Consider the following 46,369-nt stretch of genomic DNA (forward strand, 5'->3'; position numbering starts at 1 on the left):
ATCCAGCAACGGGCGGTTTTGCGAGAACCGCCCGTTTGCACATTCTGGCAGATTTCCCAGACACAAGAGCGCGACATAAGCCGTTCCAACCATCCGCGCAGGGAAGGCCGGGATGTCTCCGGTTGCCCTGTTGTCCGCTATGCATGAAGCACACGCAATCTGCTCTTGGCATGGCGGTCCATCGGAGCCAACCGGCTCCCGGTCTTCCCTGCGCCTTCTTTCATGAGAGGGCAAGGCATCGAAGCAGAGCTCGGGCGAACAAGCCGCGAAGATGCGAAGGTGTGTCTGCAATTGAAAGCGAATTGAAAGCGCGATGCCATCACCCCACACTCCGTCATTGCGAGCGCAGCGAAGCAATCCAAAAATGTATCCGCGGATAGATTCTGGATTGCTTCGCTGCGCTCGCAATGACGATGTTGATACAGGCGCGCGACAAAACTCTCCGCTCGTGCCCTGGACGCAGCGCAGCGCTTCTTCAGCGGTGCGCTGCCGAGCCGGGGCCCATCCGCTAGTGCGGTGGCCTGCTGGGTCCCGGCTCTGCGCCACATCGCTTGCGCGCTGCGTCGCGTCCGGGACACGAGACCTTCAGTTAAACCGGCTTGCCCGTATACGGCATCGATGCCGTCAGGCCGCCGTCGACGGGGAATGCCTGACCATTCACGTACGAGGCCTCGTCGCTGGCCAAAAACAGTCCCATCGCCGCGAGCTCGTGCGGCTGGCCGGGGCGCTTGAGCGGGTTGAGCTGGCCGATCTTGTCTTGAGTGCCGCGCTCCTTGGCGCGGTCGAAGATCGGTTTGGTCATGCCGGTCTCGATCAGGCCGGGGCACACCGCGTTGATGCGCACGCCGGTGCCGGTGAGCGAATAGGCTGTGGTCTGCACCAGGCTGATCACGCCCGCCTTGCTCGCCGCATAGGGATGTCCGCTGGCGCCGGCCTTGAGGCCGGCGACGGACGCCGTCAGCACGATCGCGCCGGACTGTTGCTTGACCATGTGCGGCATCGCGTATTTCACCGCGAGGAACGGCCCGATGAGGTTGACGCGCAAAATCTCCTGCCAGTGCTCCACCGTCTGCTCGGCGAGCGGGATGAGCCCGCCCGAGATGCCGGCATTGGCCCAGATCACGTCGAGCCGGCCATGCGCCTTCACGGCCTTGTCGATCATTGCGATGACGTCCGTCTCGGAGCCGGCATCCGCGATCATGGCTTCCGCGATGCCACCGGCGTTCTTGATCTCCTCGACGGTCTCCTTCACCGCTTCGGTGCGATCGACGGCGATGAGCTTTGCGCCTTCCCTGGTGAAAAGCAGCGCAGCGGCGCGGCCGATGCCGCTGCCGGCGCCGGTGATGATGACGGATTTGCCTTGCAAGCGGCCCATGCGCTTCTCCCTTTGGCTCGCACGCGGCCCTTGCCGCGCGACGGAATTTCAAACAACATTTCAAACGGCAAAGTGTCTTGAGACACGTTCGCTACTGACGTACAGCGACATCACGCGGGATGGAAGGGTTTCGATGGCAGGCGCAGACAAGCCGAATGTGGTCACGACACGGTGGTGGTGGGTCCGGCACGCGCCGGTGCGCGATGACGGCGGCAACATCTACGGCCAGTCCGACATCGCCTGCGACATCAGCGACACCTATGTGTTCAACGCTGTTGCCAAGGTGCTGCCACGCAACGCAGTCTGGTATTCGAGCAATCTAATGCGCACACATCAGACGGCCGAGGCGATCTGGGCAACAGGCTTTCCACGGCCTGCGTCGATGAAATGGGAAGCGGATCTCGCCGAGCAGAATCTCGGCCGCTGGCAGGGCATGAACCGCGCCGAGTTCATCGCGAGCCGCCCCGTCGGCGCCAGCTGGTTCGCCGACATCAACGAGCCCGCGCCCGGCGGCGAAAGTTTCATGGACCTCTATAATCGCACGCGGCGCACCATCGAACGGATCAATGTGGAAGCGGCCGGGCAGGACATCATCGCGGTCGCGCATGGTGGCACCATCAAGGCGGCCGTAGGCCTTGCGCTCGGCGGCTTGCCGGAGCAGGGGCTCGCATTCGATATCGACAATTGCTCGGTGACGCGGCTCGATCATTTCGCAAGCCCCAAGCGCACGGTCTGGCGGTTGCCGATGGTGAACCAGCAGCCGTGGATCGCCGATGCTGCGCACGCAGCGATGCACCAGCCTGCGGGACCGGAAGTCAAGAAGCTTGCGTGAGCCGTTGTCCGGCCGCGCGGCTGCGGCGTAAGGTTCAAAGCCAAGTCAAATCATACTCTGGGAGAGAAACATGACCTTGTTCGACATGAAGGGGAAAGTTGCCGTCATCACCGGCTCGACCCGCGGCATCGGGCTCGCGATCGCCGAGCGTATGGCCGAGCACGGCGCTAAGGTGGTGATCTCCTCGCGCAAGGCCGACGTTTGCGAGCAGGTGGCCAATAGCATCAACGATAGATTCGGCAAGGGCACCGCGGTCGCGATCGCCGCCAACATCTCCTCGAAAGAGAATCTGCAAAACCTCGTCGACGAGAGCAACCGCGCTTTCGGCAAGATCGACGTGCTGGTCTGCAACGCGGCGTCGAACCCGTACTACGGTCCGCTCGCCGGCATCTCCGATGATCAGTTCAGAAAAATCCTCGACAACAACATCGTCGCCAACAATTGGCTGATCTCGATGGTGGTGCCGCAGATGATCGAGCGCAAGGACGGCTCGATCATCATCGTCTCGTCGATCGGCGGCCTCAAGGGCTCGACCATCCTCGGTGCCTACGCGATCTCGAAAGCCGCCGACATGCAGCTCGCGCGCAACCTCGCCTGCGAATACGGCAAGCACAATATCCGCGTGAACTGCATCGCGCCCGGCCTGATCAAGACCGACTTTGCGAAAGCGCTGTGGGACAATCCGGAGAATCTGAAAGCCTCGACCTCGCGCTCGCCTCTCTTGCGCATCGGCATGCCAGACGAGATCGCGGGCGCGGCGGTGTTCCTCGGCTCGAAGGCCGGCGACTTCATGACCGGGCAGACCATGGTGATCGACGGCGGCGCGACGATCAGTTGAGGCTTTGGCGTGATCCCGGGGCACGCGAAGCGTGAACCCGGGATCGCGAGATTCTCAGGTGCGCAATTGCGCACCATAGTTCGATGCTTTGCATCGCCCCGGAATGACCCTTCGGGTCACTCCACCGCCGCGTAAACCAGATCCCGCACCAGCGTACGCGTATAGTCGCGTTGGCCCGGGCCTTGGCTCATGAACACCGCGAACAGATCCTCCTTCGGATCGATCCAGAAGAACGTGCCCGCAATGCCGCTCCAGAAATACTGGCCGACGCTGCCGGGGAAGGGCGCGATGCCGGCCTCGCGGCGCACGGCAAAGCCGAGACCGAAGCCGTGGCCGGGCGACAGCAGCGTGCCATTTGTTGCAACATGCGGCCCGAGATGATCGGACGCCATCAGCTCCAGCGTCTTACGGCCGATGATCCTGTTGCCGTCGAGCGTGCCGCCGTTGCGCAGCATCAGGCAGAAGCGCGCATAATCCATCGTGGTCGAGACCAGCCCGCCACCGCCGGACTCCATCACCGGCTGCTCGAGCATGTTGAAGAGCGCGACCTTGTCGCCGGTCCAGGGATCGGCCGCGAACGGTTCGGCGAGGCGGCCGGAATTGGTCTCGGGCGTCGCAAAGCCGGTCTCGGCCATCTGCAAGGGCGCGAGGACGCGTTCGGCGAGGTACGCGCCGAGCGACTTGCCGCTGACGACTTCGACGATGCGGCCGAGGATGTCGGTGGAGCGGCTGTAGTTGAACTCGTCGCCGGGATGGCAGATCAACGGAAAGCTCGCCACCAGCGCGGCGTGCTCGGCATTGGTGATCTTGCGGCTGCGGACGCGGGACTCCTGGTAGAGCTTGTGCACCGGGCCGTCGCCCTGGTGCTCGTAGGTCAGGCCCGAGGTGTGACGGAGCAGGTCCTGCACCGTCATCGGCCGCCTCGGCGGAACCAGGTTGAGCCGGCCGCCGCTGACCACGCCGACCTTTTGCTCGGCGAACTCCGGAATGAACTTGGCGACCGCGTCGCTGAGAAGGAGATGGCCATCCTCGATCAGCGCCATGATAGCGACCGAGACAATCGGCTTGGTCATCGAGAAGATCCGGAAGATCGAATCGCGCGCCATCGGCGCCGCGCCCGTCGGGCTCTGCCGTCCCAGTGCCTCGAACCAGCCGATTTGGCCGCGGCGGGCCACCAGCACGGTGACGCCGAGAACGGTTCCCCTGTCGATCTCGCGCTTGAAGGCGTCCGACATGGCCTGGAGGCGGGGACGCGACAGCCCGAGCGTCTCGGGGCGGGCTTCCGGCAGAGGCGGGGTCTGCGGCGCGATCGTGGCGTGTTGGGCGGCTGTGGCGGTCATGGGCGCTCCCGGTTGCTCTTGATTATCTGGAATGGACTGTGGCCCCAAAACCCCGGCACAAACAAGCGAAGCCGGCGCGGTTCACCCTTGCAAACCGGCCGTCCCCTGTGCTTGAAAGCGGCCCTGATCCTAAGGCGACGCGGGGTCTGTAGGAGTGTAGCTCAATTGGTAGAGCACCGGTCTCCAAAACCGGGGGTCGCAGGTTCGAGCCCTGCCACTCCTGCCAGCAAAATCAATTAGGCGGCTCGATCCGCTCGCTTGCCGCGCAAGCCGTCCCCATATCTTGACCTTTGGCCCCATCCGCAGTATTTACCCCGCACTCGCAGCCGGCCCGTTAGACGCGGATTTCCGGCGCGGCTTTGAAATCCCCGAACAATCGAGCCCGGTTTCCGGCTCATCCTTCAGACGAGGGCTGGGCCAAAGGCGGCTGTTCGGATCCCTTTGAAATCAGTAGCCGTCTTGCGACGGACGTTGGACATCAAACGATGGCAGTCAGCCCGTTCAAGTTCTTGCAGGAAGTGCGCTCGGAGACCGCCAAGGTCACCTGGCCGACCCGTCGTGAGACCACGATCACCACCATCATGGTGTTCGTCATGGTTGCCGTGGCCTCGGTCTTCTTCTTCGCCGCCGACCAGATCATCCGTTACCTCATCACCTTCCTTCTGGGCATCCACTGATGGCAACAGCAACCGCTCAAGTGTCCGACAAGCGCTGGTACATCGTCCACGCCTATTCGAACTTCGAGAAGAAGGTCGCCGAATCGATCCGCGAGCAGGCCAAGCAGCGCGGGCTCGAGGAGCTGTTCGACCTGGTACTGGTGCCGACCGAGAAGGTCACGGAAGTGCGCCGCGGCCGCAAGATCGACGCCGAGCGCAAGTTCTTCCCCGGCTATGTGCTGGTGAAGATGAAGCTGACCGACGAGGCGTTCCATCTGATCAAGAACACGCCGAAGGTGACGGGATTCCTCGGCGCCGAGAACAAGCCGATGCCGATCTCGGAAGCCGAGGCCATGCGCATCCTGCATCAGGTGCAGGAGGGCGTGGAACGGCCGAAGGCGTCGGTCTCGTTCGAAATCGGCGAGAACGTGCGCGTGGCCGACGGCCCGTTCGCCTCGTTCTCGGGTGTGGTCGAGGAAATCGACGAGGCGCGCTCGCGCGTGAAGGTCGCGGTGTCGATCTTCGGCCGCGCCACGCCGGTCGAACTGGAATTCGGTCAGGTCGAGAAGGTCTGACCGGGTAGGCGTGAGACTTCGGTCTTGCGCAGCAAGAGGCCGTGGGAGGGAGAGGGCGGTTGCCAGCCGCATCCGACCCAGACCACGAACCTGAAACCGCCGGCGGACATGCCGGCACAACAGGAGTGATACATGGCAAAGAAAGTGACCGGATACCTGAAGCTTCAGGTCCCGGCCGGTGCGGCGAATCCTTCGCCCCCGATCGGTCCCGCGCTCGGTCAGCGCGGTCTCAACATCATGGAGTTCTGCAAGGCGTTCAACGCGCAGACCCAGAAGGAAGAGAAGAACACCCCAATCCCGGTGGTCATTACCATCTATGCGGACCGTTCCTTCACTTTCGAGATGAAGACGCCGCCGATGTCCTACTTCCTCAAGCAGGCCGCCAAGATTCAGTCCGGCTCGAAAGCACCGGGCCGTGACAAGGCGGGCAAGGTGACCAAGGCGCAGGTGCGCGAGATCGCCGAGAAGAAGATGAAGGACTTGAATTGCGACAGCATCGAATCGGCCATGAAGATGGTCGAGGGCTCCGCCCGTTCGATGGGTCTGGAAGTTGCGGGGTAAGCGGTCATGGCAATCGGAAAGCGTTTGAACAAAGCCCGCGAAGGCATTGATCGCGAAAAGCTTTACCCGCTCGCGGACGCGATCAAGATGGTCAAGGAACGCGCCAAGGCGAAGTTCGACGAGACCATCGAGGTCGCGATCAATCTCGGCGTCGATCCGCGTCACGCCGACCAGATGGTTCGCGGCGTCGTGACCCTGCCGAACGGCACCGGCCGTACGCTCCGCGTCGGCGTGTTCGCCCGTGGCGCCAAGGCCGACGAGGCAAAGGCGGCGGGTGCTGACGTCGTCGGCGCCGAGGACCTGGTCGAGAAGGTGCAGAACGGCTCGATCGATTTCGACCGCTGCATCGCCACCCCCGACATGATGCCGCTGGTCGGCCGCCTCGGTAAGGTGCTCGGCCCGCGCGGCCTGATGCCGAACCCGAAGATCGGCACGGTGACCATGGATGTCACCGGCGCGGTGAAGGGTGCCAAGGGTGGCTCGGTCGAGTTCCGTGTCGAGAAGGCCGGCATCCTGCAGGCCGGCGTCGGCAAGGCGTCGTTCTCCGAGGAGAAGCTGGTTGAGAACATCAAGGCCCTGGCAGACGCCGTCTCCAAGGCGAAGCCGGCCGGCTCCAAGGGCACCTACATCCAGCGCGTTGCGGTGTCCTCGACGATGGGCCCCGGCGTGAAGGTCGAGCCGGGCACCATCCTCGGCTAAGGCTTGCCTCGGCTGAGATTTGCAAATTGCATGAGGCGAGGGGCGGAATTGGGCAACCGATTCCGCCCCTCGTCGTTTGTGACCGCGTTCACGGGAAACAAGAACAATGGCTGACAAGGTCCTGATCTACTCCCGCTTTCCCAAGACGATGATGGTGCTTTTCGCCGAGCGCTTCGAACTGCTCGACACTGGCGGCAAGCCCGCGCGCGAGGTGTTTTCGGCCGACGAGCTCGGCGGCATCCGCGCGGTACTGACGGCAGGCGGCACCCCGCTGGGAGCGGAGGCGATGGACCTGTTTCCCAAGCTCGGTGCGATCGTCTGCTACGGCACCGGCTATGACGGCGTCGACTTGGAGGCGGCCGCCGCGCGCAACGTTGCGGTCGGCCACAGTCCGGGTGCCAACGCAGCTTCGGTCGCCGATATTGCGATGACCCTGATGCTGGCGACGACGCGGCGGATCCTGGCTGCCGACCAATATGTCCGCAGCGGCGATTGGGCGGCGTCAAAACCCTCGCCGATGATGCGGCCACAGACGGGCATGCCCGGCCGCCGCATCGGCGTCTACGGCATGGGTGAGATCGGCCGCAAGATCGCGGCGCGCTGCGCCGCTTTCGAGAGCGAAGTCGGCTATTTCAGCCGCACCAAATACGATTTGCCGTATCAATATTTCCCGTCGCTGGAAGGACTCGCCGACTGGTGCAGCGTGCTGATGATTGCGGTCCGGGCAGGGGCCGAGACCCAGCACGTCGTCAGCGCCGACATCCTGAGGCGCCTTGGCGCGGACGGGTATGTCATCAACATCTCCCGCGGCTCGGTCATCGACGAGAAGGCCCTGGTCGCGGCGCTGACCGACAAGACCATCGCCGGCGCCGGCCTCGACGTCTATGAGAGGGAACCGCACGCGCCCGACGCGCTAACCGCGCTGCCCAATGTGGTGCTCGCCCCCCATCTCGGCGGCCATACCCTCGAATCGCACGTCGCCATGCAGAATTGCGTGCTGGCCAACCTGACCGCGTTTTTCGATGGCAGGCCGCTGCCCTATGAGGTCAAAAAGGCCTGAATCGATCCTTCTCTGCCCTAATTGGTCAAACGCTTGCGGCAGCGGCTTGGAACTGGTGCGAATTTTGCTCTTGGCAAGCCGGCTCCGAGCGGTTAAAGAACCGCTTCCGGACGTGCCGGCCTCGGCTGGCGCGTTCGTGCTCGCATTCCGAAAACCCGACACGACAGGAGATCATTCCTTTCCAGGACGTCCGTAAGGATTTTCCGGACAAGGAAAGAGAGCCCGTCATTTGGTGGAATGCGGACAGAGGTCGGACGGTTCGCCGGCTGACCTTGTCCTGTCCAAGACTGCAGGCGTCCGCGGGGAATTTCGATTTCTCAACGGCTTAATCGCATGGCCTGCATAGACGGGTGAAGACCGGATTTCACTTCGCGCCCCAGCTTCAAAACTGGCTTCGCGAAACGGGGTCTGGTTCGGACCTCGACACGCCGTGGGCCTCATGGGCTCCCGGAGGGCAGGCTTTGAATTGTCGTCTTGCCCGGCGTGTCCGATGGGTTTGGCCCGGAGGTTCAGGTTTGGGCGGGACGATGGGTGCAACCCGGCGGTCCCGCTTCTCGCGATGACCGCCAACCGGAGAGAGCTTGCTGTGGAACGAGCGGCAAAAAAGGAAGCGGTCGAACAGCTCAACGAGGTCTTCAAGACCACGAGCGTCGCGATCGTTGCTCAATATTCCGGCCTCACCGTTGCCCAGATGCAGAAGCTGCGCACGCAGATGAAGCAGGCTGGCGCCTCGGTGAAGGTCTCGAAGAACCGTCTCGCCAAAATTGCTCTTGAAGGCACTGACGTCGTTGCCATCGGCCCCATGCTGAAGGGGCCGACCGTGATCGCGACTTCCAACGATCCGGTAGCGGCGCCAAAGGTCGCCATCGAATTCGCCAAGGCGAACGAAAAGTTCGTCATCGTCGGCGGCTCGATGGGCAAGACCGTCCTGAATGTCGACGGGGTGAAGGCGCTTGCCTCGCTGCCGTCGCTTGACGAACTGCGCGGCAAGATCGTCGGCCTCATCGTGGCCCCGGCGACCAAGCTCGCTCAGCTCGCCAACGCGCCCGCGGGCAAGCTCGCGCGCGTCATCCAGGCTCATGCCTCAAAGGGCGAAGCGGCCTGACACCCTTCGCAAAACTCAAACCCGAACCAGACTTACACGTAAGGAAACTGAACAATGGCTGACTTGCAGAAGATCGTTGACGACCTCTCGAGCCTCACCGTGCTCGAAGCTGCCGAACTCGCGAAGCTCCTCGAAGAGAAGTGGGGTGTTTCGGCTGCCGCGGCTGTCGCCGTGGCCGGCCCGGCCGCTGGCGGCGCCGCTGCCGCTCCGGCGGAAGAGAAGACCGAGTTCACGGTCGTTCTCGCCAGCGCTGGCGACAAGAAGATCGAGGTCATCAAGGAAGTCCGCGCCATCACCGGTCTCGGCCTGAAGGAAGCAAAGGACCTCGTCGAGGGTGCTCCCAAGCCGCTGAAGGAAGGCGTGAACAAGGAAGAAGCCGAGAAGATCAAGGCGCAGATCGAGAAGGCTGGCGCCAAGGTCGAGCTCAAGTAAGCGCAGCTTGCTGGTGAGGTCCCGGGCGAGCATCAGCGCGACCCGGGGTCTTGGTCCGCTCCTCATCGAAGGGGTGAGCCGGATGCAAAAGGCGTGCGACGGAACGTCCCGACGCAGGCCGAACACGAAAAAGTGTGGGGATTTGAGGGTTTACCCCTCGAATCTCCACTATTGTCGCCCCATATCGGGTCGGCAGCACGAAAGCGCGGTGGGCAGGGATGCCGGATTTCCCTGTAAGCCGTTGGGAGAGCAGGCTATTTCGGGCTTTTGCAGTCCGTGAAGACAATCGTTGTGACGGGCGGGCGCGCTTCTGCGCCCCGCGCGTCGTTTTGCGTTTTGAAGGTCTGAAGAACAGATTCAGGACATTCCCGCCTGAACTGAGCTTTTGGCCCCCAAGACGGGTTCGAAAAATTCAACCCGGGAGCGGCGGCAGCCGCGTTCCGGACGGCGCGCCCAAGCGGGCGACGAAATGAGAGGCCACGATGGCGCAGCAGACATTCACCGGTCGCAAACGCGTTCGCAAGTTCTTCGGACACATCAAGGAAGTCGCCGAGATGCCGAACCTCATCGAGGTTCAGAAGGCGTCGTATGACCAGTTCCTGATGGTCGACGAACCGCCGGGCGGCCGTCTTGACGAGGGTCTGCAGGCGGTGTTCCGCTCGGTGTTTCCGATCTCCGACTTCTCGGGCACCTCGATGCTGGAATTCGTCCGCTACGAGTTCGAGCAGCCGAAATACGACGTCGACGAGTGCCGCCAGCGCGGCATGACCTTCGCGGCTCCGCTCAAGGTAACGCTGCGCCTCATCGTATTCGATATCGACGAGGAGACCGGCGCGAAGTCGGTGAAGGACATCAAGGAGCAGGACGTCTACATGGGCGACATCCCGCTCATGACGATGAACGGCACCTTCATCGTCAACGGCACCGAGCGCGTCATCGTCTCGCAGATGCACCGTTCGCCCGGCGTGTTCTTCGACCACGACAAGGGCAAGACCCATTCCTCGGGCAAGCTGCTGTTCGCCGCCCGCGTGATCCCGTACCGCGGCTCCTGGCTCGACATCGAGTTCGACGCCAAGGACATCGTCTATGCGCGTATCGACCGTCGCCGCAAGATTCCGGTGACGTCGCTGATGTTCGCGCTCGGCCTCGACGGCGAGGCGATCCTGTCCACGTTCTACAAGAAGATCCTCTACAAGCGGACCAAGGAAGGCTGGCGCGTTCCGTTCGACGCCAATCGCTTCCGCGGCTACTCGACCGTCAACGATCTGATCGACGCGGATACCGGCAAGGTCGTGCTCGAGGCCGGCAAGAAGCTCACCGTCCGTGCCGCCCGCCAGTTCCAAGAGAAGGGGCTGAAGGCGCTGCGCATGGCCGATGAGGAACTGGTCGGCAACTACGTCGCCGAAGACCTCGTCAATCCGAAGACGGGCGAGATCCACGCTGAAGCCGGCGAGGAAATCACCGACAAGCTGATGAAGGCGCTCAACGAGCAGGGCTACAAGGAGCTGCCGCTGCTCGACATCGACCACGTCAATGTCGGCCCCTACATTCGCAACACGCTCTCGGCCGACAAGAACATGACGCGTGAGGACGCGCTGTTCGACATCTACCGTGTGATGCGTCCGGGCGAGCCGCCGACGCTGGAATCGGCGCAGGCCATGTTCCAGTCGCTGTTCTTCGACGCCGAGCGGTACGACCTCTCCGCGGTCGGCCGCGTCAAGATGAACATGCGCCTCGACCTCGATGCGCCCGATACTCAGCGTACCCTGCGCAAGGAAGACATCCTCTCCGTCATCAAGACGCTGGTGGATTTGCGCGACGGCAAGGGCGAGATCGACGACATCGACCATCTCGGCAACCGCCGCGTGCGTTCGGTCGGCGAGCTCATGGAGAACCAGTACCGCATCGGCCTCCTGCGCATGGAGCGCGCGATCAAGGAGCGCATGTCCTCGGTCGACATCGACACGGTGATGCCGCAGGACCTGATCAACGCCAAGCCGGCGGCCGCCGCCGTGCGCGAGTTCTTCGGCTCCTCGCAGCTCTCGCAGTTCATGGACCAGACCAACCCGCTCAGCGAGATCACCCACAAGCGACGCCTGTCGGCGCTCGGACCGGGCGGTCTGACCCGCGAGCGTGCCGGCTTCGAGGTGCGCGACGTGCATCCGACGCATTACGGCCGCATCTGCCCGATCGAGACGCCGGAAGGCCCGAACATCGGCCTGATCAACTCGCTCGCGACCTTCGCGCGCGTGAACAAGTACGGCTTCGTCGAGACGCCGTACCGCAAGGTCAAGGACGGCCGAGTCACCGACGAGGTCGTGTACCTCTCGGCGATGGAGGAGGGCCGCTACACGGTCGCGCAGGCCAACGTGCCGCTCGACCCGAAGGGCCGCTTCACCGAAGACCTCGTGGTCTGCCGTCACGCCGGCGAAGTCTTGCCGGTGACGCCTGACAAGGTCGACTACATGGACGTGTCGCCGAAGCAGCTCGTTTCGGTGGCCGCGGCGCTGATCCCGTTCCTCGAGAACGACGACGCCAACCGCGCGCTGATGGGCTCGAACATGCAGCGTCAGGCGGTGCCGCTGGTTCGCGCCGAGGCGCCGTTCGTCGGCACCGGCATGGAAGGCGTGGTTGCGCGTGACTCGGGTGCCGCGATCGCGGCGCGCCGTTCGGGCGTGATCGACCAGATCGACGCGACCCGCGTCGTCATCCGCGCCACCGAAGATCTCGATCCGACCAAGTCGGGCGTCGATATCTACCGGCTGATGAAGTATCAGCGCTCCAACCAGTCGACCTGCATCAACCAGCGTCCGCTGGTGAAGGTCGGCGACGTCGTCAAGAAGGGCGACATCATCGCCGACGGTCCCTCGACCGATCTCGGCGAGCTCGCTCTGGGGCGCAACGTGCTGGTCGCGTTCATGCCGTGGAACGGCTACAACTTCGAAGACTCGATCCTGCTCTCCGAACGGATCGTGAAGGAAGACGTCTTCACCTCGATCCACATCGAGGAGTTCGAGGTGATGGCCCGCGACACCAAGCTCGGGCCCGAGGAAATCACCCGCGACATTCCGAACGTCTCGGAAGAAGCGCTGAAGAACCTCGACGAAGCCGGTATCGTCTACATTGGTGCGGAAGTGCGCGCCGGCGACATCCTGGTGGGCAAGATCACGCCCAAGGGCGAAAGCCCGATGACGCCGGAAGAGAAGCTCCTGCGCGCCATCTTCGGCGAGAAGGCTTCCGACGTTCGCGACACCTCGCTGCGCGTTCCTCCGGGCGTGCAGGGCACCATCGTCGAAGTGCGCGTGTTCAACCGTCACGGCGTCGACAAGGACGAGCGTGCGCTGGCGATCGAGCGGGAAGAGATCGAGCGTCTGGCCAAGGACCGCGACGACGAGCAGGCGATCCTCGACCGCAACGTCTACAACCGTCTTGCCGAGCTGCTCGAAGGGCGGCAGGGCATCGCCGGTCCGAAGGGCTTCAAGAAGGACACCAAGATCACCCGTGCGGTGCTCGAGGAGTACCCGAAGTCGCAGTGGTGGCTGTTCGCTTCGCCGAACGACAAGCTGATGGCCGAGATCGAGGCCATGCGGAAGCAGTACGACGAGTCGAAGAAGGGGCTGGAACAGCGCTTCCTCGACAAGGTCGAGAAGCTTCAGCGCGGCGACGAATTGCCGCCCGGCGTGATGAAGATGGTCAAGGTCTTCGTCGCGGTGAAGCGCAAGATCCAGCCCGGCGACAAGATGGCCGGCCGCCACGGCAACAAGGGCGTGGTGTCCAAGATCGTGCCGATCGAGGACATGCCGTTCCTCGAAGACGGCACGCATGCCGACATCGTGCTCAATCCGCTGGGCGTGCCCTCGCGCATGAACGTCGGACAGATTCTCGAGACCCATCTCGGCTGGGCCTGTGCCGGCCTTGGCAAGCGGATCGGCCAGACGGTCGATGCTTACCTGTCGAAGCAGGACATCAAGCCGCTGAAGGAAACCTTGAAGAAGGTCTATGGCGAGGACGAGACGATCAAGTCGCTCAACGACAGCGAACTGATCGAGCTCGGCCACAATCTGAGCCGCGGCGTGCCGATTGCGACGCCGGTGTTCGACGGCGCCAAGGAAGCCGACATCGAGGAGATGCTTAAGCTCGCCGGTCTCGACGCTTCGGGGCAGTCGACCGTCTATGACGGCCGTACCGGCGATCCGTTCGATCGCAAGGTGACGGTCGGCTACATCTACATGCTCAAGCTGCACCATCTCGTCGACGACAAGATCCACGCGCGTTCGATCGGTCCGTACTCGCTCGTCACCCAGCAGCCACTGGGCGGCAAGGCGCAGTTCGGCGGCCAGCGCTTCGGCGAAATGGAGGTGTGGGCGCTCGAGGCTTACGGCGCGGCGTACACGCTCCAGGAGATGCTGACGGTGAAGTCGGACGACGTCGCCGGCCGCACCAAGGTGTACGAGGCGATCGTGCGCGGCGACGACACGTTCGAGGCCGGTATTCCGGAATCGTTCAACGTGCTGGTCAAGGAAATGCGCTCGCTCGGCCTCAACGTCGACCTGCACAACTCCAAGATGGGACCGGCGCCGACGTCGGAAGCGGCCGAGTAATTCGACCTGTCGTGCCCGGCCTTCGCGGCCGGGCATTGGCGCCCCGCCTGAGGCCTTGAGGGCAGGGCGCCCCGCTAAGTGATTTTCGAATTTGCGGCCGGAGGCGACCGGCACGCGAGGAGAAGACGATGAACCAAGAAATTTTGAATCTCTTCAACCCGACGACGCCGGCTCAGGTCTTCGACCAGATCCGGATCTCGATCGCGTCTCCAGAGAAGATTCTGTCCTGGTCCTACGGCGAGATCAAGAAGCCGGAGACCATTAACTACCGTACCTTCAAGCCCGAGCGCGATGGCCTGTTCTGCGCCCGCATCTTCGGGCCGATCAAGGACTACGAGTGCTTGTGCGGCAAGTACAAGCGCATGAAGTACAAGGGCATCATCTGCGAGAAGTGCTCGGTCGAGGTCACGCTGTCGCGCGTCCGGCGCGAGCGCATGGGCCATATCGAGCTCGCAGCCCCCGTCGCCCACATCTGGTTCCTGAAGTCGCTGCCCTCGCGCATCGGCCTCCTGCTGGACATGACGCTGAAGGATCTCGAGCGGATCCTCTACTTCGAATATTACGTCGTGCTGGAGCCGGGCCTCACCGCGCTGAAGGACCGTCAGCTCTTGTCGGAAGACGAGTATCTGAAGGCGCAGGACGAGTACGGCCAGGATTCCTTCACCGCCATGATCGGCGCGGAAGCGATCCGCGAGCTGCTCAAGGGCATGGACCTCGAGAAGCTCGAGGCCTCGTTGCGCCTCGAGATGCAGGAGACCGACTCCGACATCAAGCACAAGAAGCTGGCCAAGCGCCTGAAGATCGTGGAAGCGTTCCGCCACTCCGGCAACAAGCCGGAATGGATGATCATGACCGTGGTCCCGGTGATCCCGCCGGACCTGCGTCCGCTGGTGCCGCTGGACGGCGGCCGCTTTGCGACCTCGGACCTCAACGACCTCTACCGCCGCGTCATCAACCGCAACAACCGCTTGAAGCGGCTGATGGAGCTGCGCGCGCCCGACATCATCATCCGCAACGAGAAGCGCATGCTTCAGGAAGCGGTCGATGCGCTGTTCGACAACGGCCGCCGCGGCCGCGTCATCACCGGTGCCAACAAGCGCCCGCTGAAGTCGCTCGCCGACATGCTCAAGGGCAAGCAGGGCCGCTTCCGTCAGAACCTGCTCGGTAAGCGCGTCGACTATTCGGGTCGTTCGGTGATCGTGGTCGGTCCCGAGCTGCGTCTGCATCAGTGCGGCCTGCCGAAGAAGATGGCGCTCGAGCTGTTCAAGCCGTTCATCTATTCGCGGCTTGACGCCAAGGGTCTGTCCACCACCGTGAAGCAGGCCAAGAAGCTGGTCGAGAAGGAGCGGCCCGAGGTCTGGGACATCCTGGACGAGGTGATCCGCGAGCATCCGGTGCTGCTCAACCGCGCACCGACGCTGCACCGCCTCGGCATCCAGGCGTTCGAGCCCGTGCTGATCGAGGGCAAGGCGATCCAGTTGCACCCGCTGGTCTGCTCCGCGTTCAACGCCGACTTCGACGGCGACCAGATGGCCGTGCACGTTCCGCTGTCGCTCGAAGCGCAGCTGGAAGCGCGCGTGCTGATGATGTCGACCAACAACATCCTGCATCCGGCGAACGGCCAGCCGATCATCGTGCCGTCGCAGGACATCGTGCTGGGTCTGTACTACGTCTCGATCATGCGCGAAGGCCTGCCCGGCGAGGGCAAGGTCTTCGGCGACATGGCCGAGCTCGAGCACGCGCTACACGCGAAGGTCATCCACCTCCACACCAAGATCAAGTACCGGTGGGAAGGCATGGACGAGACCGGCAAGGTCTCCAGGCGCTGGATCGAGACCACCGCCGGCCGCGTGATGCTGGGCAATCTGCTGCCGAAGAATCCGCGGATCTCGTACGAGATCATCAACAAGCTGATGACCAAGCGCGAGATCTCGGGCGTGATCGACCAGGTCTACCGTCATTGCGGCCAGAAGGAGACGGTGATCTTCTGCGACCGCATCATGGCGCTCGGCTTCTACAACGCGTTCAAGGCCGGCATCTCGTTCGGCAAGGACGACATGGTCGTGCCGCACGGCAAGTGGAAGATCGTCGATACCACCCGTACGCTGGCGAAGGATTTCGAGCAGCAGTACAACGACGGCCTGATCACTCATGGCGAGAAGTACAACAAGGTCGTCGACGCCTGGTCGAAGGCCACGGAAGAAATCGCCAAGGCGATGATGAAGGAGATCTCCGCCACCAAGAAGACGGCGAGCGGAGCCGACGCCGACATCAACTCGATCTACATGATGGCTCACTCCGGTGCCCGCGGTTCGCCGGCCCAGATGCGTCAGCTCGCCGGCATGCGCGGCCTGATGGCCAAGCCGTCGGGTGAGATCATCGAGACGCCGATCATCTCGAACTTCAAGGAAGGCCTCTCGGTGCTCGAGTACTTCAACTCGACCCACGGCGCCCGCAAGGGCCTCGCGGACACCGCGTTGAAGACCGCGAATTCCGGCTACCTGACCCGTCGTCTGGTCGACGTGGCGCAGGACTGCATCATCACGCAGAGCGATTGCGGCACCAAGCTCGGCATCAAGATGCGTGCCATCGTCGATGCCGGCACCGTGGTCGCCTCGCTTGGTTCGCGCATCCTCGGACGCACGGCCTGCGAAGACGTGCGTGACAGCTCGGGCAAGGTGATCATCAAGCGCGACACGCTGATGGAAGAGAGCCATCTGGATGCCATCCAGCAGGGTGGCGTGCAGGAGGTGAAGATCCGCTCGGCACTGACTTGCGAGCTCGTCAACGGCATCTGCGGCAAGTGCTACGGCCGCGACCTCGCCCGCGGCACGCCGGTCAATCACGGCGAAGCGGTCGGCGTCATCGCGGCGCAGTCCATCGGCGAGCCGGGCACCCAGCTCACCATGCGCACCTTCCACATTGGCGGTGCGGCGCAGCTCAACGAGCAGTCCTTCGTCGAAGCCAACTTCGACGGCAAGATCATGATCAGGAACAAGGCCATCGCCCGCAACAGCGAAGGTCACCTGATCGCGATGGTGCGCAACATGGTGGTGGCGATCGTCGATGCCGACGGTACCGAGCGTGCGACGCACCGTATCCAGTACGGCTCGCGCCTGCACGTCGACGAGGGCGACAACGTCAAGCGCGGCCAGCGCATCGTCGAGTGGGATCCCTATACCCGTCCGCTCCTCACCGAGGTCGAGGGCACCATCGGCTTCGAGGATCTGGTCGAAGGGCAGTCGATCTCGGAAACGCTGGACGAGGCCACCGGCATCGCCAAGCGCGTGGTCATCGACTGGCGTTCGACCCGCGGCGGTTCGGACCTGCGTCCGGCCATCGTGGTCAAGGGCAAGGACGGCAAGGTGCTCAAGCTCGCCCGTGGCGGCGATGCCCGCTACATGCTGTCGGTCGACGCCATTCTCTCGGTCGACATCGGAGCCAAGGTTCAGCCGGGCGACATCCTCGCCCGTATCTCGACCGAAAGCGCCAAGACGCGCGACATCACCGGCGGTCTGCCGCGGGTGGCGGAGCTGTTCGAGGCACGGCGTCCGAAGGATGCGGCGATCATCGCCGAGATCGCGGGCACCATCCGGTTCGGCCGCGACTACAAGAACAAGCGTCGCATCTCGATCGAGCCGATGGACAAGACCGAGGAGCCGCGCGAGTACCTGATCCCGAAGGGCAAGCACATCCACCTTCAGGACGGCGACGTCGTCGAAAAGGGCGACTTCATCGTGGAAGGCAACCCGGCGCCGCACGACATTCTGGCGATCAAGGGCATCGAGGAACTCGCGGCCTATCTGGTCAACGAGATCCAGGAGGTCTACCGGCTCCAGGGCGTGCTCATCAACGACAAGCACATCGAGGTGATTGTTCGCCAGATGCTCCAGAAGGTGGAAGTCACCGACCAGGGCGACACGGACATGATCTCGGGCGAGCAGGTCGACAAGATCGAGTTCGACGCGCTGAACGAGAAGGCCAGGGAAGAGGGCAAGAAGCCCGCCACGGGAACGCCGGTTCTGCTCGGCATCACCAAGGCCAGCCTCCAGACCCGCTCGTTCTTCTCGGCGGCCTCGTTCCAGGAGACCACCCGCGTCCTCACGGAAGCGGCGGTCAACGGCAAGATCGATCCGCTCGAAGGCCTCAAGGAGAACGTCATCGTCGGCCGGCTGATCCCGGCAGGCACCGGCGCCTCCATGGCCAAGATCCGCGAAGTCGCCATGAAGCGCGACAAGCTGATCCTGGACGAGCGCGAGAAGCAGGCGGCCGTCGTGTCGCCCGCCCCGGAAGCGGAGCCGATGGCGCTGCCGCCGGCGGAATGATGCTTCATCCGTAGGAATACCGAGGACAATGAAAAGGCCGGCTTTTGCCGGCCTTTTTGCTGCTTTCCATGTTTATTGCGATGCGGGATCAGCTCTTGTTCATCTTTCCTTCAGCCGCAAAAGCGCTTCTGCTAGGAGAGCTTAGGCCGGTGGTCCCGTGTCGGGGGCAGGGCCGGAGACCACGGAACTCACATGCTTGATCTTGCAATCGTAGGCGGCGGCCCCGGCGGGCTGATGAGCGCTTGGTATCTGAAGCGCAAGCTCGGCGACCTCTGCCGCGTCACCATCTTCGAGGCATCCGATCGGCTCGGCGGCAAGATCGTCACGCGCAAATTCGATTCTGCGCCCGCGATGTACGAGGCCGGCGTGGCCGAGATCTACGACTACTCGATGACCGGCCCCGATCCGCTGCGCGAACTGATCCAGCATTTCGGGCTTCAGACCATTCCGATGGATGCCGAGCAGGTCCAGTTCGGCGGCGAGCTCCTCAACGACGTCGCGGGCATGCGCCGCAAATATGGCGCCAAGACCGCGGCCGCGATCGAGGCATTCCGCAAGCGCTGTACCGAGGTGATGTCGCCGATCGAATATTACGAGGGCGTCGGCGCGCACGACAACGAGAACCCCTGGGCCTACAAGACCGCCGAGCAGGTCCTCGACGAGGAGGTCGAGGACGAGACGGCAAAGCGCTTCTTCAAGGTCATGGCGCGCTCGGACATTGCGACCGAGAGCCACAACACCAACGGCCTCAATGCGCTCAAGAACTATCTGATGGACGTCGACGGCTATATCGGCCTCTATTCCATCCAGAACGGCAACGAGCAACTGATCGAGTGCCTCCAGTCGGAAGTCAATGCCGACATCCAACTCAACCACCGGGTGCTCACCGTCGGCAAGGCGCCGACCGGTCGCTACCAGCTCAAGATGATGAACGGCAGGGGGCCCGAGACGCGCGATTTCGATCTCGTGCTGATGTGCCTGCCGCATTCCTGGCTCGCCACCGTCGGCTGGGAAGGCGAGCAGCTGCGCAAGTCGATGGTCAAGCACGTCTCATACTTCGACCGCCCCGCGCATTACCTGCGCGTCTCGATCCTGTTCGACGAGCCGTTCTGGGGCCAGAAGATTTCCGGCGCCTGGTTCATGTCGGAGGCCTTCGGCGGCTGCTGCGTCTACAATGAGGGCGCGCGCCACGACGTCGGCAAGCATGGCGTCTTGAACTGGCTCATTGCCGGCTCTGACGCGCTGGCCTTTGCCAATCTGTCGGACCAGGAGCTGATCGACGCGGCGCTGAAATCGCTGCCGGCATTCCTCGGCAACGCGCGTTCGCATTTTATGGAAGGCAAGATCCACCGCTGGCTGTCGTCGGTGAACGCGCTGCCGGGCGGTCTGCCGGTGCGCGACGTGATGACCAATCACCGGCCCGAGCCGAAGGAGCATCCCGGTATCGTCGTGGTCGGCGACTATCTGTTCGACTCGACGTTGAACGGTCTGCTCGACTCCTCGGATGCGGCGACCGACATCATCCTGACGGAGATGATGCGGCTGCGCCGCGAGCGCGCGCAGGAGGACAAGCCGCGCTCCGACAAGATCGACCGCAATTATTTCGAGAACTATCGCGGCCTCGGTCCCTATCACGAGGCGTGGCGCCACTTCACCGATCCCGATTATCTCACCAAGCTGGTCGGCATCGTCTGGGGCGAGCCGAGGGGCGCCAAGCTGCTGGTCGCGGGCTCCGCCAGCGGCGAACTGGTCGGTGCACTGCGCGATCGCGGCATCGATGCATGGGGAATCGAGAACAACCGCGCCATTCATGCCAAGACGCCGAAGGCACTGAAGAAGTTCAACAAGCTCGGCTCGATCACAGACATGCCGTTCAAGGACGGTGCGTTCGACTTCGTGTTCGAGACCAGCCTCTGCCACGTTTCCCCGAAACAGGTGGCCCGCGCGATCCGCGAGCTGAATCGTGTGGTCAAGACCGGCGTCGTGTTCGGCTCGATCACCTCGGACATGGCGCCGGCACTGATCGACCGCTACGACCTGCTGCGCGGGGTCAAGAAGCTCGGCACCTGGTGGGAATGGTCCGAACTGTTCTTCGGCAACGGCTTCGATCTGTCGATGCACCGCAAGGACTGCACCGATGCGCTCTGGGAGGCCACGCTCGCCGCCAACAAGGGGCCGGGCCAGTGGTATGCCGACGCTGACAGCTTGCGCTATTCCTTCTTCGACAAGGTCGAGGACGAGGACGACGACTAGCAAGCCGCGGCCCCCCCGAATTTGCCAATTGTTTGCCGAATTCATCTTGATCGCATAGAATCGGTGCAATAGCGGTTGCCGCTATTCCTGCTTTCTCTGCGGTCATGCCGGCCGTCAGCATCGGTTGGTTTCATGGCGTCCAAGCCCCTCTCGCCCGACAAACAGAAGCCCGCCGTGGAAGAGGCGGCCGAGCGCGACGACAGGCTCGCCTCCAGCGCCAAGCCGGACCTCGAGGACCATGAGGATGACGAAGGCAAGGGGAAGCATGAGCTGGAGCTCGATGAGGACGATGAGGACGAGGATCTCGTCGTCTTTACTGCGCGCGAGGCTGCCGGTGCGCTCGCCACCATTGTCGGGTTCGTCAGGCCCTATCTGACCAACTACAAGCGGATGCTGTCATTCGTGGCGTTCGGCGTCTTGGTCGAGACCCTGTTCAACGTCATCATGCCGCTCAGCCTGAAGTACCTCATCGACGACGCGCTCGGCGAGGAGGACTTCCAGGCCCTCTACAAGATCCTCGGCGTGCTCGCGGTCGCCGGCATCTTCACCTCGATCGTCGCGGTCTGGTACGAGCGCTGGGACGCGCGGCTCGCTGCCTGCATCATTTCCGACGTGCGCAAACGCCTGTTCGAGCACGTCCAGGATCTGCCGGCGGCCTATTTCGGCCGCACCCGGCGCGGCGAGATCCTGTCGCGCTTTTCCGTCGATCTCTCGGCCTTCGAAGGTTCGGTCAAGACCTTTGCCAATAGCGCAGCGCTGCCGTTCCTGGAGCTGATCGCCGGCATCATCCTGATGGTGTTCCTGAACTGGCAGCTCGCGGCGGTCGCGCTGCTGGTGTTCCCGATCACGCTGATCGGTCCGCGCATCCTCACTCCGAAGGCAGTGCAGGCCAATTACGAGCAGAAGCTCAACGAGAGTGCGCTGCTCGGCATGGTGCAGGAGAACGTGGCGGCCCAGGCCGTGATCAAGGCGTTCAGCCTGCAGCGCAAGATGTTCGGCTTCTTCACCTTCCGCAACGACGAGACGCGCAACAAGATCGCCTCCGCCGCGTTCCTGTCGACCATGGTGGAGCGGACGGTCACCATCTCGGTGCTGCTCCTGCACCTGGTCGTGCTCGCGATCGGCGCATATCTGGCGACCAAGGGCCAGATCACCATCGGCACCTTCGTCACCTTCGAGAGCGCGTTCTGGGAGGTCTCCTACAACATCGCCCATGTGATGCATTTCATTCCGGTGTCGATCTCCTCGGCCGCCGCGATCCGGCACATCCAGGAATTGCTGGACGAACCGACGCGCGGCGCCGATCGCCCTGGCGCGCCCGACCTGCCACGCATCACCCACGACATCACCTTCGACCGTGTGACGTTCCAATACGAAGGCAGCCAGACGCCGGTGCTGGACAATCTCAGCCTTAAGCTCAATGCCGGCAAGCGCATTGCCATCGTCGGTCCCTCCGGCTCCGGCAAGAGCACGCTGCTCAATCTGATCCTGCGGCTCTACGTGCCCGACGAAGGCCGCCTCACCATCGACGGCGTCGACGTCCGCAAGGTGACGCTGGATTCGCTGCGCCGGAGCATGGCGGTAGTGTTTCAGGAGAACATGCTGTTCAACATGTCGATCCGCGAGAACATCCGGCTCGGCAAGGAGGGTGCGACCGATGAAGAGGTGGAGGAGGCGGCCAAAAAGGCCGAGATCCACCGCTACATCATGGGCCTGCCGCAGCGATACGACACCCCGGTGGGCGAGCGCGGCGATACGCTTTCGGGCGGCCAGCGCCAGCGCATCGCGATCGCGCGCGCGATCATCCGCAATCCGTCGGTGCTGCTGCTGGACGAAGCCACCTCGGCGCTCGACCAGACCACGGAAGCCGCGATCAACCGCACGCTGCTGAAGGTCGCCAAGGGCCGCACCATGATCTGGTCGACCCACCGCCTGACCTCGGTGGTCGAGATGGACGAGATCATCGTGATATCAGGGGGCAAGGCGATTGAGCGCGGCTCCCATGCCGAGCTGCTCGCCAGCAACGGCACCTATCGCAAGCTGTGGAACGATCAGGTCCACCAGCCCCATGGCGCGGTGGCTCACGCCGACGGCGACAGCGACGATGTTGACGAGGATGAAGACCTCGATGATGATGAGGACGACGAGGAGGAGTGACCGGGGTCGTTCGGCTGCAAAGCAATCGCCGTGCGCGATCCATGTCTCCTCGCCCAGAACGCGGACCCCGGCACCGAGTCGCTGATTCCCTGATGCGTGGCGTTCGGCCGACGCGAAGCCGCAGATTTTCGGCCCTTGGATTGGGCGCGCCGGCCCATCGGGGATCGACCAACGCTAGCCGAAAATCCAGGCGAGACTGGGCATCGTGGCGCGCCACGGAAGACTGGAAAGCCTGCCACGAGCCAGCGGATTGGGGTGTGGGCTGGAAAACACGCTCACTTTGGTAATAAAGCTACATTTAGTCCGGGTATAATTGTCTTCGGACCTAGCAAATCGAGCGCTTCATTCCCATGTGAGGCAGGGGCAGTGAGGTGGCCAAGAGGCTGTTTCTGCAGGCGCCTGAAGCGCTTTGTGACTGTCGTTTCACCTTGACTTGATCGATTCTCACTTATAGAAAGCGCCTCACTTAACGACAGGCGGTGAGCATCGCCAGCGTCGGAACGGGCCACCCGTTTGATCCCTCAGGGGATCGCTAAGGCGGGCACCAACCTCGACGAATGCCGCTCAAACGCTGTCGATCATAGCTAGGCAATGCCAGTGCGATTTTAGTTCTCTTGAGCACGTTCTCATGAGATCGAACTCGGATGCATGACCTCAGTGCGCGGGCCACGGCATTGTGCTGACCGGTCCAATACTGCGGTCCTCTGTGGCGTCGAAGCGCTTTCCGCTCGGTGATGGAGCGGTTGGCGCAATTTCGCTTTGTGCGGATTGATCTGCGCAAGGCGGCTCCGTCGGGCCGGTAGCTCGAAAGAATTTGCGGTCCCGGCAACGGGCCGCGGCAAGACAGCGGACCCGAAAGGGGCCGCGGCAGAACAAAGGGTAAGGCCAGGATGCCGACGATCAACCAGCTGATCGCTCAACCGCGGGAAGTGCAGAAGTCGCGCAAGAAGGTGCCGGCGCTGCAGCAGTCGCCGCAAAAGCGTGGTGTTTGCACCCGCGTCTACACCACGACCCCGAAGAAGCCGAACTCGGCGCTTCGTAAGGTCGCCAAGGTGCGCCTGACCAACGGCTTCGAGGTGATCGGCTACATCCCCGGCGAAGGTCATAACCTCCAGGAGCACTCGGTGGTCATGATCCGCGGCGGCCGCGTCAAGGACTTGCCCGGCGTGCGCTACCACATCCTCCGCGGCGTTCTGGATACCCAGGGCGTCAAGAACCGTAAGCAGCGTCGTTCGAAGTACGGCGCCAAGCGTCCGAAGTAAGCGGGAACCTCGTCCATGTCTCGTCGCCATTCTGCTGAAAAGCGTGAAGTCCTTCCCGATCCGAAGTTCGGGAACATCATCGTCACGAAGTTCATGAACTCGGTGATGTATGCCGGCAAGAAGTCGGTCGCCGAGGGCATCGTCTACGGTGCGTTCGGTATCATCGAAACCAAGACCAAGCAGAACCCGCTCGGCGTGTTCGAGCAGGCGCTCGAGAACGTCATGCCGACGATCGAAGTGCGTTCCCGCCGCGTCGGCGGCGCGACCTACCAGGTTCCGGTCGAGGTTCGCTCGACCCGCCGGCAGGCTCTCGGCATTCGCTGGCTGATCGCGGCCGCGCGCGAGCGCAACGAGAAGACGATGACCGAGCGGCTCTCGGCGGAGCTTTTGGACGCATCGAACAACCGGGGGAACGCCGTCAAGAAGCGCGAAGACGTGCACCGCATGGCGGAAGCCAACCGCGCCTTCTCGCACTATCGCTGGTAACGGCGAAACCAACGGACTCGCAAGGAACACCCATGCCCCGCCAACATGCCATCGAGGACTACCGTAATTTCGGTATCATGGCGCATATCGACGCCGGCAAGACGACGACGACCGAGCGCATCCTCTATTACACCGGCAAGAGCCACAAGATCGGCGAAGTGCACGAAGGTGCCGCGACGATGGACTGGATGGAGCAGGAGCAGGAGCGTGGCATCACGATCACCTCGGCTGCGACCACCGCGTTCTGGAACGGCAAGCGCCTGAACATCATCGACACGCCCGGCCACGTCGACTTCACCATCGAAGTTGAGCGCAGCTTGCGCGTGCTCGACGGCGCCGTCTGCGTGCTCGACTCGAACCAGGGCGTCGAGCCCCAGACCGAGACGGTCTGGCGCCAGGGCGACAAGTACAAGGTTCCGCGCATCGTCTTCGCCAACAAGATGGACAAGATCGGTGCGGACTTCTTCAAGTGCCTGGCTGACATCGTCGATCGCCTCGGCGCCAAGCCCGTCGCGATTCAGCTTCCGATCGGTGCCGAGAACAACTTCAAGGGTCTCGTCGACCTCGTGAAGATGAGGGGCGTCGTCTGGAACGATGAATCGCTCGGCGCGAAGTTCGACTATGTCGATATTCCGGAAGAGCTCGTCGATCAGGCCAAGGAATACCGCGAGAAGATGGTGGAAGCCGCCGTCGAGCTCGACGACGACGCCATGGCCGCTTATCTCGACGGCAAGGAGCCGGACGAGGCGACGTTGAAGCGGCTGATCCGCAAGGCGGTGCTGACCGGCGCGTTCTATCCCGTGCTGTGCGGCTCGGCCTTCAAGAACAAGGGCGTGCAGCCGCTGCTCGACGCCGTCGTCGACTATCTGCCGTCGCCGCTCGACGTGCCCGCGATCAAGGGCACCGACGACAAGGGCAACGAAGTCGTGCGCAAGGCGGACGACAAGGAGCCGTTGGCGCTGCTCGCGTTCAAGATCATGGACGACCCGTTCGTCGGCACCATCACCTTCTGCCGCATCTACTCCGGCGTTCTACAGAGCGGCACCGGCGTCGTGAACTCGACCCGCGAGAAGAAGGAGCGCATCGGGCGCATGCTGTTGATGCATGCGAACAACCGCGAGGACATCAAGGAAGCCTATGCCGGCGACATCGTCGCGCTGGCCGGCCTGAAGGAAGCGCGCACCGGCGACACGCTGTGCGATCCCGACAAGCAGGTGATTCTGGAGAAGATGGAATTCCCCGAGCCGGTCATCGAGATCGCGATCGAGCCGAAGTCCAAGGCCGACCAGGAGAAGCTGGGCGTGGCGCTGGCCAAGCTCGCCGCGGAGGATCCGTCCTTCCGCGTGTCGACCGACCACGAGTCCGGCCAAACCATCCTCAAGGGCATGGGCGAACTTCATCTCGACATCAAGGTCGACATCCTCAAGCGCACCTACAAGGTCGACGCCAACATCGGTGCGCCGCAGGTGGCGTTCCGTGAGCGCATCACCAAGCGGGTGGAGCACAGCTACACCCACAAGAAGCAGACCGGCGGTACCGGCCAGTTCGCGGCCGTGTCGTTCATCGTCGAGCCGAACGAGCCCGGCAAGGGCTTCGAGTTCGAATCGAAGGTCGTCGGCGGCGCGGTGCCGAAGGAATACATCCCCGGCGTCGAGAAGGGCCTGGAGAGCGTGCTGTCGTCCGGCGTGGTCGCTGGCTTCCCCGTGGTCGACGTCAAGGTGACGCTCGTCGACGGCAAGTATCACGACGTCGACTCGTCGGCGCTCGCCTTCGAAATCGCCTCGCGCGCCTGCTTCCGCGAAGCGCTCCAGATGGGCAAGTCCGTCCTGCTCGAGCCGATCATGAAGGTCGAAGTGGTGACCCCGGAAGACTACACCGGCTCGGTCATCGGCGACCTGAACTCCCGGCGCGGTCAGATCCAGGGTCAGGACATGCGCGGCAACGCCAACGTCATCAATGCGATGGTGCCGCTCATGAACATGTTCGGTTACGTGAACAATCTGCGCTCGATGAGCCAGGGTCGCGCGACCTTCACCATGCAGTTCGACCACTACGCAGAAGCGCCGGCCAACGTGTCGGCAGAAGTCCAGAAGAAGTTTGCCTGATTGTCGTCGGTCTCAAGCTGACGATTGAACGGAGAGTCAAATGGCCAAAGCAAAGTTTGAACGTAACAAGCCGCACTGCAACATCGGCACCATCGGTCACGTCGACCATGGCAAGACGTCGCTGACCGCGGCGATCACCAAGATCCTCGCCGAGACCGGCGGCGCGACGTTCACCGCGTACGACCAGATCGACAAGGCGCCGGAAGAGAAGGCGCGCGGTATCACCATCTCGACCGCCCACGTCGAGTATGAGACGAAGAACCGCCACTACGCCCACGTCGACTGCCCCGGCCACGCCGACTACGTCAAGAACATGATCACCGGCGCCGCCCAGATGGACGGTGCGATCCTGGTCGTGTCGGCCGCTGACGGCCCGATGCCGCAGACCCGCGAGCACATCCTGCTCGCCCGTCAGGTCGGCGTGCCCGCGCTCGTCGTGTTCCTCAACAAGTGCGACATGGTTGACGATCCGGAGCTGCTCGAGCTCGTCGAACTCGAAGTCCGTGAGCTGCTCTCGAAGTACGAATTCCCCGGCGACAAGATTCCGATCATCAAGGGTTCGGCACTGGCCGCTCTCGAAGATTCCGACAAGAAGCTCGGCCACGACGCCATCCTCGAGCTGATGCGCAACGTCGACGAGTACATCCCGCAGCCGGAGCGTCCGATCGACCAGCCGTTCCTGATGCCGGTTGAAGACGTGTTCTCGATCTCGGGCCGCGGCACCGTCGTGACCGGCCGTGTCGAGCGCGGCGTCGTCAAGGTCGGCGAGGAAATCGAGATCGTCGGTCTGCGCGCGACCCAGAAGACCACCGTCACCGGCGTCGAAATGTTCCGCAAGCTGCTCGATCAGGGCCAGGCCGGCGACAACATCGGCGCGCTGCTCCGCGGCACCAAGCGCGAGGACGTCGAGCGCGGCCAGGTTCTGGCCAAGCCCGGTTCGGTCAAGCCGCACACCAAGTTCAAGGCAGAGGCCTACATCCTCACCAAGGAAGAGGGCGGTCGCCACACCCCGTTCTTCACCAACTACCGTCCGCAGTTCTACTTCCGCACCACCGACGTGACCGGTGTCGTGCACCTGCCGGAAGGCACCGAGATGGTGATGCCGGGCGACAACATCGCGATGGAAGTGCACCTGATCGTGCCGATCGCGATGGAAGAGAAGCTCCGCTTCGCGATCCGCGAAGGCGGCCGCACCGTCGGTGCCGGCGTCGTCGCCTCGATCATCGAGTAAACAAGCGAATAGGGAATGGTGAGTGGCGAATAGGGAGTTCTATTTCGCTACTCGCTACTCGCCACTCTACTCAAAGAAAGCACGGCAATGAACGGCCAAAACATTCGTATCCGTCTCAAGGCGTTCGACCATCGTATCCTCGATACGTCGACCCGTGAGATCGTGAACACGGCGAAGCGCACCGGCGCGCAGGTCCGCGGACCCATTCCGCTGCCCACCCGCATCGAGAAGTTCACCGTCAACCGTTCGCCCCACGTCGACAAGAAGAGCCGCGAACAGTTCGAGATGCGCACTCACAAGCGCCTGCTCGACATCGTCGATCCGACCCCGCAGACCGTCGATGCTTTGATGAAGCTCGACCTTGCCGCCGGTGTCGACGTCGAGATCAAGCTCTAAGATTTTGGATCCCGTTCGCGTCAAGCGGACAGAAAGAACAGGAAGCAAGCCGATGCGCTCCGGAGTGATCGCACAAAAGGTCGGGATGACGCGGGTCTTCACGGAGGCCGGCGAACATATCCCCGTGACCGTGCTGAAGCTCGGCAATTGCCAGGTCGTAGGCCACCGCACCGAAGAGAAGAACGGTTACGTCGCGCTCCAGCTCGGTTCTGGCAGCCGCAAGACCGTTTACATGCCCAAGGCCGAGCGCGGTCAGTTCGCCGTCGCCAAGGTCGAGCCGAAGCGCCGGGTCGAGGAATTCCGCGTCACCGCGGATGCCATGATCCCGGTCGGCGCCGAGATCCAGGCCGATCACTTCGTCGTCGGCCAGTTCGTCGACGTGACCGGCACCTCCGTCGGTAAGGGTTTTGCCGGCGGTATGAAGCGCTGGAACTTCGGCGGTCTGCGCGCCACGCACGGTGTGTCGATCTCGCACCGCTCGATCGGTTCGACCGGTGGCCGTCAGGACCCCGGCAAGACCTGGAAGAACAAGAAGATGCCCGGCCACATGGGTGTCGATCGCATCACCACGCTCAATCTTCGTGTCGTCCAGACCGATGTCGAGCGCGGCCTGATCCTCGTCGAAGGCGCCGTTCCCGGCTCCAAGGGCGGCTGGATCCGCGTGCGCGACGCCGTCAAGAAGCCGCTGCCGAAGGAAGCTCCGAAGCCCGGCAAGTTCAAGGTTGCTGGCGAAGCGGAAGTCGCCCCGGCTGCGCAGGAGGCGTGAGATGGAATTGAAGGTCACGACCCTCGAAGGTAAGGAAGCCGGCTCGGTCCAGCTTTCCGACGCCATTTTCGGCCTCGAGCCGCGCGAGGACATCATCGCGCGCTGCGTGCAGTGGCAGCTCAACAAGCGCCAGGCCGGCACGCACAAGGCCAAGGGCCGCGCCGAGATCTGGCGCACCGGCAAGAAGATGTACAAGCAGAAGGGCACCGGCGGTGCTCGTCACGGCTCGGCCCGCGTGCCGCAGTTCCGTGGCGGCGGCCGTGCCTTCGGCCCGGTGGTGCGCTCGCACGCCACCGACCTGCCGAAGAAGGTCCGCGCGCTCGCGTTGAAGCATGCGCTCTCGGCCAAGGCCAAGGACGGCGATCTCGTCGTGATCGAGAAGGCCGCGCTGGAAGCCGCCAAGACCAAGGCGCTGCTCGGTCACTTCTCGGGCCTGGGACTCACCAACGCGCTGATCATCGATGGTGCCGAGCTCAACAACGGATTTGCCGCGGCCGCGCGTAACATCCCGAACATGGACGTGCTGCCGATCCAGGGCATCAACGTCTATGACATCCTGCGCCGTCAGAAGCTCGTTCTGACCAAGGCCGCCATCGATGCGCTGGAGGCGCGCTTCAAATGACGAAGAACATTGAGCCTCGCCACTACGACGTGATCCTGTCGCCGGTCGTGACCGAAAAGGCGACGATCGCCTCGGAGCACAACAAGGTGCTGTTCAAGGTGGCCGCGAAGGCGACCAAGCCGCAGATCAAGGAAGCGATCGAGAAGCTGTTCGACGTCAAGGTCAAGAGCGTCAACACGCTGGTCCGCAAGGGCAAGACCAAGGTCTTCCGCGGCAATCTCGGCTCGCAGTCGAACACCAAGCGCGCGATCGTGACCCTCGAAGAGGGTCACCGGATCGACGTCACCACCGGTCTGTAAGGTCGTACGACGATGGCACTGAAGACATTCAATCCCACGACGCCGGGCCAGCGCCAGCTGGTCATGGTCGATCGTTCGGCCCTTTACAAGGGCAAGCCGCTGAAGGCGCTGACCGAGGGCAAGAAGTCCTCGGGCGGTCGCAACAACACCGGCCGCATCACCGTGCGCTTCCGCGGCGGCGGTCACAAGCAGACGCTGCGCACCGTCGACTTCAAGCGCGAGAAGATCGACGTGCCCGCGACGGTCGAGCGGCTCGAATACGATCCGAACCGCACCGGATTCATCGCCCTGATCAAGTATCAGGACGGCGAGCAGGCCTACATCCTGGCGCCGCAACGCCTGGCCGTTGGCGACACCATCGTCGCCGGCAACTATGTCGACGTGAAGCCGGGCAACGTCATGCCTCTCGGCAACATGCCGGTCGGCACGATCATCCACAACATCGAGGTCAAGATCGGCAAGGGCGGCCAGCTCGCCCGTTCCGCGGGCACCTACGCCCAGCTCGTCGGTCGCGACCAAGACTACGTCATCATCCGCCTGAACTCGGGCGAGCAGCGCCTCGTGCACGGCCGTTGCCGCGGCACGATCGGCGCCGTGTCGAACCCGGATCACATGAACACCTCGATCGGCAAGGCCGGCCGCAAGCGTTGGATGGGCCGTCGGCCGCACAACCGCGGTGTCGCGATGAACCCGATCGACCATCCGCACGGCGGTGGTGAAGGTCGTACCTCGGGCGGTCGCCACCCGGTCACTCCGTGGGGCAAGCCGACCAAGGGCAAGAAGACCCGCACCAACAAGTCGACCAACAAATTCATCCTCCTAAGCCGCCACAAGCGGAAGAAGTAAGGAACGCCGGACATGGTTCGTTCAGTCTGGAAAGGCCCGTTCGTCGAGGGTTCTCTGCTCAAGAAGGCAGATGCCGCGCGCGCGTCCGGCCGTCACGACGTCATCAAGATCTGGAGCCGTCGCTCGACGATCCTGCCGCAGTTCGTCGGCCTGACCTTCGGCGTCTACAACGGTCAGAAGCACGTGCCGGTGGCCGTCAACGAGGAAATGGTCGGTCACAAGTTCGGCGAGTTCTCGCCGACCCGGACCTTCCATGGCCACTCCGGCGACAAGAAAGCCAAGAAGGCTTGAGGATTAAACGATGAGCAAACCTAAGCGCGAACGGAGCCTCGCCGACAACGAGGCCAAGGCGGTCGCCCGGATGCTGCGGGTAAGCCCGCAGAAGCTCAACCTGGTCGCCCAGCTCATTCGCGGCCGGAAGGCGTCTGCCGCGCTCGCTGACCTGCAGTTTTCGCGCAAGCGGATCGCGGTCGATGTGAAGAAGTGCCTGGAATCGGCTATCGCCAATGCCGAGAACAATCACGACCTCGACGTCGATGATCTCGTCGTGGCGCAGGCTTTCGTCGGCAATGGCCTCGTGATGAAGCGCTTCGCCGCCCGCGGCCGTGGCCGCTCGGGCCGTGTCTACAAACCATTTTCGCAACTGACGATCATCGTTCGTCAGGTCGAAGCCGAAGCAGCAGCCGCTTAAAGGCGCAGGAGAACACGATGGGTCAAAAGATCAATCCGATCGGTCTGCGTCTCGGCATCAACCGGACCTGGGATTCTCGCTGGTTCGCCGGCAAGCAGGAATACGGCAAGCTGCTGCACGAGGACGTCAAGATCCGCGAGATCCTGCACAAGGAACTCAAGCAGGCCGCCGTCGCCCGCATCGTGATCGAGCGTCCGCACAAGAAGTGTCGCGTCACCATCCACTCGGCCCGTCCGGGCGTGGTGATCGGCAAGAAGGGCGCCGACATCGACAAGCTGCGCAAGAAGGTCGCGGACATTACCTCGTCCGACGTCGTCATCAACATCGTCGAGATCCGCAAGCCGGAGCTCGACGCGACGCTGGTGGCCGAGTCGATTGCGCAGCAGCTCGAGCGCCGCGTGGCGTTCCGCCGCGCCATGAAGCGCGCCGTGCAATCGGCAATGCGTCTCGGCGCGGAAGGCATCCGCATCAACTGCTCGGGACGCCTTGGCGGTGCGGAAATCGCGCGCATGGAGTGGTACCGCGAAGGTCGCGTGCCGCTGCACACGCTGCGCGCCGACATCGACTACGGCGTTGCGACCGCGTTCACAACCTTCGGCACGTGCGGCGTCAAGGTCTGGATCTTCAAGGGCGAGATCCTCGAGCACGATCCGATGGCCCAGGACAAGAGAATGGCCGAAGGCGAGACGGGCGGCAGTGGTGATCGTGGTGGCCGTCAGCGCCGCGATTCGGCTGCAGCCTGAGCCAGCACAGGAATTTGAGGGCTTAAAGCCATGATGCAACCTAAGAAAACGAAGTTCCGGAAGGCGCATAAGGGCCGCATCCACGGCGTTGCGTCTTCGGGCGCGACGTTGGCCTTCGGCCAGTACGGCTTGAAGGCGACCGAGCCTGAGCGCGTCACCGCGCGGCAGATCGAAGCCGCCCGCCGCGCGCTGACCCGCCACATGAAGCGCGCCGGCCGCGTCTGGATCCGCGTGTTCCCCGACGTTCCGGTGTCGAAGAAGCCGGCCGAAGTCCGCATGGGCTCCGGCAAGGGTTCGCCGGAACTGTGGGTCGCGCGCGTCAAGCCGGGCCGGGTGCTGTTCGAGATCGACGGCGTCAACACCCAGACCGCGCGCGAGGCGCTGACCCTGGCGGCCGCCAAGCTGCCGATCAAGACGCGCTTCGTCGAGCGCATTGCGGAGTAATGCCCATGGCCCAGATGAAGATCGAAGACATCCGCGCGATGAGCCCCGACCAGCAGGATGATGCCATCCTGAACCTGAAGAAGGAGCGCTTTAACCTGCGCTTCCAGCGCGCCACTGGGCAGCTCGAGAACACCTCGCGCCTGCGCGAGGCTAGGCGCGACATCGCCCGGATCAAGACCGTCGCCGCGCAGACGCGCGCGAAGAAGAAGTAAGAGGCTTACGAAGATGCCGAAACGTACTCTGCAGGGCGTGGTCGTCAGCGACAAGCAAGCCAAGACCATCGTGGTGCGCGTCGACCGCCGCTTCACGCACCCGATCTACAAGAAGACGATCCGCCGTTCGAAGAACTATCACGCGCACGACGAGAGCAACCAGTTCAAGCCGGGCGACGTGGTGTGGATCGAGGAATCGAAGCCGATTTCGAAGTTGAAGCGCTGGGTCGTGATCCGGGGCGAGCACAAGAAAAGCGCCTGATCTGTTGGCTTTAGCCGACCGACTTCAGGGAAATGTTGAGCGCCGGCTGGGCTGGCGCAAAGAGAAGAGGACGAGGTGCATCAATGATTCAGATGCAGACCAACCTCGACGTGGCCGACAATTCTGGCGCACGCCGTGTCATGTGTATCAAGGTGCTCGGAGGCTCCAAGCGCCGCTACGCCACGATCGGCGACATCATCGTCGTCTCGATCAAGGAAGCCATTCCGCGTGGCAAGGTGAAGAAGGGCGACGTGATGAAGGCCGTCGTGGTGCGCGTCCGCAAGGACATCCGCCGCGCCGACGGTTCGGTGATCCGCTTCGACCGCAACGCGGCCGTCCTGATCAACAACCAGGCCGAGCCGGTCGGGACCCGCATCTTCGGGCCCGTGCCGCGCGAGCTGCGCGCCAAGAACCACATGAAGATCATTTCGCTCGCGCCGGAGGTGCTGTGATGGCTGCGAAGATCCGCAAGGGCGACAAGGTCGTCGTGCTGACCGGTCGCGACAAGGGCCGGACCGGCGAGGTGTTCGAGGTGCGCCCCGACGCCGGGACCGCGCTCGTGCGCGGCATCAACATGGTCAAGCGTCACCAGAAGCAGACGCAGGCCCAGGAGGGCGGCATCATCTCGAAAGAGGCGCCGATCCAACTGTCCAACATCGCGTATGTCGGCAAGGACGGAAAGCCGACCCGCGTCGGATTCAAGATTCTGGCGGACGGCAAGAAGGTCCGCATCGCCAAGAGCTCGGGAGCTGAGATCGATGGCTGAGGCCGCTTACACGCCGCGCCTGCGCGCGGAATATGATGCGAAGATCCGCACGGCTCTGACCGAGAAGTTCGGTTACGAGAACGTCATGCAGGTTCCGCGTCTGGATAAGGTCGTGCTAAATATGGGCGTTGGCGATTCCGTCAACGATCGCAAGAAGGCCGAGACCGCCGCTGCCGAACTGACCCAGATCGCCGGCCAGAAGGCGATCGTGACCTATTCGCGCGTCGCGATCGCGACCTTCAAGCTGCGTGAGAATCAGCCGATCGGCTGCAAGGTCACGCTGCGCAAGGCGCGCATGTACGAGTTCATCGATCGCCTAGTGACGGTCGCGCTGCCGCGCGTCCGCGACTTCCGCGGCCTGAACCCGAAGAGCTTCGACGGCCGCGGCAACTACTCGCTCGGCATCAAGGAGCACATCATTTTCCCCGAGATCGACTTCGACAAGGTCACGGAAGCCCGCGGTATGGACATCACCGTCTGCACCACGGCCAAGACCGACGAAGAGGCGAGGGCCTTGTTGACCGCTTTCAATTTCCCGTTCCGGCAGTGAGACGCTGAGCTAAAGCCTCTCAAACGCGGATACCCAGGAGCCAAGCATGGCAAAGAAGAGTTCAGTCGAGAAGAACAACCGGCGCAAGCGGATGGTGAAGAACGCCGCCGCCAAGCGCGAGCGGTTGAAGGCGATCATCGCCGACAAGAAGCTACCGATGGAAGAGCGCTTCGCTGCGACGTTGAAGCTGGCGGAAATGCCGCGCAACTCGTCGGCGACCCGCATCCGTCTGCGTTGCGAGCTGTCGGGCCGTCCCCGCTCGAACTACCGCAAGAACAAGCTGTCCCGTATCGCGCTGCGCGACCTTGGCTCCAAGGGCATGGTCCCGGGCCTCGTCAAGTCGAGCTGGTAAGGAGGGTCGTTTAGATGTCTACGCACGATCCAATCAGCGATCTGATCACCCGCATCCGCAACGCGCAGATGCGCTCCAAGACCAAGGTCTCCACGCCTGGCTCGAAGATGCGCGAGAACGTGCTCGAGGTGCTGAAGTCCGAGGGCTACATCCGCGGTTACGCCACGCTTGAGCATCCCTCGGGCCGCAGCGAGATCGAGATCGAGCTGAAGTATTTCGACGGCGAGCCCGTCATCCGCGAGATCGAACGGGTCTCCAAGCCGGGGCGTCGTGTCTACGCCTCGGTGAAGGCTCTGCCGCGGGTCAACAACGGACTCGGCATTTCGGTGTTGTCGACGCCGAAGGGGATTATGGCCGACCACAGCGCGCGCGACGCGAATGTGGGCGGCGAAGTCCTCTTCACGGTGTTCTGAGAAGGATTTTTGATCCATGTCACGTGTTGGCAAAAGGCCTGTAGCGGTTCCGTCGGGCGTTACCGCGACCGTTGATGGGCAGACCGTCAAGATGAAGGGGCCGAAGGGCCAGCTTCAGTTCGTCGTCCATGACGACGTCGAGGTGAAGCTCGAGAGCGGCGAGATCAAGGTCAAGCCGCGGTTCGAGACCAATCGCGCGCGGGCGCTGTACGGCACCGCTCGCGCTCAGGTCGCGAACCTCGTCGAGGGCGTCACCAAGGGCTTCGAGAAGAAGCTCGAGATCACCGGCGTCGGCTACCGCGCCGCGATGCAGGGCAAGAACCTGCAGCTTGCGCTCGGTTACAGCCACGACGTGATCTATCCGATCCCGGAAGGGATCACGATCACCGTGCCGAAGCCGACCGAGATCACGGTGACCGGCAGCGACGTCCAGCGCGTTGGCCAGGTCGCAGCCGAGATCCGCGGCTATCGCCCGCCGGAGCCCTATAAGGGCAAAGGCGTGAAGTATGTTGGCGAATTCATCTTCCGCAAGGAAGGCAAGAAGAAGTAACGGAGCCGTCATGTCGAAAGCCAAGGTTACGAATGCCCGGCGCAAGCGGAGTGTGCGGCTGAAGCTGCGCCGCTCCGGTGGTGGCCGTCCGCGCCTGTCGGTGTTCCGCTCGTCCAAGCACATCTACGCCCAGGTCATCGACGACCTGAAGGGCGAGACGCTGGCCTCTGCCTCTTCGCTCGAGAAGTCGATGCGGGACGGCGGCAAGACCGGCGCCGACATCGATGCGGCGAAGGCGGTCGGCAAGCTGCTGGCGGAGCGCGCTGCCGAGAAGGGCGTCAAGGAAGTCGTGTTCGATCGCGGCAGCTATCTCTATCACGGGCGCGTCAAGGCTCTTGCCGACGCCGCGCGTGAGAGTGGGCTGAGCTTCTAACAGAATTTGAGGATTGAGGCGCAAGCCTCTGAAGGATTGGAAAAACCATGGCAGCTGAACGCGAACAACGTGGTGGACGCGATCAACGCGGCGGCGGACGTGAACGCAGGGAGCGCGAGGAGCGCGACAGCGAGTTCGTCGACAAGCTCGTCCACATCAACCGCGTGGCCAAGGTCGTCAAGGGCGGCAAGCGCTTCGGTTTCGCAGCGCTGGTCGTGATCGGCGATCAGAAGGGCCGCGCCGGCTTCGGTCACGGCAAGGCGCGCGAAGTGCCTGAGGCGATCCGCAAGGCGACCGAATCCGCCAAGCGCAACCTGACTCGCGTGTCGCTGCGCGAGGGCCGCACGCTCCATCACGACATCGCCGGCCGTCATGGCGCGGGCCGTGTCTACCTGCGTGCCGCCCCGGCCGGCACCGGCATCATCGCCGGTGGCCCGATGCGCGCCGTGTTCGAGACGCTCGGCGTCCAGGACGTGGTGGCGAAGTCGATCGGCTCGTCGAACCCGTACAACATGGTTCGCGCCACCTTCGACGCGCTGAAGCATCAGGATTCGCCGCGCTCGGTTGCTGCCCGCCGCAACATCAAGGTGTCCACCCTCCAGTCCCGTCGTATCGGCGGTGACGCCGAGGCGACTGCCGACTAACGGAAGCTTTTCGGAGTAGACTCCCATGGCCAAGGCCGCAAAGACGATCAAGCTCGAGCAGACCGGCAGCGCGATCCGCCGCCATCACTCGCAGCGCTCGACGCTGATCGGGCTCAAGCTCAACAAGATCGGGCGCACCAGCGAACTGCCGGATACCCCGGCCGTTCGCGGCATGATCGAGAAGGTTCACCATCTCGTCCGCATCGTCGACGAGAAGTAAGAAGCGGCGCAGGATCCCGAAAAGCGGGCACCCGGTTTTCGGTGAAGATCGTGCGCAAGACACAAGGAGAAGGGCGATGAAGCTCAGCGATATCGCCGACAACGCCGGCTCGCGCAAGAAGCGTATGCGCGTCGGCCGCGGCATCGGTTCGGGCAAGGGCAAGCAGTCGGGCCGCGGCGGCAAGGGCCAGACCGCGCGTTCGGGCGTGCGCATCAAGGGTTTCGAAGGCGGCCAGATGCCCATGCATCGCCGTCTGCCCAAGCGCGGCTTCAACAACATCTTCCGCGTCGAGTTCGCCGAGATCAATCTCGACCGGCTCCAGGAGGCAGTCGATGCCAAGAAGATCGACGCCGGCAGCGTCGTGAACGTCGAGGCGCTGGTGAAGGGCGGCGTGCTGCGCCGCGCCAAGGGCGGTCTGCGGCTGCTCGGCCGCGGCGAGCTCAAGTCCAAGCTCAACATCGAAGCGCATGGCGCCTCCAAGACCGCGATCGCGGCGGTCGAGAAGGCCGGCGGTTCGGTGAAGATCCTCGCCCCTGCCAAGGAAGAAGGCGAGGCGGCGTAACAACTGCGTCATTGGCCCGCGCCTCGCGGGCCTTTACGCATGCGGGACGATGGACTTATCGGAGCCGAGCCCCAGATAATGTCCGGCGTCCGCTAAAGCATGATCGGGACCCGAAGGACCGCGTTAACGCAAAGTGTGAAGCGGTTTTCCGAGAAGATCATGCTGAAAACGACAATCTAGAGCGCGACGGTGAGGCATCCTGATCTCATCGCGCTTTAGAGTAGCCCGGCCGCGGGCATGACGGCGCAACAGGCGGCGGGAGAAAGTCCAAGATGGTCTCTGCAGCGGAACAACTGGCAGCCAATCTCAATTTCGGCGCGTTCGCCAAGGCCGACGAACTGAAGAAGCGCATCTGGTTCACTCTGGGTGCGCTGCTCGTTTATCGGCTCGGCACCTACATCCCGCTGCCCGGCATCGATCCCAACATCTGGGAGCAGGTGTTCCGGTCCCAGGCGGGCGGCATCCTCGGCATGTTCAACATGTTCGCCGGCGGTGGCATCCACCGCATGGCGATCTTCGCCCTGAACATCATGCCGTATATCTCGGCCTCGATCATCATCCAGCTCCTGACCACCGTCTCACCGCAGCTTGAGGCGCTGAAGAAGGAAGGCGAGGCCGGCCGCAAGACGCTGAACCAGTACACCCGCTATCTCACCGTCATCCTGGCCGCGTTCCAGTCCTACGGCATCGCGGTGGGCCTCGAGGGCGCCGGCAACGTCGTCAGCGAGCCTGGCCTATTCTTCCGCCTGTCCACGGCGATCACACTGACCGGCGGCACCATGTTCCTGATGTGGCTCGGCGAGCAGATCACCTCGCGCGGCATCGGCAACGGCATCTCGCTGATCATTCTCGCCGGCATCGTCGCCGAGCTGCCCGCGGCGCTCGCCAATATGCTCGAGCTCGGCCGTCAGGGTGCGATGTCGACCGGTCTGATCCTGGTCGTCATCATCATGGCGGTCGCCGTGATCGCCTTCATCGTGTTCATGGAGCGCGCGCAGCGCCGCCTGCTGATCCAGTATCCGAAGCGTCAGGTCGGCAACAAGATGTTCGAGGGCCAGTCCTCACATCTGCCGCTCAAGCTCAACACCTCGGGCGTGATCCCGCCGATCTTCGCGTCCTCGCTGCTGCTGCTGCCGACCACGGTGGCGAACTTCAACGCCGGCAGCGGACCGGAATGGTTCCAGTGGATCACCACCCAGCTCGGCCACGGCCGTCCGCTGTTCCTGATCATGTATCTGGCGCTGATCGTTTTCTTCGCCTTCTTCTACACCGCGATCGTGTTCAACCCGACCGAGACCGCGGACAATCTGAAGAAGCACGGCGGCTTCATTCCGGGCATCCGTCCCGGCGAGCGCACCGCCGAATATATCGACTACGTGCTGTCACGCATCACCGTGCTCGGCGCGATTTATCTGGCGATCGTCTGCTTGATTCCGGAGATCCTGATCTCCTACGCCTCGGTGCCGTTCTACTTCGGCGGCACCTCGCTGCTGATCGTCGTCAGCGTCACCATGGACACCGTGGCGCAGGTGCAGGGCTATCTGCTGGCGCATCAGTACGAAGGCCTGATCCGCAAGTCGAAGCTGCGCGGCCGCCGCCGCTAAGCGCAGCGTCCCCCGAAGGCGGCGCGATTGCGCCGCCGATTCGCTCCGCCAGCAACACGCGGCGCCTGCACGGCAGCAGCAGCCATTCGGTCATATCGGCAGAGCTGTTCTCACAGCAGCACAATCACTGATTTCAAAGCCCTTCTTGGCGACAGCCCATCCGCTCCCCTATGATGTGGGTAGCGGTGCAGCGCCGATTATGGTTTGCACTGTCCTTGATCTTCAAACACAGGTGCGCGACGTATCGCTCACCAATCCGGGGGGCGTACGCCGATGAGAATTATACTTCTGGGACCGCCGGGGTCGGGCAAGGGGACCCAGGCGCAGCTGCTGGTGCAGCGCTATGGCATCGTCCAGCTCTCGACCGGCGAGATGCTGCGCGCGGCCGTTGCGGCAGGAACGCCGGTCGGGCTGAAGGCCAAGGAGATCATGGCGAGTGGCGGCCTCGTGCCCGACGAGGTCGTGGTCGGAATCATCTCCGACCGCATCGACCAGCCGGATGCCAAGAACGGTTTCATCCTCGACGGTTTCCCACGCACCGTGCCGCAGGCCGAGGCGCTGGACGAGCTGCTCAAGCGCAAGCATCTCAAGCTCGATGCCGTGATCGAGCTGCGTGTCAACGAGAGCGCACTCCTGAACCGCGTCGAGACCCGCGTCGCCCAGATGCGCGAGCGCGGGGAGGAGGTCCGGGTCGACGACACCCCGGAGGTCCTGACCAAGCGCCTCGCCAGCTACCGCAGCCAGACGGAACCGCTGATTCACTACTATTCCGAGCGGCGGAAGCTCTCGACCATCGACGGCATGATGGCCATCGACGAGGTCACCCGTGCCATCCACCGCCAGCTCCTGGCGCTCGGGGCGGTCGAGCCCAAGACCCACGGCAAGACGCATGCCCGCAGCGCGGCCAAGGCTGCGCCGGCCAAGAAGGCGAAGACAGCGAAGACAGCGGCCAAAAAGCCGGCAAAAACGGCCAAAAAGGCGGCCAATTCCGCTAAAAAGGCCGCCAAGAAAGCCCTGAAGAGCGCCGGGAAGGCCACCCGGAAGACAGCAAAGAAGGCGACCAGGAAGACTGCCAAGAAGGCCGTCAAGAAGGGTGCCAAAAAGGCCGCAAAAAAGGTCACGAAAAAGCGAGCCAAACGCTAGCAGCGGTTGACGAGCGCCCCCGGAATCCCCTAATAAGCCCCGCATCCAAGTCGGATAGTTTCAGACGATGCCGGGCCCCAGGAAGACCGGGGGTGGGCGTCGTGTTCGCGTTTGTGAACACCTGCCCGAGAACACAAGCACTTAAAGCCCGATCCTGACGAGGATCGGCGATAGGAGAGAAGGCCGTGGCCCGTATTGCCGGCGTGAACATTCCCACCAACAAGCGCGCGCTGATCGCGCTCCAGTATATCCATGGCATCGGCCCGAAGATCGCCAGTGAGATCCTGGAGAAGGTGAAGATCCCCGCGGATCGTCGCGTCAATCAGCTCAGCGACGCCGAAGTGCTCCAGATCCGCGAAGTGATCGACCGCGACTATCTCGTCGAGGGCGATCTGCGTCGTGAGGTCGGTATCAACATCAAGCGTCTGATGGACCTCGGCTGCTATCGCGGCCTGCGTCATCGTCGCGGTCTGCCGGTGCGCGGTCAGCGCACTCATACCAACGCGCGCACGCGCAAGGGCCCGGCGAAGGCCATCGCCGGCAAGAAGAAGTAAGTTTTCGCAGCCAATCGCGGCGTGTGGTGAACGGGGGATGACCCGTTCGCCACGCGCCTTTCGTTCCACAGGTGTAGCCGCTGGCATTACGGCGGCGTTTGAGATCGTCAGGAAAGGGACTCAATGGGCAAGGAAGCCACCCGCGTTCGCCGTCGTGAGCGCAAGAACATCGCCTCCGGCGTCGCGCATGTGAACTCGTCGTTCAACAACACGACCATCACCATCACGGATGCGCAGGGCAACACGATTGCCTGGTCTTCCGCCGGCACGATGGGCTTCAAGGGCTCGCGCAAGTCGACCCCGTATGCCGCGCAGGTTGCAGCCGAGGACGTGTCCAAGAAGGCGCAGGAGCACGGTATGCGCACGCTGGAAGTCGAAGTGGCCGGTCCCGGTTCGGGCCGCGAATCGGCGCTCCGCGCGCTCCAGGCCGCGGGCTTCACCGTCACCTCGATCCGCGACGTGACCACGATCCCGCACAACGGTTGCCGTCCCCGGAAGCGTCGGCGCGTTTAATACGAAATTGCGAGCGCGTCGGCGCTCGCGATGTTTTTTTTGCGAAGCCGCGGGAATCATCCGCGGCCTTTCTCCAACGCCAGTATTTGAGTTTTTCAAATTGACTGGCCTGTATGGGTGAAACAGTGACGATCCAGAAAAATTGGCAAGAACTGATTCGACCGAACAAGCTCCAGGTTACGCCTGGCAGCGACTCGAACCGTTTCGCGACCATCGTCGCCGAGCCGCTCGAGCGCGGCTTCGGCCAGACCCTCGGCAACGCGCTGCGGCGCATCCTGCTCTCCTCGCTCCAGGGCGCGGCGGTGCAGTCGGTGCACATCGACGGCGTGCTGCACGAGTTCTCCTCGATCGCTGGCGTCCGTGAGGACGTCACCGACATCGTGCTCAACATCAAGGACATCTCGATCAAGATGCAGGGCGAGGGCCCCAAGCGCATGGTCGTGAAGAAGCAGGGCCCGGGCGTCGTCACCGCTGGCGATATCCAGACCGTCGGCGACGTCACCGTGCTCAACCCGGACCTCCAGATCTGCACCCTCGACGAGGGTGCGGAGATCCGCATGGAGTTCACGGTCTCGACCGGCAAGGGTTACGTGCCCGCCGAGCGCAACCGTCCCGAGGACGCGCCGATCGGCCTGATCCCGGTCGACAGCCTGTACTCGCCGGTCCGCAAGGTCTCCTACAAGGTCGAGAACACCCGCGAGGGTCAGATCCTCGACTACGACAAGCTGACCATGACGATCGAGACCAACGGTGCGATCTCGCCGGATGATTCCGTGGCCTACGCCGCGCGCATCCTCCAGGATCAGCTCAACGTGTTCGTCAATTTCGAAGAGCCGCGCAAGGAAGTTGCCCAGGAGATCATCCCGGACCTCGCCTTCAACCCGGCTTTCCTCAAGAAGGTGGACGAGCTCGAGCTCTCGGTGCGTTCGGCCAACTGCTTGAAGAACGACAACATCGTCTACATCGGCGATCTCGTGCAGAAGAGCGAAGCGGAAATGCTCCGCACCCCGAACTTCGGCCGCAAGTCGCTGAACGAGATCAAGGAAGTGCTGGCCCAGATGGGGCTGCACCTCGGCATGGAAGTGCCGGGCTGGCCGCCGGAGAACATCGACGAGCTCGCCAAGCGCTTCGAGGATCACTACTGATCGACTTCACCGTCGTGGCCGGAGACATCCGGCCACGATTTTCATGGGCGAACGCAGGAAGCCCACCTGAGCAACTTGTCCGACGAACCGTCGCGGCAGTTCATACGTAAGGAATAAACACATGCGTCACGGCAAGGTTCATCGGAAGCTCAACCGCACGGCCGAGCATCGCAAGGCGATGTTCGCTAACATGGCGGCTGCGCTGATCAAGCACGAGCAGATCGTCACCACGCTGCCCAAGGCCAAGGAGCTCCGCCCGATCGTCGAGAAGCTCGTCACCCTCGGCAAGAAGGGCGGCCTGTCGCTGCGCCGCCAGGCGATCGCGGAGCTGCGCGACCTCGACATGGTCAAGAAGCTCTTCGATACGCTCGCGACCCGCTACAAGGACCGCCAGGGCGGCTACACCCGCATCATCAAGGCCGGCTTCCGCTACGGCGACAACGCCCCGATGGCCGTAATCGAGTTCGTCGATCGCGACGTCGATGCCAAGGGCCAGGATTCTGGTCCGGTGCAGGAAAAGGAAGCCGAGGCGGCGTAAGCCTTTCGGCAGTACGAAATTTGAAAGCGGCGCCCTCGGGCGCCGCTTTTTTTCCGTGCCGTGCTTCGAGCGCCGGAAGGGTGGAGCTTCGCTTTTTTGGAGCAGCGGGAATCCGAAGGAGCTCGATCAAAGCCATCGGAGGATCAGCAGCAAGCCCTACGATAGCCGCGGAACGTGGCTTGTGCATGTGGATGTCTCTTCCGAAGTTTGGAAGACGCCCGACCCGGATCTGCAGAATTCGGCGACCGTGCGTTTCGCACCGAACGCTGCAGAAAGCTTCGCGAGCACTCTGAATGATGGCACGCTTTCGCTTTGCGCGCCCTAAGATTCCCGTGTTGTGGCCGTTGGTACTCACGCGTCGGTGAGCGGTGATTGCGATGGCACGCGGGGCACATATCTCCACCAACCTCAATGGAGATAACGCATGAACATCGACCTTTCGGGAAAAACCGCGCTGGTGACCGGCTCCACTGCCGGCATCGGCCGCGCCATCGCCAAGGGCCTTGCCGCTTCGGGCGCCAGCGTCGTGATCAACGGCCGCGGCCGGAACAAGGTCGATGCCGCCGTCCGCAAGCTGGAAGAGACCGGCGCCAAGATCCGTGGCATCGCCGCCGACGTCTCAACGGCGGCAGGCTGCGAGGCGCTCGTGGCGGCGCTTCCCGAGATCGACATCCTCATCAACAATGCCGGCATCTTCGAGCCGAAGGAGTTTTTCGAGATTCCCGACGAGGACTGGAGTCGCTTCTTCGAAGTCAACGTGATGAGCGGCGTCCGTCTGTCGCGGGCGTATATGAAAGGCATGTTGAAGCGCAATTGGGGCCGCATCGTCTTCATCTCCTCGGAGTCCGGACTCAACATTCCCGTCGAGATGATTCACTACGGCATGAGTAAGACGGCCCAGCTCTCGGTCGCGCGGGGCCTCGCGCAGCTCACTCGCGGCACCGGCGTCACAGTTAATTCCGTGCTGCCCGGCCCGACCATGTCCGAGGGCGTCGAGACCTTCGTTAAGGATCTCGCTGGGCAGAACGGACAGTCGGTGGAAGAGGCCGCCGCCAATTTTGTCAGGCAGCATCGCCCGAGTTCGCTGCTGCAACGCTTCGCCAGCGTCGACGAGATCGCCAACATGGTGGTCTATGTCGCGTCCAAGGAAGCATCCGCGACCAACGGTGCGGCGTTGCGGGCGGAAGGCGGCATCGTCAACACCATTGCGTGAGGCCGGCATGACAGCCTATGTGATTTCCGAAGTCGAGATGCGCGATCCCGATGAATTTGAAGCCTATCGTACGCTGGCCGCGAAGACGATTGCGCAATACGGCGGGCGTTATCTGGTCCGCGGCGGCAAGGCTGAACTGGCCGAAGGTAATCTTCCACCGAAGGCTATCGTCATCGTCGAATTTCCGTCGATGGCGAGGCTGAAGGAATGGTACGCTTCAACGGAATATGCCGAAGCGCTAAGAGTGCGGCAGACGGCGCTGGAGCGGCGGCTGATGTTCGTCGAAGGCGTGGCGGAAACGTAGGGTGGGTTACGCCTTCGGCTAACCCACCCTACGCACCGACGCCGGAGCCGCTACCACCCCTCCAGCACGATCTTGCCGCGTGACTTGCCGCTTTCGAGCAGCGCGTGCGCGCGCTTGAGGTTGGCCGCATTGATGGTGCCGAAGGTCTGGTCGAGCGTGGTGCGCAACACGCCCTTGTCGATGAGGTCGGCGACGTCATTGAGCAGATGATGCTGCGCGATCATGTCGGGGGTCTGGAACGAGGAACGCGTGAACATCGACTCCCAGTGCACCGAGATCGCCTTGCCCTTGAATGTGCTCATGGCGAATTCCTGCGGATCGTCGATCAGGCCGAACTTGCCCTGCGGTGCCATGAACTCAGCGATCGCCTTGTAGTGCTGGTCAGTGAAGGTGAGGCTTGCGACCAACGCGACCGGCGGCAGCCTCAAGCTCTCGATCTGCTCCTTCATCGGCTTGCCGTGGTCGATCACCGCATGGGCGCCGAGATCGAGGCACCATTTTTGCGACTCCGGCCGCGTCGCGGTCGCGAGCACCGTGAGGCCAGTGAGGCGGCGGGCGAGCTGGATCAGAATCGAGCCGACGCCACCGGCGCCACCAGTGATCAGCAGTGTGCGCGGATCGACGCTCTTGCCGGGTACTGCGCCGAGACGGTCGAACAGAAGCTCCCATGCGGTGATGGAGGTGAGGGGAAGGGCGGCCGCTTGCGCGAACGACAGGCTCTTCGGCTTGTTGCCGACGATGCGCTCCTCAACCAGGTGGTATTCCGAGTTGGTGCCCTGACGCAGAATAGAACCAGCGTAAAACACTTCATCACCTGGCTTGAACAGCGTGACGTCGGGACCGATGGCATCGACGACGCCCGCCGCGTCATAGCCGAGGATCTTGATCTCGCCCTCGGACGGGGTGGCGCGCTTGCGCACCTTGTAGTCGACCGGGTTGGCCGAAATCGCCTTCACGGCGACGCGGATGTCGCGCCCTCCGGGCTCGGGTTTTGCGGTCTCGAAATCAATGAGTGAATCCGCGTCCTCGATCGGAAGCGATTTCTTGTAGCCGACGGCCTTCATGGCTTGTCTCCATCAGATGGCTTCTGTTCGCCCGCCGCCCTAACTGTCGCTCTGGCCCCGATTTGGCAAGTACTGTAAATTTGGGGATATAGTCCCTGTTTGGATACTATCGGGAAAACACGCATGAAACGGCGCAATTTTGCCCGGCGCCCCGGCTGCTCGGTCGAGGCGACGCTGGATCTGATCGACGGCAAGTGGAAGGGTGTCATCCTCTACCACCTCCAGAGCGGCACCCAGCGCTTCGGCGAATTGCGCCGCCGGATGCCCGGCATCACCCAGCGCATGCTGACCAAGCAGCTTCGCGCGCTGGAGGAGGACAAGCTCGTGATTCGGAAGGTCTATGCGGAGGTGCCGCCGCGCGTGGAGTATTGCCTCTCCGAACTCGGCGAGAGCCTCAAGCCAGTCATCGACATCCTGAAGGCCTGGGGCGAGAGCCACCAGCAGCGGCTGTCCTGTGCGCCGCCGCCGGTCGTGGTGAAGAAGCCGAAGCGCGCGGCGTAAACATCCGGGAGCGGATCGTTCTGCTCCCGGATGAGATTGCCTCAGAACGCGAACTGTGTGCGCATCGCGACGGCGTCGAACTTCGAGCCGACATCGGCGGTCGAGATCGGCGAGGCCTGCCGTGACACAGTTCCGTGCAGGTAGTCGAGCATGAAGCGGACGTTGCCGTTGACGTACCAGTTGAGC

At 63.1% G+C, this 46,369-nt stretch carries 51 protein-coding genes and 1 tRNA gene; 48 read left to right on the plus strand and 4 right to left on the minus strand.

Annotated features, from left to right (window positions below):
* Positions 1-589: 589 nt before the first annotated feature.
* Positions 590-1,375: an SDR family oxidoreductase gene (locus tag IVA92_RS18910; protein WP_247279350.1), complete on the minus strand. Its 786-nt coding sequence runs from the start codon at positions 1,373-1,375 to the stop codon at positions 590-592.
* 133 nt (positions 1,376-1,508) lie between these two features.
* Between IVA92_RS18910 and IVA92_RS18915 the strand changes: the two genes are divergently transcribed.
* Positions 1,509-2,207, plus strand: coding sequence for a histidine phosphatase family protein (locus tag IVA92_RS18915; RefSeq protein WP_247279351.1), 699 nt, complete (start codon positions 1,509-1,511; stop codon positions 2,205-2,207).
* A gap of 70 nt (positions 2,208-2,277) precedes the next feature.
* Positions 2,278-3,045 (plus strand): SDR family oxidoreductase, encoded by a 768-nt coding sequence (locus IVA92_RS18920; protein ID WP_247279352.1) that lies wholly within the window; start codon positions 2,278-2,280, stop codon positions 3,043-3,045.
* A 116-nt stretch (positions 3,046-3,161) separates the two neighbouring features.
* On the opposite strand, the gene IVA92_RS18925 is transcribed toward IVA92_RS18920, so the two are convergent.
* A complete protein-coding gene (locus IVA92_RS18925; protein WP_247279353.1) occupies positions 3,162-4,385 on the minus strand; it encodes a serine hydrolase domain-containing protein in 1,224 nt (407 codons plus the stop codon).
* A 150-nt stretch (positions 4,386-4,535) separates the two neighbouring features.
* Here IVA92_RS18925 and IVA92_RS18930 point away from each other — a divergent pair.
* The 45 genes from IVA92_RS18930 to IVA92_RS19150 all read left to right on the plus strand — a co-directional run bounded on the left by IVA92_RS18930 (position 4,536) and on the right by IVA92_RS19150 (position 44,618).
* Positions 4,536-4,611, plus strand: a tRNA-Trp gene (locus tag IVA92_RS18930).
* Positions 4,612-4,870: 259 nt separating this feature from the next.
* Positions 4,871-5,062, plus strand: coding sequence for a preprotein translocase subunit SecE (gene secE, locus IVA92_RS18935; protein WP_027564420.1), 192 nt, complete (start codon positions 4,871-4,873; stop codon positions 5,060-5,062).
* Positions 5,062-5,616 (plus strand): transcription termination/antitermination protein NusG, encoded by a 555-nt coding sequence (gene nusG / locus IVA92_RS18940; protein ID WP_247279354.1) that lies wholly within the window; start codon positions 5,062-5,064, stop codon positions 5,614-5,616. Before secE ends, nusG begins: the two co-directional genes overlap by 1 nt.
* 132 nt (positions 5,617-5,748) lie before the next feature.
* A complete protein-coding gene (gene rplK, locus IVA92_RS18945) occupies positions 5,749-6,177 on the plus strand; it encodes a 50S ribosomal protein L11 (RefSeq protein WP_012045056.1) in 429 nt (142 codons plus the stop codon).
* Positions 6,178-6,183: 6 nt separating this feature from the next.
* Positions 6,184-6,876: a 50S ribosomal protein L1 gene (rplA, locus tag IVA92_RS18950; RefSeq protein WP_018647230.1), complete on the plus strand. Its 693-nt coding sequence runs from the start codon at positions 6,184-6,186 to the stop codon at positions 6,874-6,876.
* Between the two features lie 106 nt (positions 6,877-6,982).
* A complete protein-coding gene (locus IVA92_RS18955; protein ID WP_247279355.1) occupies positions 6,983-7,936 on the plus strand; it encodes a 2-hydroxyacid dehydrogenase in 954 nt (317 codons plus the stop codon).
* 586 nt (positions 7,937-8,522) lie between these two features.
* Positions 8,523-9,041: a 50S ribosomal protein L10 gene (gene rplJ / locus IVA92_RS18960; RefSeq protein WP_247279356.1), complete on the plus strand. Its 519-nt coding sequence runs from the start codon at positions 8,523-8,525 to the stop codon at positions 9,039-9,041.
* A gap of 54 nt (positions 9,042-9,095) precedes the next feature.
* Positions 9,096-9,473 carry a 50S ribosomal protein L7/L12 gene (rplL, locus tag IVA92_RS18965; protein ID WP_124157674.1) on the plus strand — a complete coding sequence of 126 codons (378 nt, stop codon included), beginning with the start codon at positions 9,096-9,098 and terminating at the stop codon, positions 9,471-9,473.
* A gap of 482 nt (positions 9,474-9,955) precedes the next feature.
* On the plus strand, positions 9,956-14,074 hold the full coding sequence (gene rpoB, locus IVA92_RS18970) for a DNA-directed RNA polymerase subunit beta (protein WP_247279357.1): 4,119 nt from the start codon (positions 9,956-9,958) through the stop codon (positions 14,072-14,074).
* A 128-nt stretch (positions 14,075-14,202) separates the two neighbouring features.
* A complete protein-coding gene (gene rpoC / locus IVA92_RS18975) occupies positions 14,203-18,399 on the plus strand; it encodes a DNA-directed RNA polymerase subunit beta' (RefSeq protein WP_247279358.1) in 4,197 nt (1,398 codons plus the stop codon).
* Positions 18,400-18,591: 192 nt separating this feature from the next.
* A complete protein-coding gene (locus tag IVA92_RS18980; protein ID WP_247279359.1) occupies positions 18,592-20,652 on the plus strand; it encodes an FAD-dependent oxidoreductase in 2,061 nt (686 codons plus the stop codon).
* A 132-nt stretch (positions 20,653-20,784) separates the two neighbouring features.
* Positions 20,785-22,809 carry an ABC transporter ATP-binding protein gene (locus IVA92_RS18985; protein WP_247279360.1) on the plus strand — a complete coding sequence of 675 codons (2,025 nt, stop codon included), beginning with the start codon at positions 20,785-20,787 and terminating at the stop codon, positions 22,807-22,809.
* Positions 22,810-23,699: 890 nt separating this feature from the next.
* Complete coding sequence (rpsL, locus tag IVA92_RS18990) at positions 23,700-24,071, plus strand: 30S ribosomal protein S12 (RefSeq protein WP_007603006.1); 372 nt, start codon at positions 23,700-23,702, stop codon at positions 24,069-24,071.
* Between the two features lie 15 nt (positions 24,072-24,086).
* The gene (gene rpsG, locus IVA92_RS18995; RefSeq protein ID WP_035709569.1) at positions 24,087-24,557 is read left to right on the plus strand and encodes a 30S ribosomal protein S7; all 471 of its coding nucleotides are present in this window, start codon (positions 24,087-24,089) and stop codon (positions 24,555-24,557) included.
* Positions 24,558-24,589: 32 nt separating this feature from the next.
* Positions 24,590-26,662, plus strand: a complete 2,073-nt coding sequence (fusA, locus tag IVA92_RS19000; RefSeq protein WP_247279361.1) for an elongation factor G — start codon at positions 24,590-24,592, stop codon at positions 26,660-26,662.
* A 40-nt stretch (positions 26,663-26,702) separates the two neighbouring features.
* Positions 26,703-27,893 (plus strand): elongation factor Tu, encoded by a 1,191-nt coding sequence (tuf, locus tag IVA92_RS19005; RefSeq protein WP_211406468.1) that lies wholly within the window; start codon positions 26,703-26,705, stop codon positions 27,891-27,893.
* An 87-nt stretch (positions 27,894-27,980) separates the two neighbouring features.
* Positions 27,981-28,289: a 30S ribosomal protein S10 gene (gene rpsJ / locus IVA92_RS19010; RefSeq protein WP_002712302.1), complete on the plus strand. Its 309-nt coding sequence runs from the start codon at positions 27,981-27,983 to the stop codon at positions 28,287-28,289.
* A 52-nt stretch (positions 28,290-28,341) separates the two neighbouring features.
* Positions 28,342-29,055: a 50S ribosomal protein L3 gene (rplC, locus tag IVA92_RS19015; RefSeq protein WP_247279362.1), complete on the plus strand. Its 714-nt coding sequence runs from the start codon at positions 28,342-28,344 to the stop codon at positions 29,053-29,055.
* Position 29,056: 1 nt separating this feature from the next.
* A complete protein-coding gene (rplD, locus tag IVA92_RS19020; RefSeq protein WP_018647243.1) occupies positions 29,057-29,677 on the plus strand; it encodes a 50S ribosomal protein L4 in 621 nt (206 codons plus the stop codon).
* Positions 29,674-29,976 carry a 50S ribosomal protein L23 gene (locus tag IVA92_RS19025; protein ID WP_247279363.1) on the plus strand — a complete coding sequence of 101 codons (303 nt, stop codon included), beginning with the start codon at positions 29,674-29,676 and terminating at the stop codon, positions 29,974-29,976. Before rplD ends, IVA92_RS19025 begins: the two co-directional genes overlap by 4 nt.
* Before the next feature lie 12 nt (positions 29,977-29,988).
* Positions 29,989-30,822: a 50S ribosomal protein L2 gene (rplB, locus tag IVA92_RS19030; protein WP_194467932.1), complete on the plus strand. Its 834-nt coding sequence runs from the start codon at positions 29,989-29,991 to the stop codon at positions 30,820-30,822.
* A 12-nt stretch (positions 30,823-30,834) separates the two neighbouring features.
* Entirely contained in the window at positions 30,835-31,113 is a 279-nt protein-coding gene (gene rpsS, locus IVA92_RS19035) for a 30S ribosomal protein S19 (RefSeq protein ID WP_008136357.1), read from the plus strand.
* 10 nt (positions 31,114-31,123) lie between these two features.
* Positions 31,124-31,513 carry a 50S ribosomal protein L22 gene (gene rplV / locus IVA92_RS19040; RefSeq protein ID WP_035729589.1) on the plus strand — a complete coding sequence of 130 codons (390 nt, stop codon included), beginning with the start codon at positions 31,124-31,126 and terminating at the stop codon, positions 31,511-31,513.
* Between the two features lie 17 nt (positions 31,514-31,530).
* Positions 31,531-32,256, plus strand: coding sequence for a 30S ribosomal protein S3 (gene rpsC, locus IVA92_RS19045; RefSeq protein WP_247279364.1), 726 nt, complete (start codon positions 31,531-31,533; stop codon positions 32,254-32,256).
* A gap of 30 nt (positions 32,257-32,286) precedes the next feature.
* A complete protein-coding gene (rplP, locus tag IVA92_RS19050; protein WP_018647247.1) occupies positions 32,287-32,700 on the plus strand; it encodes a 50S ribosomal protein L16 in 414 nt (137 codons plus the stop codon).
* Positions 32,701-32,705: 5 nt separating this feature from the next.
* Entirely contained in the window at positions 32,706-32,912 is a 207-nt protein-coding gene (gene rpmC / locus IVA92_RS19055; protein ID WP_011088144.1) for a 50S ribosomal protein L29, read from the plus strand.
* A gap of 13 nt (positions 32,913-32,925) precedes the next feature.
* On the plus strand, positions 32,926-33,174 hold the full coding sequence (gene rpsQ / locus IVA92_RS19060) for a 30S ribosomal protein S17 (RefSeq protein ID WP_008549247.1): 249 nt from the start codon (positions 32,926-32,928) through the stop codon (positions 33,172-33,174).
* An 83-nt stretch (positions 33,175-33,257) separates the two neighbouring features.
* Positions 33,258-33,626: a 50S ribosomal protein L14 gene (gene rplN, locus IVA92_RS19065; RefSeq protein ID WP_008549246.1), complete on the plus strand. Its 369-nt coding sequence runs from the start codon at positions 33,258-33,260 to the stop codon at positions 33,624-33,626.
* Entirely contained in the window at positions 33,626-33,940 is a 315-nt protein-coding gene (gene rplX / locus IVA92_RS19070; protein ID WP_011088142.1) for a 50S ribosomal protein L24, read from the plus strand. The genes rplN and rplX overlap by 1 nt, the downstream gene beginning before the upstream one ends.
* The gene (rplE, locus tag IVA92_RS19075) at positions 33,933-34,490 is read left to right on the plus strand and encodes a 50S ribosomal protein L5 (RefSeq protein WP_247279365.1); all 558 of its coding nucleotides are present in this window, start codon (positions 33,933-33,935) and stop codon (positions 34,488-34,490) included. The genes rplX and rplE overlap by 8 nt, the downstream gene beginning before the upstream one ends.
* Before the next feature lie 46 nt (positions 34,491-34,536).
* Positions 34,537-34,842, plus strand: a complete 306-nt coding sequence (gene rpsN, locus IVA92_RS19080) for a 30S ribosomal protein S14 (RefSeq protein WP_018647251.1) — start codon at positions 34,537-34,539, stop codon at positions 34,840-34,842.
* 14 nt (positions 34,843-34,856) lie between these two features.
* Entirely contained in the window at positions 34,857-35,255 is a 399-nt protein-coding gene (gene rpsH / locus IVA92_RS19085) for a 30S ribosomal protein S8 (protein ID WP_008549240.1), read from the plus strand.
* Positions 35,256-35,271: 16 nt separating this feature from the next.
* Positions 35,272-35,805 (plus strand): 50S ribosomal protein L6, encoded by a 534-nt coding sequence (gene rplF, locus IVA92_RS19090; protein WP_247279366.1) that lies wholly within the window; start codon positions 35,272-35,274, stop codon positions 35,803-35,805.
* Positions 35,806-35,815: 10 nt separating this feature from the next.
* The gene (gene rplR, locus IVA92_RS19095) at positions 35,816-36,178 is read left to right on the plus strand and encodes a 50S ribosomal protein L18 (RefSeq protein ID WP_007603036.1); all 363 of its coding nucleotides are present in this window, start codon (positions 35,816-35,818) and stop codon (positions 36,176-36,178) included.
* A 47-nt stretch (positions 36,179-36,225) separates the two neighbouring features.
* Positions 36,226-36,822, plus strand: a complete 597-nt coding sequence (gene rpsE / locus IVA92_RS19100; RefSeq protein WP_247279367.1) for a 30S ribosomal protein S5 — start codon at positions 36,226-36,228, stop codon at positions 36,820-36,822.
* A 25-nt stretch (positions 36,823-36,847) separates the two neighbouring features.
* Entirely contained in the window at positions 36,848-37,042 is a 195-nt protein-coding gene (rpmD, locus tag IVA92_RS19105) for a 50S ribosomal protein L30 (RefSeq protein ID WP_011088137.1), read from the plus strand.
* 76 nt (positions 37,043-37,118) lie between these two features.
* Positions 37,119-37,604: a 50S ribosomal protein L15 gene (rplO, locus tag IVA92_RS19110; protein ID WP_247279368.1), complete on the plus strand. Its 486-nt coding sequence runs from the start codon at positions 37,119-37,121 to the stop codon at positions 37,602-37,604.
* Positions 37,605-37,876: 272 nt separating this feature from the next.
* Complete coding sequence (secY, locus tag IVA92_RS19115; RefSeq protein WP_247279369.1) at positions 37,877-39,208, plus strand: preprotein translocase subunit SecY; 1,332 nt, start codon at positions 37,877-37,879, stop codon at positions 39,206-39,208.
* Between the two features lie 273 nt (positions 39,209-39,481).
* The gene (locus IVA92_RS19120; RefSeq protein ID WP_247279370.1) at positions 39,482-40,351 is read left to right on the plus strand and encodes an adenylate kinase; all 870 of its coding nucleotides are present in this window, start codon (positions 39,482-39,484) and stop codon (positions 40,349-40,351) included.
* Positions 40,352-40,536: 185 nt separating this feature from the next.
* Entirely contained in the window at positions 40,537-40,905 is a 369-nt protein-coding gene (rpsM, locus tag IVA92_RS19125) for a 30S ribosomal protein S13 (RefSeq protein WP_247279371.1), read from the plus strand.
* A gap of 123 nt (positions 40,906-41,028) precedes the next feature.
* Positions 41,029-41,418, plus strand: coding sequence for a 30S ribosomal protein S11 (gene rpsK / locus IVA92_RS19130; protein ID WP_007603045.1), 390 nt, complete (start codon positions 41,029-41,031; stop codon positions 41,416-41,418).
* Between the two features lie 113 nt (positions 41,419-41,531).
* Complete coding sequence (locus tag IVA92_RS19135; protein ID WP_247279372.1) at positions 41,532-42,563, plus strand: DNA-directed RNA polymerase subunit alpha; 1,032 nt, start codon at positions 41,532-41,534, stop codon at positions 42,561-42,563.
* Positions 42,564-42,684: 121 nt separating this feature from the next.
* The gene (gene rplQ, locus IVA92_RS19140; RefSeq protein ID WP_247279373.1) at positions 42,685-43,101 is read left to right on the plus strand and encodes a 50S ribosomal protein L17; all 417 of its coding nucleotides are present in this window, start codon (positions 42,685-42,687) and stop codon (positions 43,099-43,101) included.
* A gap of 424 nt (positions 43,102-43,525) precedes the next feature.
* Positions 43,526-44,314, plus strand: coding sequence for an SDR family oxidoreductase (locus IVA92_RS19145; protein WP_247279374.1), 789 nt, complete (start codon positions 43,526-43,528; stop codon positions 44,312-44,314).
* A 7-nt stretch (positions 44,315-44,321) separates the two neighbouring features.
* Entirely contained in the window at positions 44,322-44,618 is a 297-nt protein-coding gene (locus tag IVA92_RS19150) for a DUF1330 domain-containing protein (RefSeq protein WP_247279376.1), read from the plus strand.
* A 50-nt stretch (positions 44,619-44,668) separates the two neighbouring features.
* Here IVA92_RS19150 and IVA92_RS19155 read toward each other — a convergent pair whose 3' ends face one another.
* A complete protein-coding gene (locus tag IVA92_RS19155) occupies positions 44,669-45,682 on the minus strand; it encodes a zinc-binding alcohol dehydrogenase family protein (protein ID WP_247279375.1) in 1,014 nt (337 codons plus the stop codon).
* 123 nt (positions 45,683-45,805) lie between these two features.
* Between IVA92_RS19155 and IVA92_RS19160 the strand changes: the two genes are divergently transcribed.
* Positions 45,806-46,183, plus strand: a complete 378-nt coding sequence (locus IVA92_RS19160) for a helix-turn-helix domain-containing protein (RefSeq protein WP_018647266.1) — start codon at positions 45,806-45,808, stop codon at positions 46,181-46,183.
* Between the two features lie 41 nt (positions 46,184-46,224).
* Here IVA92_RS19160 and IVA92_RS19165 read toward each other — a convergent pair.
* On the minus strand, positions 46,225-46,369 hold a 145-nt coding region (locus tag IVA92_RS19165; RefSeq protein WP_247279377.1), incomplete at its 5' end, for a porin.

Origin of the sequence: Bradyrhizobium sp. 154, from assembly GCF_023073875.1 — a bacterium.
Classification (GTDB): Bacteria; Pseudomonadota; Alphaproteobacteria; order Rhizobiales; family Xanthobacteraceae; genus Bradyrhizobium.

What these genes read in the sequence shown, in the direction of transcription:
- rplE (WP_247279365.1), top strand. Translation starts at nt 33,933, where the DNA reads ATGGCTGAGGCCGCTTACACGCCGCGCCTGCGCGCGGAATATGATGCG.
- IVA92_RS19150 (WP_247279376.1), top strand. Translation starts at nt 44,322, where the DNA reads ATGACAGCCTATGTGATTTCCGAAGTCGAGATGCGCGATCCCGATGAA.
- IVA92_RS18980 (WP_247279359.1), top strand. Translation starts at nt 18,592, where the DNA reads ATGCTTGATCTTGCAATCGTAGGCGGCGGCCCCGGCGGGCTGATGAGC.
- rplB (WP_194467932.1), top strand. Translation starts at nt 29,989, where the DNA reads ATGGCACTGAAGACATTCAATCCCACGACGCCGGGCCAGCGCCAGCTG.
- rplQ (WP_247279373.1), top strand. Translation starts at nt 42,685, where the DNA reads ATGCGTCACGGCAAGGTTCATCGGAAGCTCAACCGCACGGCCGAGCAT.
- IVA92_RS18910 (WP_247279350.1), bottom strand. Translation starts at nt 1,375, where the DNA reads ATGGGCCGCTTGCAAGGCAAATCCGTCATCATCACCGGCGCCGGCAGC.
- IVA92_RS19145 (WP_247279374.1), top strand. Translation starts at nt 43,526, where the DNA reads ATGAACATCGACCTTTCGGGAAAAACCGCGCTGGTGACCGGCTCCACT.
- rplD (WP_018647243.1), top strand. Translation starts at nt 29,057, where the DNA reads ATGGAATTGAAGGTCACGACCCTCGAAGGTAAGGAAGCCGGCTCGGTC.
- IVA92_RS18925 (WP_247279353.1), bottom strand. Translation starts at nt 4,385, where the DNA reads ATGACCGCCACAGCCGCCCAACACGCCACGATCGCGCCGCAGACCCCG.
- IVA92_RS19155 (WP_247279375.1), bottom strand. Translation starts at nt 45,682, where the DNA reads ATGAAGGCCGTCGGCTACAAGAAATCGCTTCCGATCGAGGACGCGGAT.
- IVA92_RS19135 (WP_247279372.1), top strand. Translation starts at nt 41,532, where the DNA reads ATGGGTGAAACAGTGACGATCCAGAAAAATTGGCAAGAACTGATTCGA.
- rpoC (WP_247279358.1), top strand. Translation starts at nt 14,203, where the DNA reads ATGAACCAAGAAATTTTGAATCTCTTCAACCCGACGACGCCGGCTCAG.
- rplV (WP_035729589.1), top strand. Translation starts at nt 31,124, where the DNA reads ATGAGCAAACCTAAGCGCGAACGGAGCCTCGCCGACAACGAGGCCAAG.
- rpsQ (WP_008549247.1), top strand. Translation starts at nt 32,926, where the DNA reads ATGCCGAAACGTACTCTGCAGGGCGTGGTCGTCAGCGACAAGCAAGCC.
- rplR (WP_007603036.1), top strand. Translation starts at nt 35,816, where the DNA reads ATGTCGAAAGCCAAGGTTACGAATGCCCGGCGCAAGCGGAGTGTGCGG.
- rplL (WP_124157674.1), top strand. Translation starts at nt 9,096, where the DNA reads ATGGCTGACTTGCAGAAGATCGTTGACGACCTCTCGAGCCTCACCGTG.
- nusG (WP_247279354.1), top strand. Translation starts at nt 5,062, where the DNA reads ATGGCAACAGCAACCGCTCAAGTGTCCGACAAGCGCTGGTACATCGTC.
- IVA92_RS19120 (WP_247279370.1), top strand. Translation starts at nt 39,482, where the DNA reads ATGAGAATTATACTTCTGGGACCGCCGGGGTCGGGCAAGGGGACCCAG.
- rpsS (WP_008136357.1), top strand. Translation starts at nt 30,835, where the DNA reads ATGGTTCGTTCAGTCTGGAAAGGCCCGTTCGTCGAGGGTTCTCTGCTC.
- IVA92_RS18955 (WP_247279355.1), top strand. Translation starts at nt 6,983, where the DNA reads ATGGCTGACAAGGTCCTGATCTACTCCCGCTTTCCCAAGACGATGATG.
- IVA92_RS19160 (WP_018647266.1), top strand. Translation starts at nt 45,806, where the DNA reads ATGAAACGGCGCAATTTTGCCCGGCGCCCCGGCTGCTCGGTCGAGGCG.
- rpmC (WP_011088144.1), top strand. Translation starts at nt 32,706, where the DNA reads ATGGCCCAGATGAAGATCGAAGACATCCGCGCGATGAGCCCCGACCAG.
- rpsH (WP_008549240.1), top strand. Translation starts at nt 34,857, where the DNA reads ATGTCTACGCACGATCCAATCAGCGATCTGATCACCCGCATCCGCAAC.
- rplX (WP_011088142.1), top strand. Translation starts at nt 33,626, where the DNA reads ATGGCTGCGAAGATCCGCAAGGGCGACAAGGTCGTCGTGCTGACCGGT.
- rpsG (WP_035709569.1), top strand. Translation starts at nt 24,087, where the DNA reads ATGTCTCGTCGCCATTCTGCTGAAAAGCGTGAAGTCCTTCCCGATCCG.
- rpsC (WP_247279364.1), top strand. Translation starts at nt 31,531, where the DNA reads ATGGGTCAAAAGATCAATCCGATCGGTCTGCGTCTCGGCATCAACCGG.
- rplA (WP_018647230.1), top strand. Translation starts at nt 6,184, where the DNA reads ATGGCAATCGGAAAGCGTTTGAACAAAGCCCGCGAAGGCATTGATCGC.
- IVA92_RS18915 (WP_247279351.1), top strand. Translation starts at nt 1,509, where the DNA reads ATGGCAGGCGCAGACAAGCCGAATGTGGTCACGACACGGTGGTGGTGG.
- rpsE (WP_247279367.1), top strand. Translation starts at nt 36,226, where the DNA reads ATGGCAGCTGAACGCGAACAACGTGGTGGACGCGATCAACGCGGCGGC.
- IVA92_RS18920 (WP_247279352.1), top strand. Translation starts at nt 2,278, where the DNA reads ATGACCTTGTTCGACATGAAGGGGAAAGTTGCCGTCATCACCGGCTCG.
- rplO (WP_247279368.1), top strand. Translation starts at nt 37,119, where the DNA reads ATGAAGCTCAGCGATATCGCCGACAACGCCGGCTCGCGCAAGAAGCGT.
- fusA (WP_247279361.1), top strand. Translation starts at nt 24,590, where the DNA reads ATGCCCCGCCAACATGCCATCGAGGACTACCGTAATTTCGGTATCATG.
- rplK (WP_012045056.1), top strand. Translation starts at nt 5,749, where the DNA reads ATGGCAAAGAAAGTGACCGGATACCTGAAGCTTCAGGTCCCGGCCGGT.
- rpoB (WP_247279357.1), top strand. Translation starts at nt 9,956, where the DNA reads ATGGCGCAGCAGACATTCACCGGTCGCAAACGCGTTCGCAAGTTCTTC.
- rplP (WP_018647247.1), top strand. Translation starts at nt 32,287, where the DNA reads ATGATGCAACCTAAGAAAACGAAGTTCCGGAAGGCGCATAAGGGCCGC.
- rpmD (WP_011088137.1), top strand. Translation starts at nt 36,848, where the DNA reads ATGGCCAAGGCCGCAAAGACGATCAAGCTCGAGCAGACCGGCAGCGCG.
- rpsK (WP_007603045.1), top strand. Translation starts at nt 41,029, where the DNA reads ATGGGCAAGGAAGCCACCCGCGTTCGCCGTCGTGAGCGCAAGAACATC.
- tuf (WP_211406468.1), top strand. Translation starts at nt 26,703, where the DNA reads ATGGCCAAAGCAAAGTTTGAACGTAACAAGCCGCACTGCAACATCGGC.
- rpsL (WP_007603006.1), top strand. Translation starts at nt 23,700, where the DNA reads ATGCCGACGATCAACCAGCTGATCGCTCAACCGCGGGAAGTGCAGAAG.
- rpsN (WP_018647251.1), top strand. Translation starts at nt 34,537, where the DNA reads ATGGCAAAGAAGAGTTCAGTCGAGAAGAACAACCGGCGCAAGCGGATG.
- IVA92_RS19025 (WP_247279363.1), top strand. Translation starts at nt 29,674, where the DNA reads ATGACGAAGAACATTGAGCCTCGCCACTACGACGTGATCCTGTCGCCG.
- rpsJ (WP_002712302.1), top strand. Translation starts at nt 27,981, where the DNA reads ATGAACGGCCAAAACATTCGTATCCGTCTCAAGGCGTTCGACCATCGT.
- secY (WP_247279369.1), top strand. Translation starts at nt 37,877, where the DNA reads ATGGTCTCTGCAGCGGAACAACTGGCAGCCAATCTCAATTTCGGCGCG.
- IVA92_RS18985 (WP_247279360.1), top strand. Translation starts at nt 20,785, where the DNA reads ATGGCGTCCAAGCCCCTCTCGCCCGACAAACAGAAGCCCGCCGTGGAA.
- rplC (WP_247279362.1), top strand. Translation starts at nt 28,342, where the DNA reads ATGCGCTCCGGAGTGATCGCACAAAAGGTCGGGATGACGCGGGTCTTC.
- rplN (WP_008549246.1), top strand. Translation starts at nt 33,258, where the DNA reads ATGATTCAGATGCAGACCAACCTCGACGTGGCCGACAATTCTGGCGCA.
- secE (WP_027564420.1), top strand. Translation starts at nt 4,871, where the DNA reads ATGGCAGTCAGCCCGTTCAAGTTCTTGCAGGAAGTGCGCTCGGAGACC.
- rplF (WP_247279366.1), top strand. Translation starts at nt 35,272, where the DNA reads ATGTCACGTGTTGGCAAAAGGCCTGTAGCGGTTCCGTCGGGCGTTACC.